Annotated in this window: 53 protein-coding genes (2 of these 53 cut by a window edge); 22 read left to right on the forward strand and 31 right to left on the reverse strand. The window is 43.5% G+C overall.

The window, feature by feature from the left end; translation table 11 throughout:
* The 4 genes from gspN to ACP7AA_RS02010 all read right to left on the reverse strand — a co-directional run.
* Nucleotides 1-563: the 5' portion of a type II secretion system protein N gene (gene gspN, locus ACP7AA_RS01995; RefSeq protein WP_426222490.1), read on the reverse strand. The gene continues 289 nt to the left of window position 1, outside the view; the window shows 563 of its 852 coding nt (coding positions 1-563); its start codon is at nt 561-563; its stop codon lies off the left edge, out of view.
* A gap of 207 nt (nt 564-770) precedes the next feature.
* Nucleotides 771-1,094, reverse strand: a complete 324-nt coding sequence (locus ACP7AA_RS02000; RefSeq protein ID WP_426222491.1) for an H-NS family nucleoid-associated regulatory protein — start codon at nt 1,092-1,094, stop codon at nt 771-773.
* A 322-nt stretch (nt 1,095-1,416) separates the two neighbouring features.
* Nucleotides 1,417-2,115 (reverse strand): single-stranded DNA-binding protein, encoded by a 699-nt coding sequence (gene ssb, locus ACP7AA_RS02005; RefSeq protein WP_201619723.1) that lies wholly within the window; start codon nt 2,113-2,115, stop codon nt 1,417-1,419.
* A 106-nt stretch (nt 2,116-2,221) separates the two neighbouring features.
* Nucleotides 2,222-3,586 carry an MFS transporter gene (locus ACP7AA_RS02010; RefSeq protein WP_426222492.1) on the reverse strand — a complete coding sequence of 455 codons (1,365 nt, stop codon included), beginning with the start codon at nt 3,584-3,586 and terminating at the stop codon, nt 2,222-2,224.
* 599 nt (nt 3,587-4,185) lie between these two features.
* Here ACP7AA_RS02010 and uvrA point away from each other — a divergent pair.
* The 3 genes from uvrA to ACP7AA_RS02025 all read left to right on the forward strand — a co-directional run bounded on the left by uvrA (nt 4,186) and on the right by ACP7AA_RS02025 (nt 9,308).
* Nucleotides 4,186-7,092: an excinuclease ABC subunit UvrA gene (gene uvrA, locus ACP7AA_RS02015; RefSeq protein ID WP_426222493.1), complete on the forward strand. Its 2,907-nt coding sequence runs from the start codon at nt 4,186-4,188 to the stop codon at nt 7,090-7,092.
* A 227-nt stretch (nt 7,093-7,319) separates the two neighbouring features.
* On the forward strand, nt 7,320-8,555 hold the full coding sequence (locus ACP7AA_RS02020; protein ID WP_426222494.1) for an AAA family ATPase: 1,236 nt from the start codon (nt 7,320-7,322) through the stop codon (nt 8,553-8,555).
* Nucleotides 8,556-8,564: 9 nt separating this feature from the next.
* Nucleotides 8,565-9,308 (forward strand): RloB family protein, encoded by a 744-nt coding sequence (locus ACP7AA_RS02025; RefSeq protein ID WP_426222495.1) that lies wholly within the window; start codon nt 8,565-8,567, stop codon nt 9,306-9,308.
* A 45-nt stretch (nt 9,309-9,353) separates the two neighbouring features.
* Here the strand turns inward: ACP7AA_RS02025 and ACP7AA_RS02030 are convergent, their stop codons facing one another.
* The gene (locus ACP7AA_RS02030) at nt 9,354-9,635 is read right to left on the reverse strand and encodes a DUF503 domain-containing protein (protein WP_020444135.1); all 282 of its coding nucleotides are present in this window, start codon (nt 9,633-9,635) and stop codon (nt 9,354-9,356) included.
* Between the two features lie 163 nt (nt 9,636-9,798).
* On the opposite strand from ACP7AA_RS02030, the gene ACP7AA_RS02035 reads away from it, so the two are divergent.
* From ACP7AA_RS02035 to gorA, 3 genes are all read left to right on the forward strand, one after another.
* The gene (locus tag ACP7AA_RS02035) at nt 9,799-10,590 is read left to right on the forward strand and encodes a threonine/serine ThrE exporter family protein (protein ID WP_426222496.1); all 792 of its coding nucleotides are present in this window, start codon (nt 9,799-9,801) and stop codon (nt 10,588-10,590) included.
* Nucleotide 10,591: 1 nt separating this feature from the next.
* The gene (locus ACP7AA_RS02040) at nt 10,592-11,044 is read left to right on the forward strand and encodes a threonine/serine exporter family protein (RefSeq protein ID WP_068037441.1); all 453 of its coding nucleotides are present in this window, start codon (nt 10,592-10,594) and stop codon (nt 11,042-11,044) included.
* 198 nt (nt 11,045-11,242) lie between these two features.
* Nucleotides 11,243-12,598 (forward strand): glutathione-disulfide reductase, encoded by a 1,356-nt coding sequence (gene gorA / locus ACP7AA_RS02045; RefSeq protein ID WP_201628196.1) that lies wholly within the window; start codon nt 11,243-11,245, stop codon nt 12,596-12,598.
* Nucleotides 12,599-12,721: 123 nt separating this feature from the next.
* Here gorA and ACP7AA_RS02050 read toward each other — a convergent pair whose 3' ends face one another.
* Entirely contained in the window at nt 12,722-13,090 is a 369-nt protein-coding gene (locus ACP7AA_RS02050; RefSeq protein WP_426222497.1) for a hypothetical protein, read from the reverse strand.
* 147 nt (nt 13,091-13,237) lie between these two features.
* Here ACP7AA_RS02050 and ACP7AA_RS02055 point away from each other — a divergent pair, with 147 nt between their 5' ends.
* Nucleotides 13,238-13,507: a hypothetical protein gene (locus ACP7AA_RS02055; protein ID WP_227670855.1), complete on the forward strand. Its 270-nt coding sequence runs from the start codon at nt 13,238-13,240 to the stop codon at nt 13,505-13,507.
* An 81-nt stretch (nt 13,508-13,588) separates the two neighbouring features.
* On the opposite strand, the gene ACP7AA_RS02060 is transcribed toward ACP7AA_RS02055, so the two are convergent.
* Both ACP7AA_RS02060 and ACP7AA_RS02065 read right to left on the reverse strand, forming a co-directional pair.
* Complete coding sequence (locus ACP7AA_RS02060; RefSeq protein WP_426222498.1) at nt 13,589-14,260, reverse strand: GNAT family N-acetyltransferase; 672 nt, start codon at nt 14,258-14,260, stop codon at nt 13,589-13,591.
* A 107-nt stretch (nt 14,261-14,367) separates the two neighbouring features.
* Nucleotides 14,368-15,996, reverse strand: coding sequence for an FAD-dependent oxidoreductase (locus ACP7AA_RS02065; protein ID WP_426222499.1), 1,629 nt, complete (start codon nt 15,994-15,996; stop codon nt 14,368-14,370).
* 289 nt (nt 15,997-16,285) lie between these two features.
* Between ACP7AA_RS02065 and truD the strand changes: the two genes are divergently transcribed.
* Nucleotides 16,286-17,578, forward strand: a complete 1,293-nt coding sequence (truD, locus tag ACP7AA_RS02070) for a tRNA pseudouridine(13) synthase TruD (RefSeq protein WP_426222500.1) — start codon at nt 16,286-16,288, stop codon at nt 17,576-17,578.
* Between the two features lie 94 nt (nt 17,579-17,672).
* Here the strand turns inward: truD and ACP7AA_RS02075 are convergent, their stop codons facing one another.
* Entirely contained in the window at nt 17,673-19,250 is a 1,578-nt protein-coding gene (locus tag ACP7AA_RS02075) for a diguanylate cyclase (protein ID WP_426222501.1), read from the reverse strand.
* Nucleotides 19,251-19,494: 244 nt separating this feature from the next.
* Nucleotides 19,495-20,376 (reverse strand): PHP domain-containing protein, encoded by an 882-nt coding sequence (locus ACP7AA_RS02080; RefSeq protein WP_426222502.1) that lies wholly within the window; start codon nt 20,374-20,376, stop codon nt 19,495-19,497.
* A gap of 224 nt (nt 20,377-20,600) precedes the next feature.
* Between ACP7AA_RS02080 and ispZ the strand changes: the two genes are divergently transcribed.
* The 5 genes from ispZ to ACP7AA_RS02105 all read left to right on the forward strand — a co-directional run bounded on the left by ispZ (nt 20,601) and on the right by ACP7AA_RS02105 (nt 25,126).
* A complete protein-coding gene (ispZ, locus tag ACP7AA_RS02085) occupies nt 20,601-21,152 on the forward strand; it encodes a septation protein IspZ (protein WP_201563255.1) in 552 nt (183 codons plus the stop codon).
* Between the two features lie 146 nt (nt 21,153-21,298).
* The gene (locus tag ACP7AA_RS02090; protein ID WP_201563257.1) at nt 21,299-21,640 is read left to right on the forward strand and encodes a YciI family protein; all 342 of its coding nucleotides are present in this window, start codon (nt 21,299-21,301) and stop codon (nt 21,638-21,640) included.
* Entirely contained in the window at nt 21,637-22,200 is a 564-nt protein-coding gene (locus ACP7AA_RS02095; RefSeq protein WP_426222503.1) for a hypothetical protein, read from the forward strand. The genes ACP7AA_RS02090 and ACP7AA_RS02095 overlap by 4 nt, the downstream gene beginning before the upstream one ends.
* A 26-nt stretch (nt 22,201-22,226) precedes the next feature.
* Nucleotides 22,227-24,377, forward strand: coding sequence for a tRNA (5-methylaminomethyl-2-thiouridine)(34)-methyltransferase MnmD (gene mnmD / locus ACP7AA_RS02100; protein WP_426222504.1), 2,151 nt, complete (start codon nt 22,227-22,229; stop codon nt 24,375-24,377).
* Between the two features lie 131 nt (nt 24,378-24,508).
* A complete protein-coding gene (locus ACP7AA_RS02105; RefSeq protein ID WP_426222505.1) occupies nt 24,509-25,126 on the forward strand; it encodes a hypothetical protein in 618 nt (205 codons plus the stop codon).
* A 108-nt stretch (nt 25,127-25,234) separates the two neighbouring features.
* Here the strand turns inward: ACP7AA_RS02105 and ACP7AA_RS02110 are convergent, their stop codons facing one another.
* From ACP7AA_RS02110 to ffh, 7 genes are all read right to left on the reverse strand, one after another.
* Nucleotides 25,235-25,912, reverse strand: a complete 678-nt coding sequence (locus ACP7AA_RS02110; RefSeq protein WP_426222506.1) for a DUF4112 domain-containing protein — start codon at nt 25,910-25,912, stop codon at nt 25,235-25,237.
* The gene (gene ubiA / locus ACP7AA_RS02115) at nt 25,905-26,822 is read right to left on the reverse strand and encodes a 4-hydroxybenzoate octaprenyltransferase (RefSeq protein ID WP_426222507.1); all 918 of its coding nucleotides are present in this window, start codon (nt 26,820-26,822) and stop codon (nt 25,905-25,907) included. Before ubiA ends, ACP7AA_RS02110 begins: the two co-directional genes overlap by 8 nt.
* A 75-nt stretch (nt 26,823-26,897) precedes the next feature.
* Nucleotides 26,898-27,146 (reverse strand): hypothetical protein, encoded by a 249-nt coding sequence (locus ACP7AA_RS02120; RefSeq protein WP_068403940.1) that lies wholly within the window; start codon nt 27,144-27,146, stop codon nt 26,898-26,900.
* Nucleotides 27,147-27,278: 132 nt separating this feature from the next.
* Nucleotides 27,279-28,181 (reverse strand): class I SAM-dependent methyltransferase, encoded by a 903-nt coding sequence (locus ACP7AA_RS02125; RefSeq protein WP_298908899.1) that lies wholly within the window; start codon nt 28,179-28,181, stop codon nt 27,279-27,281.
* Between the two features lie 70 nt (nt 28,182-28,251).
* On the reverse strand, nt 28,252-29,094 hold the full coding sequence (locus ACP7AA_RS02130) for an undecaprenyl-diphosphate phosphatase (protein WP_298908897.1): 843 nt from the start codon (nt 29,092-29,094) through the stop codon (nt 28,252-28,254).
* A gap of 124 nt (nt 29,095-29,218) precedes the next feature.
* A complete protein-coding gene (gene tsaB / locus ACP7AA_RS02135; protein ID WP_426222634.1) occupies nt 29,219-29,917 on the reverse strand; it encodes a tRNA (adenosine(37)-N6)-threonylcarbamoyltransferase complex dimerization subunit type 1 TsaB in 699 nt (232 codons plus the stop codon).
* Between the two features lie 213 nt (nt 29,918-30,130).
* A complete protein-coding gene (ffh, locus tag ACP7AA_RS02140; protein WP_426222508.1) occupies nt 30,131-31,684 on the reverse strand; it encodes a signal recognition particle protein in 1,554 nt (517 codons plus the stop codon).
* Between the two features lie 458 nt (nt 31,685-32,142).
* Between ffh and ACP7AA_RS02145 the strand changes: the two genes are divergently transcribed.
* Nucleotides 32,143-32,949, forward strand: a complete 807-nt coding sequence (locus ACP7AA_RS02145) for a cytochrome C assembly family protein (protein ID WP_201563273.1) — start codon at nt 32,143-32,145, stop codon at nt 32,947-32,949.
* Nucleotides 32,950-33,061: 112 nt separating this feature from the next.
* Here the strand turns inward: ACP7AA_RS02145 and purU are convergent, their stop codons facing one another.
* Both purU and ACP7AA_RS02155 read right to left on the reverse strand, forming a co-directional pair.
* A complete protein-coding gene (purU, locus tag ACP7AA_RS02150) occupies nt 33,062-33,991 on the reverse strand; it encodes a formyltetrahydrofolate deformylase (RefSeq protein WP_426222509.1) in 930 nt (309 codons plus the stop codon).
* A gap of 183 nt (nt 33,992-34,174) precedes the next feature.
* The gene (locus ACP7AA_RS02155) at nt 34,175-36,448 is read right to left on the reverse strand and encodes a hypothetical protein (protein WP_426222510.1); all 2,274 of its coding nucleotides are present in this window, start codon (nt 36,446-36,448) and stop codon (nt 34,175-34,177) included.
* Between the two features lie 485 nt (nt 36,449-36,933).
* Between ACP7AA_RS02155 and rpmB the strand changes: the two genes are divergently transcribed.
* Entirely contained in the window at nt 36,934-37,170 is a 237-nt protein-coding gene (rpmB, locus tag ACP7AA_RS02160; RefSeq protein WP_149488796.1) for a 50S ribosomal protein L28, read from the forward strand.
* A gap of 155 nt (nt 37,171-37,325) precedes the next feature.
* Nucleotides 37,326-37,481 carry a 50S ribosomal protein L33 gene (rpmG, locus tag ACP7AA_RS02165; RefSeq protein ID WP_010201403.1) on the forward strand — a complete coding sequence of 52 codons (156 nt, stop codon included), beginning with the start codon at nt 37,326-37,328 and terminating at the stop codon, nt 37,479-37,481.
* A gap of 139 nt (nt 37,482-37,620) precedes the next feature.
* Here the strand turns inward: rpmG and ACP7AA_RS02170 are convergent, their stop codons facing one another.
* From ACP7AA_RS02170 to ispH, 12 genes are all read right to left on the reverse strand, one after another.
* On the reverse strand, nt 37,621-37,932 hold the full coding sequence (locus ACP7AA_RS02170; protein WP_426222511.1) for a hypothetical protein: 312 nt from the start codon (nt 37,930-37,932) through the stop codon (nt 37,621-37,623).
* Nucleotides 37,933-38,141: 209 nt separating this feature from the next.
* The gene (locus ACP7AA_RS02175; RefSeq protein ID WP_183620456.1) at nt 38,142-38,453 is read right to left on the reverse strand and encodes a hypothetical protein; all 312 of its coding nucleotides are present in this window, start codon (nt 38,451-38,453) and stop codon (nt 38,142-38,144) included.
* A 116-nt stretch (nt 38,454-38,569) separates the two neighbouring features.
* On the reverse strand, nt 38,570-38,959 hold the full coding sequence (locus tag ACP7AA_RS02180; RefSeq protein WP_426222512.1) for a hypothetical protein: 390 nt from the start codon (nt 38,957-38,959) through the stop codon (nt 38,570-38,572).
* A gap of 88 nt (nt 38,960-39,047) precedes the next feature.
* Nucleotides 39,048-39,737, reverse strand: coding sequence for a ribulose-phosphate 3-epimerase (gene rpe, locus ACP7AA_RS02185; protein WP_183620440.1), 690 nt, complete (start codon nt 39,735-39,737; stop codon nt 39,048-39,050).
* Between the two features lie 135 nt (nt 39,738-39,872).
* Nucleotides 39,873-40,109 (reverse strand): TIGR03643 family protein, encoded by a 237-nt coding sequence (locus tag ACP7AA_RS02190; RefSeq protein WP_426222635.1) that lies wholly within the window; start codon nt 40,107-40,109, stop codon nt 39,873-39,875.
* 369 nt (nt 40,110-40,478) lie between these two features.
* Nucleotides 40,479-41,369, reverse strand: coding sequence for an S-formylglutathione hydrolase (fghA, locus tag ACP7AA_RS02195; protein ID WP_281490994.1), 891 nt, complete (start codon nt 41,367-41,369; stop codon nt 40,479-40,481).
* Nucleotides 41,370-41,471: 102 nt separating this feature from the next.
* Nucleotides 41,472-42,941, reverse strand: coding sequence for a C13 family peptidase (locus tag ACP7AA_RS02200; protein WP_426222513.1), 1,470 nt, complete (start codon nt 42,939-42,941; stop codon nt 41,472-41,474).
* Nucleotides 42,942-43,287: 346 nt separating this feature from the next.
* Nucleotides 43,288-45,288, reverse strand: coding sequence for a molecular chaperone HtpG (htpG, locus tag ACP7AA_RS02205; RefSeq protein ID WP_426222514.1), 2,001 nt, complete (start codon nt 45,286-45,288; stop codon nt 43,288-43,290).
* Between the two features lie 247 nt (nt 45,289-45,535).
* Nucleotides 45,536-47,056, reverse strand: coding sequence for a catalase (locus ACP7AA_RS02210; RefSeq protein ID WP_426222515.1), 1,521 nt, complete (start codon nt 47,054-47,056; stop codon nt 45,536-45,538).
* Nucleotides 47,057-47,342: 286 nt separating this feature from the next.
* Nucleotides 47,343-48,158, reverse strand: a complete 816-nt coding sequence (locus tag ACP7AA_RS02215) for a thioesterase family protein (protein WP_426222516.1) — start codon at nt 48,156-48,158, stop codon at nt 47,343-47,345.
* A gap of 109 nt (nt 48,159-48,267) precedes the next feature.
* A complete protein-coding gene (locus ACP7AA_RS02220) occupies nt 48,268-48,507 on the reverse strand; it encodes a hypothetical protein (RefSeq protein WP_201625224.1) in 240 nt (79 codons plus the stop codon).
* A 1-nt stretch (nt 48,508) separates the two neighbouring features.
* Nucleotides 48,509-49,465, reverse strand: coding sequence for a 4-hydroxy-3-methylbut-2-enyl diphosphate reductase (gene ispH, locus ACP7AA_RS02225; protein ID WP_201628214.1), 957 nt, complete (start codon nt 49,463-49,465; stop codon nt 48,509-48,511).
* A 493-nt stretch (nt 49,466-49,958) separates the two neighbouring features.
* Between ispH and gmk the strand changes: the two genes are divergently transcribed.
* The 6 genes from gmk to ACP7AA_RS02255 form a co-directional block, all read left to right on the forward strand.
* A complete protein-coding gene (gene gmk / locus ACP7AA_RS02230) occupies nt 49,959-50,585 on the forward strand; it encodes a guanylate kinase (RefSeq protein ID WP_426222517.1) in 627 nt (208 codons plus the stop codon).
* A 227-nt stretch (nt 50,586-50,812) separates the two neighbouring features.
* The gene (rpoZ, locus tag ACP7AA_RS02235; protein WP_201563299.1) at nt 50,813-51,073 is read left to right on the forward strand and encodes a DNA-directed RNA polymerase subunit omega; all 261 of its coding nucleotides are present in this window, start codon (nt 50,813-50,815) and stop codon (nt 51,071-51,073) included.
* Between the two features lie 571 nt (nt 51,074-51,644).
* Nucleotides 51,645-53,834, forward strand: a complete 2,190-nt coding sequence (locus ACP7AA_RS02240) for a RelA/SpoT family protein (RefSeq protein ID WP_426222518.1) — start codon at nt 51,645-51,647, stop codon at nt 53,832-53,834.
* Nucleotides 53,835-53,993: 159 nt separating this feature from the next.
* Nucleotides 53,994-54,374: a RidA family protein gene (locus tag ACP7AA_RS02245; protein WP_201563303.1), complete on the forward strand. Its 381-nt coding sequence runs from the start codon at nt 53,994-53,996 to the stop codon at nt 54,372-54,374.
* Nucleotides 54,375-54,522: 148 nt separating this feature from the next.
* On the forward strand, nt 54,523-56,820 hold the full coding sequence (locus ACP7AA_RS02250) for a primosomal protein N' (protein WP_426222519.1): 2,298 nt from the start codon (nt 54,523-54,525) through the stop codon (nt 56,818-56,820).
* Nucleotides 56,821-57,201: 381 nt separating this feature from the next.
* Nucleotides 57,202-57,671, forward strand: the 5' portion of a protein-coding gene (locus ACP7AA_RS02255; RefSeq protein WP_271133560.1) for a cation diffusion facilitator family transporter. 724 nt of this gene lie beyond the right edge of the window; 470 of the gene's 1,194 nt are visible here — the first part of the coding sequence; its start codon is at nt 57,202-57,204; its stop codon lies off the right edge, out of view.

Raw genomic sequence — 57,671 nt, forward strand, 5'->3', positions numbered from 1 at the left:
CCGCCAACCCAAGTCAGCTGACCACTCGCCTCACTAAAGCCGGCCGCCTTGGTAGCTGAGCCACTATTATTCGAACCATTAGCTGAATTACTTGCTGCGGTATTTGCGGCAGACTGACGTTTTAAAGAGACGTTATTGACCTGAATCGGCGCATTAGGCAACTGCCAATCGACCACACTCGCCAAAGTTTCAGGGGCGATTTTACCGCTCATGTTTTGAATTTGCCATGAGCTGGTGCCTACTTTAACCTGACCATTTAAACGGGTTTGCTCTGAGCTGATATCAACTTCAGCCCCTAGTTTGCCTAATAATAAATGCCACGGCTGCCACGACCATTCAGCGGCGCCTGTAAGCGGTGTTGCTGACACGGGCAGCTGCCAAATCGCTGAGCCTTGCCATAAGTTGCCCGACACATGTTGCACATACGGCGTATCTGGGGCGTATTTTTCAAGTAGCCATGCCGCTGGCATTTGCAAGACGGCAAATAGCGCAAATAGGATAAAGCCAAATAGCCACCAGAGCTTGCGGGGACGCTTGTAAGACGATGTGGATACTTGAGGCACAGTTACCTAACTCTTATATAAGACAAAAACGTCATTATCATAGCAAACAATGGCATACAGATGACAGAAAAAAAGCCAGTATCTTTGCACCAAAATACTGGCGCTAAAGATACTGGCTTTTATCTATCCACTTGCTTATTAAGCAATCATTATCAATGACGCATGAAAGCAAAATAAAATCAGACATTCATAAAGGCGTTTAACTGATTAAATAGCAAAATCTTCCAATTTACGACCTGCGGCTAGGGCGTCTACCAACCAAGTTGGTTTGCGACCACGACCGGTCCAGGTTTCTTCGTTATTACTGGTATTGCGATATTTAATACTGCGTTTTTTCTCAAGTTTCTCGCCCGCTTGTAGAATCTCTTCAATGCTGGCTTCACTTTCTTCAGCAATTTTTTCAAACTGCATATAAGCATCATATAAACGCTGGTGTTGTTTTTGGGCAATAAGTTGCTGGGCATTTTCGGTAATGGCGCGTAGCTCATTAACGTTGAGGTTATTTAAATCAATCATGTTATTTTTGCTCATCATAATCTCCACTTTTATATCAAGGTTATAAATCAAATAGCATGATTGCTAATGACTTATGAATAATAAAAATCGTAAGTAGCAGTAATATAAACAAAAATATAATCCATCACAAGTATTGATTGGTATTCAGTGATAAAGGGCTACGCATAAATGCCATTAAAGCAGAAACGGTTTTAAACGATAGTTGGTTTTATATTAGTATTTATAATGTTGTTTATATTTTTAATTATCAATATACACAAAAGCCAATAGCATAAAAAAAGAGCCTGTATTCACAGGCTCTTCATTTTTTAATCAGCATTCTTTATTCATGTGTATCCTAGAACGGAATATCATCATCTACAGGGCCATCAGGCATCGCTGTCGGCTTCGACTGTGCTGGTGCTTGAGCGGGCTTATTAAACTGATTTTGCGCTGGCGCATTTTGATTGTTAAAGCTGTTTTGATTGCTGTTTTGGTTATTGCCTTGTGACATACCTTGAGAAGCTGGAGCACCGCCTTGGTTATAGCCACTTTGCTGGTTATTGGCTGGTTGACCATAATTATTTTGGTTAGCTTGACCCTGATTTTGATTTGAGCTTTGACCGCCTTGATTGCTATAGCCGCCGCCCTGATTACCGTAACCACCCTGACTTTGACCTGAATTTTGACCACCAAAACCACCGCCGTCACCACTACCGCCGGTCGCGCCGTCTAGCATTTGCATTTGCTCAGCACGAATCTCAGTAATATAACGGTCTTGGCCATTGGGATCTTGATATTTACGCGTACGCAAGCTGCCTTCGATATAGACCTTGCTGCCTTTACGAAGATACTGTGCCGCGATTTCACCTAAACGATTAAACAATGAAATGCGATGCCATTCCGTTGCTTCTCTTTTTTCACCGCTTTGCTTGTCAGTCCACTGCTCTGAGGTCGCAACCGAAATATTGGTCACGCTACCGCCGTTACTGAATTGACGTGCCTCGGGGTCTGCTCCAAGGTTACCGATGATGATAACTTTATTAACTCCGCGCATAATGTTGTCCTTTTATTGACAAATTGTTTTATGAATATTTTAATAACTATTAAATGAAACTGATTAATAATATCAGTAATATGAATTTACTTTAACCAATTTTTGTTTAAATATCTAGGGGGCTTTGCGCCAGATGCGACAGCTCTTGTCGCGAAGAATCGGTCAGCTGGGTTTTGTCTAGTTTTAAATAAGCGACCTGCTCTTTTGCCATCACGACCAACTCATCAACGCCTTCTACCGCCAGCATTTGCCGTGACCAATCTTGGATATTGATATCTTTAGGAATGGTAACGGTGGTACTTGATAAATAAGGCGGCTGCGCAATCGGGATAATCAGTAGTAGCGCCGCGGCCATAATGGCGGCCAATATGCCCCACGCCAATAGATTGGGCTGGGTCAATAATAAACCACCCATTGCCCCGCCGACAAAAGCACCAAAAAACTGACTTGATGAATTCAGTCCCATTGCCGTCGCTTTATTGGCAACTGGGGCACGCTTCGATATCCAAGACGGTATTGTCGCTTCGAGCAAGTTAAAGCCCATAAAATACAGCAATAAGCCTAAGATAATACCCACGCCGACCTGACTACCGATGGCCAATAACGCTAGAGCAGCGGTCATTAACGCAATTGCCCCTAAAAATACTTGGCGCATTTTGCGTTTCTTCTCAGCGATGATAATAAAGGGTATCGCCACGGCAAAGCCAATAAACAATAACGGCAAATAAACCAAACCTTGCTGACGTACCGATAAGCCCAATACCTCATTAAGCTGATGCGGCAAGATAACAAAGATGGCGGTCATCGTTAAATGTAGGGCAAAAATACCAATATGCAAACGGTTTAAATCGCCAATCTTTAGCACTGTCGCTAACTGCTGACCAATCGATTTATTATCAAGATTATGCTTAAGCACCCGTAGCGGCGTTGGTACAAATAGTAATAACAACATCGCCAAAACAGCGAAACCTGCGGTCAACCAAAATAACCCTGATATACCAAGCGAGCCGACCAATAAAGGCCCAAAGGCAAACGCCAGCATAATGGAAGTAGCAATAGTTAAGCCCATGGTCGCCATTGCTTTGGTACGCATCTCTTCGCGCGTAACGTCTGCTAACAGCGCCATCAATACCGCCGAAACCGCGCCACTACCTGCCAGTGCCCGACCGATAATAACCTCGTAAATATCTGTGGCATTGGCGGCGATGATACCGCCAAGTGCAAATAATATCAGACCCAAAAAGATAATCGGCTTACGCGGAAACTTATCAGCGGCAAGGCTCATCGGTATCTGAAAAATAGCCTGCCCTAGCCCATAAATACCGACCGCCAAGCCAATCAGAAACGGTGTCGCATGCGTATAATTATCACCATATACAGAAAATACTGGCACAATCATAAACAAGCCAATCATCCGCAAGGCAAAAATACCACCGACCCCGAGGATTGCCCGTTTTTCTACGCTATTCATACTTGCCTCACTGGTTCATCATTGCTGGTTTATCACGGCAGCTCTGCTGGTATTATTACGACGCTATCAAGGCTTTAGCCTGCAAATTAAGCCCCCTAGTATAAGACATTCGCCGTTTGCTTGCCGAGACTTTTGCCCTTCTGCTTCAGCAGTGTCATGGACGCCGACTTAAGCCATTCATTTTACGCGATAATTTTGTTACTAAGTGCATCTAATGGCTTATTACACCTTGAATAATGCAGCTACCATGACAATAAAGTAAGACGTTGAACACGCTATTACTTGAACAAAATTTATAACCAATTTTGTGCTAAAACGTCATTGTTTTGCCAAATCTATAACACACCACTCATATTAGTTACCCTTTATTTAGATTACCTTTATCCATTTCAAGTATTAAAGGTATTGCATAAAAGAGACAACCATTACTATCGCTTTATGAAAACTACCTAATGAAAACTGGGCACTTTTATAAAGCCATAGTAATCTAAATAGCAGTTTGAACATCATCCACGTTTTTGATCACTCACTGAACTCATATTGATTGACCCTTTTGAATTTTTAAAAATACCCTTTAGCAAATAGGAAACCTATCACCGATGGCACATGAGTATATTAAGGTCCGCGGCGCACGTACGCACAATCTAAAAAATATCGATTTAGACATTCCACGAGATAAGTTTGTGGTCATTACTGGTTTATCAGGCTCTGGTAAATCTTCATTAGCATTTGATACCCTATATGCTGAAGGGCAACGTCGCTATGTCGAGAGTTTGTCGGCTTATGCGCGTCAGTTCCTCTCGCAAATGGAAAAGCCCGATGTCGATAGTATCGAAGGCTTGTCACCGGCGATTGCCATCGAGCAAAAATCAACCAACCATAACCCGCGCTCAACGGTTGGTACGATTACCGAAATTTATGACTATCTGCGCCTGCTCTATGCGCGTATCGGTACTCCCTTTTGCCCAGAGCATGGCGAGCCAATGGTCGCGCAGTCGGTGACTGAAATGGTCGATCAAGTCATGGCGCTGCCTGTTGACACCAAGCTTATGATACTGGCACCGGTGATTCGAGAGCGTAAAGGCGAGCATACGGTATTGCTTGAGCAATTAATTGGGCAAGGCTTTGTGCGTGTGCGCGTCGATGGCGATGTCTACGATACTGACGAGCTACCAACGCTCGATAAAAAGAAAAAGCATACCATCGAAGTCGTCGTTGACCGCTTTAAAGTCCGTGATGATTTAGGTAACCGCGTCGCTGAAAGTCTAGAGACGGCGCTACGTCTAGGACAAGGTCTGGTCACGCTGCACTTTATGGATGGCAATCCAAAAGAAGGCGGTGATGCTAACCAAGTGATGTCAGCTAAGCATTCTTGCCCTGTTTGTGATCGCGCCGTGTCTGAGCTTGAACCGCGTATGTTCAGTTTTAACAATCCCTACGGTGCTTGCCCAAGCTGTGATGGTCTCGGTAAACGTCAGTATTTCTCTGCCGAAAAGCTGATCACCCATCATGAAAAATCGCTCAACCAAGGGGCGATTAATGGTTGGGATAAGCGCCATGCGTATTACTTTGGTCTGCTCTCTACCGTCTGCAATCATTTTAACATTGACATGGATGCACCGTGGCAAGAGCTACCAAAAGCGCAGCAAGATATCATCATGCAGGGCTCAGGTAAAGAGAAGCTGACGTTTAACTTTACTGATGAGCGCGGTCGTAAAACCAATAAGACTGTGCCATTTGAAGGTGTGCTGCCTTATTTAGAGCGCCGTTATGCTAAAACCCAAAGTAACCTTGTGCGTGACGAGTTGGCAAAATATTTAGCCGATACCACTTGTAACGTCTGTGATGGCGCGCGTCTCAATGAGATTTCACGCAACGTGCGCGTAGACGATCAAACCATTGCCCAAATCGTCAAGCTGTCTATCGGTGATGCCGCTGACTATTATAAAACGCTAAAAATTGGCGGTCATAAAGGCGAAGTTGCAGAAAAAATCTTTAAAGAGATTAATGAGCGTCTAAATTTCTTAGTTAGCGTCGGACTTGATTATCTATCCCTTGCCCGCTCTGCTGAAACCTTGTCAGGCGGTGAAGCGCAGCGTATTCGTCTGGCTAGCCAAATTGGTGCTGGTCTGATGGGTGTGATGTATGTCCTCGATGAGCCGTCAATCGGTCTGCATCAGCGCGATAATGATCGTCTGCTAAAAACCCTAACGCGCTTACGTGATTTGGGCAATACGGTACTGGTCGTTGAACATGATGAAGATGCGATTCGCCAAGCGGATCACGTCATCGATATCGGTGTCGGCGCGGGCGTCCATGGCGGCCATATCATCGCTCAAGGTACGGTCGATGACATCATGGCAAATAAAGAATCGCTAACTGGACAATATATGTCTGGTAAGAAAAAAATCGAGATTCCAAGCATTCGTCATAAAGCCAAAACGATCGATATGGAAGTTAAAGGAAAAGCCAAGCCTAAACAAGTACCGATGACTATTGAGCTCAAAGGCGCATCCGGCAACAACTTGCACGATGTTGATCTGACCTTGCCAATCGGTATCATGACTTGTATCACTGGGGTTTCGGGTTCTGGTAAATCTACCCTCATCAACCGTACTTTGATGCCATTAGCCGCAACGCAATTAAATAATGCCTCAACGCTCATCGCCGATAAGCATGACAGCATCACTGGTCTTGAGCATTTGGATAAAATGGTTGATATCGATCAAAGCCCGATTGGTCGTACGCCGCGCTCAAACCCAGCAACGTATACTGGTGTATTTACGCCCGTACGTGAGATGTTTGCACAAACTCAAGAAGCACGTGCTCGTGGTTATAAAGCTGGTCGCTTTAGCTTTAACGTGAAAGGCGGACGCTGTGAGATGTGTCAGGGTGATGGTCTTATCAAAGTTGAGATGCATTTCTTACCTGATATGTATGTGCCGTGTGATACCTGTGAAGGCAAGCGCTATAACCGCGAGACCTTAGAGATTCACTATAAAGGTAAAAATATCGCCGACGTTCTCGATATGACCGTTGAAGATGCCACTGAGTTCTTCTCAGCCATTCCAGCGATTTATCGTCGCCTACAAGCCTTGATGGATGTTGGTCTGAGTTATATCCGTCTGGGTCAGTCGGCACCGACATTATCAGGTGGTGAAGCGCAACGTGTGAAATTGGCGCGTGAGCTTGCCAAACGGGATACCGGACAGACGCTCTATATCTTAGATGAGCCAACCACTGGTTTGCATTTCCATGATATTGATAAGCTGCTCAATATTTTGCATACTCTACGCGATAAAGGTAATACCATCGTGGTCATCGAGCACAATCTTGACGTTATCAAAACGGCGGATTGGGTGATTGACCTTGGCCCTGAAGGTGGTAAAGGTGGCGGACTGATTATCGCGGAAGGTACGCCTGAAGAAGTGGCAGAAGTCAAAGGCTCATATACAGGTGAGTTTTTGAAGCCGATGCTTAAGCAAGGTATGAAAGAAGTGAGTTAATAGAACTTAGGTAACAATTAATGAAAGGCTACTCTTTAGGGAGTGGCCTTTTTTGTTGGGTTAGTTTGGAGAATAAGTAAAGTAAATAATTACTCATAATAGACGATTTATTAGGATGTGTGAATAATTAATAGTTGCATAATCACAAGCAATCATATTAGTATGTAGGCGATATAATGGATGTTTTATCCATTATATCGCCTACATACTAATAATAGGTTAGAATCATGATTATTGACTTCACTGTTGAAAACCTCTTATCTTTTAAAGAAAGCCAAACTTTGAGTCTTGTAGCCCAACCTCCTTACGATATCCATCCTAGCCATCTTCTTGACACGCCAGATGATAAAATAAAGTTATTAAAAGCTGTAGTAATTTATGGTGCTAATGCTTCAGGAAAGTCTAATCTTTTGTCTGCGTTAAATTACTTAAAACGTATTGTTGTCAATTCCAATAAAAGCTCAGTAGGCGACAAATTTTCAGTCACTCCATTTCTGCTTAATAAACAAAACAAAGTTGCGCCAACCTCTTTTGAGATTAATTTCTTTTGTGAAAATATTCGTTATAACTATATTGTTAGTTTAGATAGAGAAAAAATTCATTTCGAGAGCCTATCATCTTATCCAAAAAAGCAGAGAAGGAACGTATTCACAAGGGAACTGATTGGCGAAAAATTTGTTTATAAATTTGGTTCAGATCTGAAACCAGAGAGACTTTATGATGATATCTCTCAGAAAACCTTGAAGAACACTTTATTTTTATCTAAAGCTGTCAATGAGAACAGTTACGAGTTGCTACCAGTCTATCAATGGTTTCTAGAAAGCTTAGGTGAAGAAGATCATATTAACGATGTGGCTGAGAAGGTTCATTCAGATAACCAATATAAAGAAAATCTAATTAAGTTTCTCAGTCTAAATGATATTAGTATTGTAGACCTAGATATTGATAAGAAAAGTTTTGCTGATGTACTTAGTCAAGATAGAGATATACCCACTGAAATCAAGGAAAAAATTATTGAGGATAATCAAAATAATTTTTTCTATAAAATTCAGACAATTCATAAAGACTATGATGAAGATTTTGTCTCATTTGACTTCGAACTAGAGTCTAGAGGTACTCATAAATTATTCTCTTTATCCTCATTAATTGAGAAAGCACCAGCTACTAAGACATTTTATGTTGATGAGCTAAGTGCAGACTTGCATCCACTTTTAGTAAAGAATTTTTTAAATAATTTTCAAATTAATTCAAACAACCAACTTATTTGTGTTACTCATGATACTCATCTCATCGATCAAAATAGCTTGAGAAAAGACCAGATTTACTTCGTAGAAAAAAACTCTGAACAATCATCAGAGTTATATTCCCTATTGGAATTTAAAGTCAGGAATGACCGTGAGAACTGGGAATCGCGCTATTTGTCAGGTAGATATGGTGCTACGCCTGCTGTATTTGATTTGTAGGAGATAGTTATGGGCAGTGACAACATAAAGAGAATAGAAATAGTTAAAAATCGAGAAAGGCGCCAAGCAAGGAAGCTTAGTCGTAAGACTCAAAACCGTACATCGATACCTAGGATTCTAATAGTAACAGAAGGCCTAACCGAAGAAATTTACTTTAAAACTTTGAAAAGGAATCTAAAGTTAAACTCTGTAAAAATTATAAAAAGTTCTTATACGGATTCTAATGGTATTGTTCAAGATGCTAAAAATAATGGAATAAAATCTATCGACGATCATGATGAATACAATTATATATTTTGCGTTTTTGATTTAGATACAGTAAAGAATAAGCAATTTCTCTCAAACATTGAGAAATATAATACAAAATATGAAAACTTTAACAGCATTATTTATCCAATATTAACCTTTCCATGCATAGAGTTTTGGTTTATTTTGCATTATAACTGTCATATTGCTCCTTTTTCAGATAGTCGAAATCGCTCAGTTGGCGAAAATACTAAAATAGAACTCAAAAAGTATCAGGGAGATTATCATGAAACTAACTATGAATGCATAGACGAATTGGCTTCTAAGTACAAAACAGCAATGCACAATGCTGAAGCACTTATGGAGCAACAAATAAACTGTAGCTCTTCTAATCCAATTACTAATGTCCATCAATTGGTAACGCTCTTACACAATATTTACAGTAGAACACAAGATTATAAATATCAAAAAGAACTAGATGATTTTCTTCTTAGTAATATTAACTAGGGCGTGTCCTCATTTTTATCACCATTTTTAAAATGAGGCCATCCCCTAAATAAACTCCCTCTCAACATTCATCACCCTTGCATCTACTGTCCGCTCTAGCTTCTCTTCAATTTGACTGCATTGCGACTCAACCTCACGTTTAGACAGCCCGACTATCACAAACGTCCACTCGCTAGCATCATGCCGATCCCGCTCACCGCTTTCACATACCGCGACGCTTGGTGTATTGCCAAAGCGTGCATGCAAGCCGCCCATGCGTTGGCGTTTTTCTTTTAACGAGCTACAGCCGGGTAGCGCAAAAGTCAGGGTTAAGATAGCGATATGCATTTTATTCTCCTTGCGACAGTGGTTTACGCTTTATAATAGTAGCAAATAAGCACGGCAAGTTATGCTATCGTTACCTTGCCGTATCGATAACCTATAACCGCTCACACTGTTTATGGTTATAGCATTCATAAAAATCACAATAGCCAACATGCGTATCTAATCAATGACCTCTATCAGCTACGTACAGCAACAGCACATTACTCGATTATGCGTGCGCTGCGGATTACTCCTTATGCAATATGGCGCTGAGTCTGCCGTGGTGGTGGACTTATCCAAACGCTTGGGTCTTGCCTTGGGGATGAATAGCGTAGAATGTTCGCTAAACTTTAATGCCATCACCCTGACCACCATCTGTGATGAGCGCTGTATTACCACCACTCGAGACACGATCAATCAGAACATCAATGTCAATTTATTGGTACAAATCCAGCAAATTATCAATAAAACCGAAGCTGCCATAGATAATGATGCGTTGGTTGACCGCACCACCCTTGCGTTTGATGAGTTAGATAATAAGTCGGTGTATCCAACGTGGTTAATAGGCATATTCGTTGGCGCATCTTGTGCCGCATTTGCTTATCTAAACGGTGGCAGTTGGTCAATTACCGCCGTGACCTTTATCGCAGGTATGGTGGCGATGTTTACCCGTATTTATCTGGCCAAGCACCATTTTAATCCCTTTATCACCGTTATCGTGACGGCTTTTATTGCCTCTTTAATTGGCTCGTCCACCTATTACTTTGATATTGGTAATAATGCCGATATTGCGGTTGCCTCAAGCGTGCTGTTACTGGTGCCAAGCTTCCCGTTAATCAATTCTTTCTCAGATATCCTAAAAGGCTATGTCAATATTGGCATTGGCCGTGCCGTTTTTACCTATATGCTGACCTTGTCGGCGTGCGTTGGCATTGTGATGGCGCTGGTTTTACTGCAAATACAGCACTGGGGGTTTTAAGATGTGGTTTATTGAAACCGTGGTGCTGTCGTGTATCATTACTCTTGGTTGGACGCTGATGTTTAGCGTGCCCAAACGCTATATTTTGCCGTGCTTGCTGATGACTGCGTTTGGATTTGGGCTAAAAACAGCGCTGGTCTATCAACATATCCATCTGGTGGTGGCCAGCTTCTTTGGGGCGATGCTTGCCAGCTTCTTGGGCGTGTATTTTTCAAAAAAGTATACCCTACCGCCCAAAGCGTTAATCTCGCCAAGCGTCATCTGTATGATGCCAGGTATCGCCGCTTATAAGGCGATGGTCAGTATGGTACAGATTGGCTATTTTGGTTTTTCAGACGAGTTATTTAGCCAAATGATGGTGTATTTGTTTGAAGCCTTATTTGTGACCTCAGGATTGGTATTGGGCTTATCCATTCCCGGACTGTTATTTTATAGGCGGCGTGCCATAGTCTAGGCGGGTTTAAATGGCGGGCTATTTCTGCCTAAATAATTTTATATTCTGATGCTAGCTGGCATACCCTTATAAGAAAAACCTTGTAAGATTTATTATCATACCCATTACAATAGAGTTCAAAATAACAGAATTAAAAAATAATAGACTGCAAAATTTCACCAATACGCATTAATACGTACTGAATAAAGAGACTTAACCATGACAAAACATTATGACTATATTTCCATTGGCGGCGGTAGCGGCGGCATTGCCTCGATCAATCGAGCAGCGAGCTATGGCAAAAAATGCGCCATTATCGAAGCCGACAAATTGGGCGGCACTTGCGTAAACTGGGGCTGCGTACCCAAAAAGGTGATGTGGTACGGCGCGCAAGTTGCTGAAGCCATTGAAAAGTATGCGCCAGATTATGGCTTTGATGTTGAATTAAAAGGCTTTGACTTTCAAAAGCTGGTACAAAGTCGCCAACAATATATCGAAAATATTCACCGCTCTTATGATAATAATTTGGCGAAAAATGGCGTTGAGGTGATAAAAGGCTTTGCCAAATTTGTCGATACCAATACGGTAGAGGTCAATGGCGAACTCATTACCGCTGACCATATTTTGATTGCGACGGGCGGTCACCCGATTCAACCCGATATCAAAGGCGCAGAATACGGCATCAATTCTGATGGTTTTTTTGCTTTGAATCATTTGCCAAAACGCGTGGCTATCGTCGGCGCAGGATATATCGCCGTTGAAATTGCAGGAGTAATGAATAGCTTAGGCGCTGAGGTACATCTTTATGTGCGTCAACACTCGCCGCTGCGCTCATTTGACCACACTATCGTGGAAACCTTACTGATAGAGATGGAGCAAGACGGCATTCAATTGCACACTAATACGACGCTAACTGAGGTCAATAAAAATGAAGATGGTAGTCTGACCTTATGCACCAAAGATGGTACCCTCGATACGGTAGATTGCTTGATTTGGGCCGTTGGTCGTGCGCCCTCCACCGACAATATCAACTTGCAAGTGACAGGGGTAGAGACGACCGAGTTTGGCAAAATTAAAGTCGATAAGTTTCAAAATACCAATGTTAAAGGGATTTATGCGGTCGGCGATATTATCGAAAACAGCATTGATTTGACGCCGGTGGCTATTGCCGCAGGTCGTCGCCTATCTGAGCGCTTATTTAATGATAAGACTAATGAGCATCTAAGTTATGATTTGATACCAACGGTCATCTTTACCCACCCTGCTATCGGTACGATTGGCTTGTCTGAAATCGACGCGGTTGAGCAATATGGCAAAGAAAATATTAAGTGCTATAAATCGACCTTTACCTCTATGTATAGTGCGGTGACCCAGCACCGTCAAAAATGCGTGATGAAGCTGGTATGCTTGGGTGAGGATGAAAAAGTGATTGGCCTGCATGGCATCGGCTATGGCGTCGATGAGATGATTCAAGGGTTTGCGGTGGCGATAAAGATGGGCGCGACCAAAGCTGATTTTGATGATACGGTCGCCATTCATCCTACGGGTTCAGAAGAGTTTGTGACGATGCGTTAGTTTTTATAGACTGGGCGATATTAATCACAGTCTTAGAAATTATAAAAAGGATGCTTATTAGGCATCCTTTTTTATTGTCCATAATCAGTAGACATGCTGATTTATTAGAAAATGCTAAACCTTCTAATTACCCAACACCCATTCATCATTGACTTGATAAACTTTAAAATTGGTCTTATTGGTACGGCTATTTCCTGCAATCGTTTGGGTAATATCAGCGGTACACATATAGGTATTATCGCCCTCGACGCTGTCACAGTTGATATTCTCGACGCGCTCAAGTTTTGGCATCATGCCTTCCATCATACCGCTCATGGCTTTTGCCATCTCATCATTGCCCGCATTTGCCATCGCATCATCTATCATGCTATTGGCTTGCGCATACTGCGCTTCGATTAACTCTTCGACCGTGCTTTCAGGAGGCGCGTTTGAACACGCCGCAAATAGAGGCGTCAATAAAGCGATTAGAACCAATTTTTTAAAATTATTCATACCAGTCTCAATGTATCTGTAATGTTACTTCACTATACAGAATTATGTCTAAAAACCCAACTTAATTTTAGAAAGCCTACTTAACCTTATTATAAATAAATTTCGTAGGGAAATAAGATGTAAATATTAAAGTGCAGCTAATGCTTAATGCTGACAGTACAATCGCGATACTGCTATGATGCGCTTAATAATGACCGTTGCGAGATGCTTGTGTGGCAGATGTATGTTTCCATATTACCGATTGGTCTGGGCATTATGACCTTGGTCGCAAGCTTGATTTGCTTGTTTGCTTACTTGATGTCTGATGATAACGCCACGCGCTTGCCCGCTTTTAACTGGTTTAAGCGCTTAATTATCGTGGCATTTCTACTATTGAGTGTCGGGCTATTTATGACCTTTGGACGTTTTTGGGGTTGATTGCTGCGGGGTTAATTACTTTGGATTCAGTTGAAGTGAGTTTAGCTGGCTGAATTGAGGTTAATAAGCCTAATTGGCTTATTATTGACTCACGAGCTTTTCTAATTCTAGTAATTTCAAGTCTTGACGTTTGGGTTCGCCATTATTACCATCGACGGGAAACGGCATGCTATTACCATTTAATTGATAACCGCGGCGCTGATAATAGGCCAAAAGCTCAGGACGATGACTTAAAATAGACATGGTCAGACGCGCAGGATGTTTATCAGGCGTTGGCGTACTTGATTGTAAGTGCCGCTGCGCAAACGTCTCAGCCGCCTGTAATATTTGATGACCGACGCCATGTCCTTGTAGCTCAGGCAGGACGGCAAACATACCGATATAGGCTTTTTTATTGCCAGCGCTCTTACTTATCTCAGCCTTGTCCTTTATATCGACCGCGATACAGCCTAATAACTCACCTGTTTCTTTACCATCACGTTCACCTGTCGTGGTTTTTGGATAAATAAAAACGTAATGTTTGGGGTCAGCAATAACGGCTAACAGCTCGTCTTTGGTGGTGCGAATACCGCCGATTAAATCTGCTTCATTGGTCCAGCCTTCCGCTTGCCGATAACAGCGATTTAGCAATTGTTCAAGTGCATCAATATCACTTGCCTCAGCTTGACGTAAAAATACGGTTGTTTTATTTAATGGTTTTTTATTAAAGGCTTCTTTATTCAGTGTTTCTTTATTAATGTGGTCTGTACTCATAACATCGGTTTTCCTTTTCCGTTTATTTATTATAAAAGCTATCGTATAAAAGGCTGACCTGAATAACCAAGCCAGCCTTTATAGTAAACCTTATGACCGTCTAAATGCTAGCGCGACAACACCTGTGCCTGCTCGATAATATCAAATCCTGCCTTAATTTGGGCGCGCGTTGGCGCATGACCACGGCGGAGTAGCTCAGAGAAGGCAATCAGCTCTTTGTCACGTCCGAGCGAGCTTGCGGCACTGGCTCGCGTGTCCTCCCCATCATCGTCAAAATAATATTCGATATAGTCAAGGTTATCAGGTGAGCCAAATAAAATGCCATTATCAGGCGTGGCCGCATGTCCGCTATAGCGTAGGCTTTTGCCATACTGCCCTGTCCAAAAGAAAGGAATACGCTCCGCTAACGAATCCACATTATCTTCATTTAAGATAGCAGCTGCTGTGACTAAACCATGTTGCAACGCTACGCGCCAATGCTCGATACGCATACGTCCCATTTGATTGGTCGCTTTAGCGATATCACCGAGTGCATAGACGCCGTCACGCAATTGCAAATGCTCGTCAACTTGCACACCATCTGGCGCGTTTACCTCATTTAATAGCTCAATAAGCGGTGCGACACCCGTTCCTAAAATCACCATATCGGCGGCAAGCGTGCTGCCATCTGATAGGGTAACGCTACTAACTTTAGCGCTTTTATTGTCAGTACTGTTTTCGCCAGCATTGATTTCATTAACGCCCGCACCAAAGGCAAAGTTAACGCCTTTATCCTCATGCAGTTTGATTAAAGCATTACTAACGGCTTCAGAAACGATATTCGCCATCACACGGCGACTACGTCCAACGACAGTGATGGAGGCAGCCTTCCCTGCCTCCATTAACGCCGATGCCACTTCCATACCTATAAAACCGGTGCCGACGATAACGACATGCTTATTATCACTGGCACTTTTAATTTCTTTGGCATCATCCATGCTACGTAGCGTATAAACGCCATCAAGCTCCGCACCTTTAAAAGGTGGTATTTTGGGCTCAGCGCCTGTCGCTACCACTAAGAAGTCCGCCGTTCGTTGCTCGCTTTTACCATCTGCATCTGTGATGACAATTGTGCGCTCATTAGGTAATATTTCGCTCACCGTTTGGTTTAAGCGCAAATCGATATCATTGTTACGTGCCCAGTTAGCACCACCAAGCATTAAATATTTCTCATCCATTTTACCCGCCAAAAACATTTTGGATAATAAAGGACGATTATAAGGGGCTTTATCGTCTTGGCTAATTAAGGTAATCTTGCCGCCATAACCGGTATGGCGCAGCTGATTGGCCGTCATAAAGCCCGCACCGCCGCCGCCAACAATAATGGTATGGGTATCCGTCATTTTGTCATTGGCCACGCGCTTATCTATCTTTGCGGCGGTATTGACGATTAAGCTATCGCCCTCATCGGTCAGCTCATACTGGGTCAAGCCGCGCATAGCGACCGGCTCTAATAACGTGCCATCGCGACTATCAAAGCTGCCATGATGCCACGGGCAAATAACGCGATTGCCACAGCGTAAGCCTGCGCCCAAATCTGCGCCAGCATGCGGACATTTACCATCAAAGGCGCTAAATTCGTCCTCATCACGCGTGATTAAAATGATACTATCGTCATCCTGTTTATAGGATTTCATGCCACCATTTGGAATGTCGGCTTTGCTAATGGTGACGGTATGAATCGTTGCATTGCTCATAAGTTATCCTTAACATTTAATATTGATCGTTATTGGTTCATGCTAAAAAATTCCTGCTGAAAACGTATTAATGTCAGCTGATTAAATCAATCAATACCGATAGAAATACGCGATTTAAAAAATCAGATACCTTGATAGTAGCAAGCCCATTTGACAGGCGCTGTTTATTTGTATGCTGCCTGCGTTGCAAAACGTAATTTTGACTTTTAAATCTTTAATGCCTTTTAAACCTTTAATACATATCTCGACCACTTTACGTTAAAACCTATAATCAAAAAAAGATGCCTTTATGACTTCTCAAGACGACAATGCAAACCTGAGCGCAAATTCTCAAGACGATTTAAATAACGACTTACTTAATAACGAAACGCTTGATGATAAGACATTTGATATCGCAGGCTTCGATATTAGCACCGCTACTGACACGGCTAAATTACCGCAGCCGACGCCGCCACCTTTAGCACAAGCAACTTATAAAGCCCTTGCCACAGATTTTGTGGTTAATGAGATATTGCCGCTCGACTTTACGGGCGAAGGTGAGCACTTATGGCTGCATATTGAAAAGCTGGGCATGAATACCGCCTATCTTGCCAAGCTGCTATCAGAATGGGCAGAGATTCCACTGCGCGATGTTGGTTACTCAGGGCTTAAAGACCGTCATGCGCTGACGACACAGTGGTTTAGCCTGCGGATACCTAAGAAGCAATTACCAGAGTCTGAATTTGCCCCAGTAGATATTAGCGCCAACGAATCGCTCACTATCCTTGCGCAGCAGTGGCATAATAAAAAGCTCAATCGCGGTACGCATAGAGCCAATCAATTTATCATTACTTTACGAGATATCCAGTTTGCGGACTTAGAAGTTACAGCGTCCGAGCAGGATTTACCGGCTAAAGAAAGTGACAAAAGTGCTGTCGAGCAGCATTTAGCCAATATCAGCATAACGGGCGTGCCCAATTATTTTGGCCCACAGCGCTTTGGTCGTAATGGTAATAATGTCAGAGAAGCATTGGCATTATTTGCCCGTCCAGCGCCAGAAAGTCGTCCGCAGCCCAAAAAGAGCAAACGCAAACAAGCGCCGCGCGAGCAAAATAGCATGGAGCTGTCTGCTGCGCGTAGCTTGATATTTAATGAGATATTGGCAGCGCGAGTACGCGATGGTAGTTGGAATGATGGACTCACAGGTGAAGTATTTAACTTAGATGGCTCAGGCTCGATATTTGCCAGTAAAGAAATAGATGATACTTTACAAGCGCGACTTGCCAGCGGCGATATTCATCCGACTGCTGTGTTATGGGGCGTGGGTAATGATAAAGTCAGCGGCGTAGCAGCCGCTATCGAAAATGAGATTGTGCAAAACGACCCATTATTACATCAGCTAGCTACAGGCTTAGAGAAGCGCGATATCAAAGCACAACGACGAGCGCTAAGATTACCGATTGAAGGATTAAGTTGGGAATGGCAGGACATAGATAATGAGCCTATATTGGTGCTGAGCTTTACCTTAACGACAGGTAGCTTTGCGACCAGTGTGCTTTCAAGTTTGGTTCACAATCTAAACACAGCATCAATAACGATTTAAAAATCAGAATGAATGGCTATCTAAATGCTTATGTAATGTATGTAAGCAATTAAATTGCAGATGATTAGCTAGTAGCGAAAGTTGCTCAAAGTTATTAGCTAGTAGCATAAAGGACGGCAATCTTATCTTTCTCTGCCGCTAGCACAGCATTGGCGCTGACCACTTGATTGCGACCACGATCTTTTGCCTCATATAAGGCTTTATCAGCAATGCAGATTAAGCGCTGACAAATATCGCTCGGCAGCTGCGCCTTTAATATTTCTGTGGCAGCGCGTTTTCTTCTATGAGAGATTCTTTTTTGGGCGCGGGTTTTTTGTGAGCTTTCTTTTTGCGTACTGGCTTTGTTGGTGCTAGCTTTATTGATGCTGGTTTTGTCGGTACGGGCTTTATTAATATCGGCCTCTTGCCTACGAGATTTCTGCGTTTCCGCAAGCGGCTGCGAACTTTCTTCTAATGCCAAGGCCCTATATTCACTCTGAATACGGGCGCGCTCCTCATGGGTCAGGGTATAAACCCCTATACTGGCAGTTATATTAAAATCCGTTCCATCATCGCTCTTGATGACATGTTGCGCAATATCTTGGCGCAGCTGCTTCGCAATGGTCATGGCACTATCATGCTGGGTATCGGGTAGCACAATCAAAAACTCTTCGCCGCCATAGCGACTGACAATGCTCTCTTCTGATAAAGATTTTAGTAGCGTCTGAGCAACCTCAGACAGTACTTGGTCGCCAACGTCGTGACCATAGTTGTCATTGATATTTTTAAACCAATCTAAATCCAATAAAATCACGCTAAAATCTTGCTTATCTCCCATTGCGAGCAGCGCTTGCTGCATCTGCGTCAAACCATAACGGCGGCTTTTTAACTGGGTCAATTCATCTTGATTGGCATACTGCATAATCTCAGCTTTACTGTTATCCAATATCAATAGCAGCGTGCGAAACATATAAATGATAAAAATTGCCTTTGGCAGCGCCATATAAATATGGGTGGTGCGCCAAAAAAATGCTGAAGACAAACGCAGTTGATTAAAGGTCTCCCAACTCAAGATTCCATTTTTAAAAATCGACGCAGAAATGGCATTTTCAATTGATGTCATCTCGCTATAAGTAAGATAGCTATAGCCATCTAAAGGAAAAGAGCTCATCGTCATTTGACGTAGATTGGGTATCGTCAAGCCAAAATAGGGAACCAAAGTGACCAGGAAAATCAGGACGATATGACCCAAAAAGGCTTTCCAGACATAGCGGCGACGTATAAGCATCATACCTAACATCGCGCCGCCAACGAGTGATACTCCCGCGACCAAACTACTGTGACCCATGACTAAAATGACCACGGCAATATAAAGGCTATAAAGCGTGACGATTATGGCTTGCCACTTATATAACGAATCCGTGTCTTTTCTAATCGGCGATAAGCGGCTAACCATCCAAGAAAAAAACAGGACCATCAAGGTGAGCCCAATCCACAAGGGATACAGCACATCCATATTTACGTAGGAGCCATAGATATCTTGGCGCCACCAGACAAATAAACACCATAGCCAATGCGATGACACTTCCAGCAAAATAAACAATGCCAGCAGCGATGCCCTATCAGCAGCTTGCCACTCAAAAATCACTCGCGAGAGTTTTCTGTAGCCTAGATGAGATATCGATACAGCCATAATGGGCTACCGCAGATAATGAAAGTTATTGAGCTAAAACCAAATAAAAAAAGTAAAAAGATGATTTATGTTAGATCTAAACTGACGCATTTAGTGTGGCAATTTTTCTTTTAATTATCAATCTGTTTAAGTGATTTATGCGTCAGTATCTGACACCTCATTTTGACCTATGTTTTTTAATAATGATTTTTAATTATATGGTCAATTTACAATGCCGAGTCACAGTATCGACTTATCATTTTAACTAAGCCAATGTCGCAAACGACTGCCAAATGCCCTGCTGTTCAGAGTGAAGGTTCGGCACGTCACCCAAACGTCGCCACGGCATATTACTGCCATGAAAGTCGCTACCGATAGAGGCGGCTAGCTGGTGTTCAGCAATACTGCGATCGACCATTCTACGGGTACTAACCGGTTCGCTATTCGCTGGTAATTCACAAGCATCACCGCCAAGCCGTGCAAACTCTTCAATCAGTTTACGTACACGGGTGGCCGAAAGCTGGTAGCGCGTTGGGTGCGCCAATACCGCCTTGCCGCCGCAAGCATGAATCAGCTCGATACCATGCTGCATTGTTAATGCTTCAATCGCCACATAAGCTGGCTTATTATCCGCCAAGTATTTATCAAAGGCTTTTTGTACGGTTTTTACGGCGCCGCGCTCAAACAACACTTGACCAATATGCGCACGCCCTACCGCTTGTGGATTACCGCCTGCTTTATCGAGTACAGCTTGCCATAACTCATCGTAATTAATATGTAATAGCTCACTGAGTTTTTCAGTAATCCGTTGACCGCGCGTGGCACGGCTGTCTTGCAATTGTTGCAAGGTGGCGTGCATTTTTTCACGATCGGTAAAATCAAGTCCAAGGACATGGATGATTTTATTGGTGGATTTATTTTTACCGTAGCCGCCGCTTAGCGTGTGCTCGCAGCTAATCTCAACCCCATTGATTAACTGTATATCGCAGGCCTCAGCCGCCGCGCGTGCCTCATCGATACCCATTAAGGTATCATGATCAGTCAGCGCCAGTACATTAATGCCAGCGTTATGAGCACGCTGTACCACCTCGGTCGGCGCATAGGTGCCATCAGAGCAAGTACTGTGGCAATGTAAGTCGATTTTCATAAAGCTGGCCTTAAGGTTTTGAATGTGTTGTTCATTTAAATATACTGGTGATACTAACTATATTATCAGTAAAACGAGCTAAAAACGGCGAAGGCATGGCATAGCAACAGCATATCAATAACATATCGAGGGCATATCGGACGATTATCAGGTTGATTGCTTTTTTTTGCGGCAGTAGACGTGTAAACTACCCCATACGTTTTTTGTTGGACATCCTATTTGCTATGAAAGCCTTATTAGACTTCATTCCGTTGATCGCTTTTTTTATTGCCGCGCGTTACAGTGGCATTTTAGCGGCGGCAGGCGCATTGCTCGTTGCCACTATTATTATTTATGCCATCCATTTTGTGCGTCAAAAAGGCAAATTTGATAAACAGCAGTGGGTCGTTTTATTATTAACCATCGTTTTTTGCGGTGGTACGCTGCTATTGCGTGACGACATCTATTTGCGTTGGAAATCACCTATTATCAACGGTATCTTTGCCTTAACGCTATTGGTCAGTGCGGCGATTAATAAACCACTGATGCAACTGGCCATGAAAGAGGTGTTTTCACTCACGCTGAGTGGCTGGAAGAAACTGACCGTCGCTTGGGCATTGTTTTTTGCCTTTATGGGCGTTCTGCATTATATCACGGCATTCACTATGTCTGATGAGGCTTGGATTAACTTCAAAACCTACGGCTGGATTCCGATTATGTTGGTATTCGTGGTTGCCCAATTTGCGTTGTTGAAAAATCATCTCAATCCAGCGTTAACCGACAAAACCACTAAATAAAAGCTGGTTTAATTATAAGACCTAGTTTAATCGTAAAAGCTGGTTTAATCATAATATATGATTTAAAAGTATAATGAGACATATCATCATTATTTTTTATTCTGGTTATTAGCGCTTTATTCATACTATTTACTTGAGGAAGCCCCATGTCCTTATTTGCCATTATCGGTCACGATGTTGCTGGTAGCAGCGCACAACGTCAGGTGACGCGCGCCGAACACGTTGCCCGCCTGCAAGTATTACAAAGCGAGCAGCGACTCATTATCGCGGGTCCAACGCCCATTGAACACGGTAAAAGCGAGATGTCAGGCAGCCTGATTATTGCTGACTTTGACTCCCTCGATGCCGCGCAAGCATGGGCAAGCGCTGAGCCTTATTTACGTGATGGCGTCTATAGCCATGTAGATATCAAGCCGTTTGTTCAGACCTTGCCTGCACCTACTGACAGCGCAGCAGATAAACCAGCCAATAAGGTAGCAGCATCGTGATTGAGCGGGCATTGTCATTAAATAATTCTGTTTCTAATCACGTTACTCATCATGTCGCTCATCATGATATTGCGCGCGCTTTTGGCCGTGTTGCTAACGTTAGTGTTGCTAGCCTATTGTTGCTTGCCAGTCTATCGGTACAAGCAGCGCCAACTGTGACCAATGATGATCCTGCGGCAGGAACGGCTACGCTAGCGCCTAACGCTGTATTAGCACCCAATACTGTTAATCAACTAGCGCTACCAAATACTGCCTCAAATACGGTGTCTACTATAGCACCGAACCCAACTGCGAGTGCTCAGCCTGCGACCAATATTAACGATACCTTAGCCGCGCAGCTACAACCGTCTAATAAAGCGCTCTCTGAGGCCAATCAAGAATTGCTTAGCCGTAATGCCCAGCTTCAGCGTCAAGTCAATGACTTACAGACGCAAGTAAACGTTTTAGTATATGAAAGCAAAGGTCAATTATTTTTATATGGCGCATTTACGGTGTTAATTAGCTTGTTGGTTGGGATTTTTATTTCGTGGTTGGTGTTTGTTCGCCGCGAGCGTTGGTAGCAAATCCTCTATAAATGTGATGCTTTATGTCCAAATTTGTGTCTAAACCTCAGTCTAAATCAGCTATATCTAAGCCTACCTCTTCCGCCGCGCATAAACCTTATAAAGCCACCAAACCCCCTAAAAAACCCGAACCGCCAAACGTGATTACCCCTGCTAAGATTGCATGGCAAACCGATGATGCTGGCAATCAAGTGCCAGTATCAGGGGAGTTTGGCGATGTCTATTTCTCGCACGCTGATGGCTTGGCAGAATCCCGCCATGTATTTTTAGCCCATAACCTATTACCCGAGCGCCTAGTAAACCTTGCCGACAAGCAATGCTTTACTGTTGCTGAATTGGGCTTTGGTACGGGCTTGAATTTTTTGGCGACATGGCAGCTTTGGCATGAGCTTCGTGCTAAAAAGCCGCATTTAACAAGCGCACGCTTACACTTTATCACCACTGAAAAATACCCCATTCCGCTTAACGACTTAACGCAGATACTCGCTTTATGGGCACAGCGCGCCCCCGAACTTGCTAAATTGATTGAGCAACTTTTAGCCAACTACCCGCCGCTTATTGCGGGCTGTCATCGACTAAATTTTATTGACGATAATATCACGCTTGATATTTGGTTAGGCGATGCGGGCGATAGTTTGGCAAGCTTAGGTGCGTTAGATCCCTCAGATATTTTAGATAATGATTCGGCTATTAAACGCCCTTATATTGATGCTTGGTTTTTAGATGGTTTCGCGCCTTCTTGTAATGAGACCTTGTGGGCAGAGTCGATATTTACCCAGATGCAGTGCTTATCACGTATTGGCACTACTGCTGCCACTTATAGCTGTGCTGGTATCGTCAAGCGTGGGTTACAAACTCATGGCTTCGAGATTAATAAGGTGAAAGGTTTTGGACGCAAGCGTGAGATGCTGACTGCAGTTATGGCTGACAACACTGATTCTTTAGCGCTGAATGACGATAACAATCTCTCCGTTTTGCCAAACCCTCTCAGCCATACAGTGGTGATTGGCGCAGGCGTTGCGGGACTACTCACTGCTTGGACACTGGCCAATCGCAGTATGACAGTCACCATAATAGATAAAGTCGCCCCACTTGCTGGGGCTTCTGGCAATCCGCGCGCCCTCCTCGCGCCGAACATGACACCCATTCATCATGTTTATGAGCACCTGCATTCTATCGGCTATCTCTATAGCGGCAGGCTGTATCGTTATTTTAATCAGCAAGCAGAGCTGCAGCAAACGCCGCCGATACTTGAGCAAACAGGTACGTTAGATTTGCTGATAAAAACCAATATTGGCACGGCGCAAATTGCCGATTATCCCAATGAGATGGCAACTACGATTACGATTGCAGAAGCGCGGCAATTAAGCGGCTTAAAAGCTAAAGACTTAGCGGACAATTTATATTTACCACAATCTGGTTTGGTCAATCCACAAGCGCTAAAAACCGTCATTCTTAAACACCCAAATATCAATTATCAGCAGCTTAGCGTTACCGATATCAAAGAGACTGCAGATAAAGTTATGGTGACTGGTGATAAAGAAAGTGGCGGTAATAATAATCAAAGCTCTATTACTATCTGCGCTGACAATGTCGTTATTTGCGCCGCGTATGAGAGCCATCAACTAGATAAACGTATCGTTGAATGCCGTACCATTCGCGGGCAATTATCTTGGTTTACGCCCACTGCTGAGCAGGTCGCTGCTCTGCCTAAATTACCGCTCAAATATAGTGGTTATTGCGCGCCCTTTATCGGGCAAATCGGTGATGCCGAGGTAAATAATATTAGCGACAATCAGCCGCAGTTTTTACTGGGTGCCAGCTTTGTAGATGCTGACGCCAGCATTGATATCCGTGGTGAAGAAAATCAGCAGAATTATGACAAATTGCTTGAGGATATTCCTGAATTAAGCAATGTCTTGCCAGACGATACCAGCGCATGGCAAGCGCGCGCCGGTGTACGCACGCAAACGATTGACTATCATCCCTTGGTCGGACGACTTGCGCAAAGCCGCCGCATTTGGACGCTCTCCGCCATGGGAGCAAAAGGTTATGCACTAGCACCGATATGCGCCGAAGCATTAGCAGATATGATGTTAGGCTGCTTTGCGCCTTTATCTGCCGTTACCTTAGCGCGATTATCACCCAATCGGGCGCGATTGCATAAAGCGTAAAAGGTAACAATTTAACGTTACGCTAGGGCATGTATTTATAACAGTATAGAAGCCGACTTGAAGAATAATGCTAGACTAACCTTAAAGCTTAAAATACTTAAATAACCATTATAAATGGATAGCTGTCTATTATGAAAACCGATATTTTTACCTTGGCAACATCAAAATCATCACTTAAAGCGCTTTCTATTGCGTTCTTAAGCCTATCACTGCTGAATGCTTGCCAAAAGACGCCCGAACCTGAAACCGTTAATGAAACTGCTGCTGAAGCAACCACCCAAACGACGCCAGTAAGCTCTAATATTAATGCACCGAAAGTTGCTGATGAAGATACTGACAAGTCTGCTGTTAATGCAGAAGCAGATATGAGCTTAACTGAATTGGAAAACGAGCTTAACGCAGCGGACACCTCAGCAAATAATGCCGCGATAGCGCCCAATCCAGAACAAGCCATCAAAGGCGCGCAAATCACTGATGTTAACTATCGCAGCGCCACTGGTGAGACGTTATTTGTCATCTTTGAAACCTCAGAAAAAGGCGTGCTTAACGCTATCGTTACCTTACCAAACAAACCAAAAATGACCTTGAGTGCGCCAGAAGGCCAAGGCAATAACCCTACTTATCGCTCAAACGATGGCAGTATTCAGCTGGTCAGTCATGGCGGTGGTAGCAGCATTGATCTTATTCAAAACAATAAAACAACGAGCTTTGAGGCCATTAGTGTAGAAGCAGAAGTTATCTCCGAATAATGTTATCAATAAAAACTTGGCTCGAAATTCGTTAAAGGTAATAAATTCAGCCATAAAAAAGGCGGCAAATATCATTAATATTTGCCGCCTTTTTGCTCTGCTTTACCTTTAGCCAAAACCAGTGGTTTTGCCAAACAGACTGACCAGCCAGCTCATCATCGCCCATAAGCCCCAGCCGATAACCACAATAACGATTAATCCCAATAGGTCAGGAATGTGCAGATATAACCAAGCAACGACAGGGTTGCGCCAAAAGAACGCAAAGCGACTTTGCTGCTGCTTATCTTCCAATGATTGATGCAAAAACGGTCGATCCATATGCATGGTTTCGGTGATGCCGTATTCATCGTGTAGATGCTCATGCACGATGCTCAATGTCTTGCGACTAGGGCGAATAAAAATATCGAGCACGGTACCAATACCAGGTACGATGCCAACCACCATATCAATCAGTGCCAATCTAACAGCAGGCGTCATTTTATGCGCAGGGACGCCCAACTGCCGACCTAATATAAAGGCATAGCTGGTCAACGCCAATCCTGCCAAATCACCTGCTAGCGGAATGGTCGAAAGCGCCGCATCGGCGCCCATGCCTTGTTTGGTAAAGGGCACCCGTACGAGGGAATCCATGGTATTGGCAAACTTAGCCAGTTTACGCTCGGTCGCGATAACCTGCTCACGCGTTAACCCATGCTCAGCAAGCTTTGCCTGATAATCAATAACAGGCGCATTAATAGCAGCACCCTTTTTCGCTTTTGACTTTGAGAGCTTCTTAAAGTTATCCATTAAAAGTCGTCCATAGGCAAGCGATTGCGATAAAAGCAAAGACGTAACGTCCTACCCATATATTGGCTAAAAACGCCTGAAAACATGCCAAAGCTTGACGGGTGGCACAAGCGCTGTTTTGCTTGGCAAACATCATCGCCACTAACGCCAAACCAAATACCGGTATCACGCCTACACTGGTCGGCGCAAAGTAATGCCACATAACCGCACCCATAATAAGTAAAAATACAGTTTGTAGCAGCGAGATGATAATCACATCGTAGCGACCAAATAATATCGCTGTTGATTTGACGCCAATTTTTAAATCATCCTCACGATCCGCCATCGCGTACTGGGTATCATAAGCCACTGTCCAACACATATAAGCGATAAACAATAGCCAACACCAGATATCAGGCGCGCCTTGTATCGCGACATAGGCCATCGGTATCGCCCACCCAAATGCCGCGGCCAAAAACACTTGCGGCAAATGGGTAAAACGCTTCATAAATGGATAAATAAACGCCAATATAACGGCGCCAAGCGACCAGTAAAAAACGGCAATAGGTAAAAAGAACAGCAAACTGGCACTAAGTAATACCAATATTAAGAATGCAGCAATGGCTTCTTTAGCAGATAAGCGCCCGTCCGCTAATGGACGGCCTTTGGTGCGGCTGACATGACCATCGACCTTGCGGTCAGCAAAGTCATTGATTGCACAGCCTGCCGCCCGCATAAAAATCGCGCCCAGTGCAAAAATTACAAATACCTTTAGACTCGGCAAACCTGCCGTTGCCCCTTGCTGCTGCGCCTGACCCATCGCCGCCAGCATTACACCCCAAAGCGTCGGCCAGAGTAATAGCTCTATACCTACGGGTTTATCAAAGCGCGTTAATTGCAGGTAGGCTTGTAATTTGTCGTTAAATGTCATGGTTTTTTATTATCATCTATAGGAATTTTATATACTTTTTTGCAGGCTATGGAATCGGATGAACGAATTAGTGAACTACTGAATTTGTTGCCATAAGTTGTTGGCTTCAATGAGCGACAACTCAGGATATTGCTTACGTAATGCCTTAATGGATGCCATCTTATTATTTTGGCTAAGCTTTGCTTGCTGCCGTAAGTAGTCCATTTGTTCTTTTGGATTCCTAAGCGCTTTTAGGTGGGCTTTGAGCTGTAAAACTTCTGTTCGCAACGCAATATTCATCAGTAATAAGCCTGCACCAATGACCCAAATTATAATCGTTGACATCCTTTTCTCCTGAATCCATTACTATTAAATCCACCACTTCTAAATCTTTGTATTCTAAATACGTAACCTGATTAACCGAGGCCATTCATAACATAGAAAGTATTTATTAAAAGCGCCTATTTAACACAGCCATCAAACAAAATAACCATCAAAACGTACCGCTTCATTATGCCAGCTCTCACTCGGTTGTTGATTTGCAAGTAACGGCGCAAGCTGCGGGCGCTTGACGACTACGCGGCCTTGTCTTTGAGCATGTTGACTGACCACCGCTTGCGCACTTTGTAGCAATTGCAGCTCTTCTTCTGATGTTGGCGGGCGAGCCAATTGGTGCAAGGCTTGCATATGCTTGCCCACTTTAGCGCCTTTACCCGTTTTGCTATCTTGATAGCTGTCTTCTGGAAACATAGGATCCAGATATATTACATCAACTACTTTCGCATCATTTTCTTTAATAGCATTGACCGACTCAGCTTGTAGTTTTGGAAAATAACTAAGCGCATCAGTATTGATAATCTGTAGACGGCTCATCAGCTTTTGCCAATTTGGCAGCGTACTCATACGCTGCTGTTCTGCCAGCAACAATAGCGCCATCAGGGGCTGCTGCTCAAGCATGGTAACTTGAGCACCAGTACTGGCCAATATTAAGCTGTCATGCCCAAAGCCTGCGGTCGCATCAATGACCGTACTATCCGATGTAATTTTAGCAGCTTGTAATAATAACTCAGACTTACGCCCTGCACTCACCACCCGGCGTTGTAGCTTATCCCATTCAGGTGCGACACTGAGACCATCACTCAGCCATGAAAGTTTGTTTTTCTCATCTAACAAGAGAATAGGTTGAGTAGAGGTTTCGCTTAATTGCTGGCGACGTTTTTGATTGAGCTTATCGGGAAACAGCTCAATATCTAAAATAATGGGTAGCGCATGCTCAGCTATAAGCATCTTCAAGTTCTCGACTTGACCTGCCTGCGACTCACTAACATAAAATAGCTGGCAGTTAATATGAGCGGTCGGTATTGGCTTCACAGTGGTCATATTAACTGCCATTCCTTTCTAGTAGTTAAAAGTACGGGTATTAGCATCAAAAACTATGCCACTATAAATCTTAGCCTGCCATTTGATAACCAAAACCCCAAGCGGCAACCAATACGATGACGCCCGTCACAATGCGTAGCCATGCAAAGATTTTGAAGTCACGACGGCTAACCCAAGCAACCAATAGGCGAATACAAAGTAAGGCAACAATAAACGATACCACGGTGCCGATACCTAACACTAGCCAATCTTCACTACTGGTCAATACATCACCATGTTTTAGCAAATCTAACAATGCCGCACCGACAATGACTGGAATACCTAAAAAGAAGGAGAACTCCGCCGAAGCCTTGCGTGAGACGCCAAGCCACAGTGCGCCAATAATAGTGGCACCTGAGCGTGATGTTCCTGGTATTAAGGCCAGACACTGCATCAAACCAATCATCAATGCCGTTTTTAGGCTGACGTCTTCTGCTTCTTGCGCGATAATCGTTTTAGGGCGATTTTCTACATAAAATATCAGCAAACCGCCAACAATCAGCATAATTGCCACGACGATAGGGTTAAACAAATACGTCTTAATCTCATCAGAGAAGGTAAAACCAACAATCATCACCGGAATGGTCGCGACAATTAAGCTTAAACCCAACTGTCTTGGGTTACTCATGCCGTCCGCTTTACCGGTCAGCAGCCCCAAGAGCGCTTGCCATAGTCTGCCCCAGTAATCATAAATGACTGCTAAGATAGCGCCAAGCTGGACTACCACCACAAACAAATCAACCTTTTCTTTGGTCCAAAAGCCCATCAAATCCGCGGATAAAATCAAATATCCCGTACTAGAGATGGGTAAAAACTCAGTGATACCTTCAACGATACCCATGATGACCGCTTGGATTAATAACAGTATATCCACAGTTGCTTCCCTAAAAAGACAGCGCTATCGGCTGTCCTATATGATCGTTGCTTTTATAATCGTTTGTATTTTCTTGATGCTAGGTATTTAGTCATTACACATATCTTATGGTATAAAGCAAAAACTAAGCCTTACCCTGTTCTTTCAGTGTTTTCCATGCTTGGTTGCGCAGATATCTTGGTAACGCATTGGCGGCATCAGTACCACCAACATTCATGAATTGGGCGATACCCAATTGCCCAATCACCACCGCATCTGGCCAGACATCTTCATGGCATACTTGTTCATCATACGCTTTTAATAGCGGCGCACCATTACCGACGATAGGCAAATTAAGCGCTGTTTGGCTATCATAATCAAGCAGCTGCTCGGTGCTATCGCTATCAGTAGCCAACACTGGCTGCATGATAGAATTGTCTGCTACATCGCCTAAAATTGAGTACTGGCCAAAATAAACTTGCTGCATACGCGCATCAAGCGCGCTATAAACTTGGGTCAAACCGTACTTTTTATACGCACATTGGGCAATTGCTTGTAAGCTTGAGACACCCACACAAGGAATGTCATGTGCGACAGATAGCGCTTGCACCACCGCCGTATTGATTCGTATACCACTAAATGCACCCGGGCCACGGTTGAATATCAATGCTTTTATATCAGCAAGACGCAGATTAGCCTCGGACAATGCCGCATCAATCATCGGCAGAATTTGCTGGGTCTGCTGGCGTTTACCCGTTTCAGTATGGCTCGACAGCACTTGCCCATTGGCATCTAAAATTGCGATCGAACACTGATCAAATACGGTATCCATTGCTAAAAACATCATCACCTCGGCTTATTCGCTTGGCATCATAAAACAGCGCCTATCATAGCATTTAGGATAAGCGAATTTTATTAATTTCTACCTTTTTCATACTTTATTAATAAGAACTTGTCTAAATAAGAGAGACCTAAAAAAACCTCAAAGCCTATATAGATTTGAGGTTTTTGTTAAAAGCACTTGCTAATAGTGACTGCTAATACAGTCAGCCATTATTTAAAAGCGTGTTTTAAATTTTTTCGGGCCTTGATTTTGCAACTCTTGCATCTGCTTTTGCATTTCTTCAGTGCTTGGCATGTTGTTTGGGTCGAGTCCCATCTGCTTTGCCATTTGCTGTGGGTTTACATCTTTAACACCACCTTGCTGACCGCCACCGCCACCGCCGAATAATGGACCACCGCCACCCGCTCCAGCGCCGCCGCCCATCAATCCTTGCATCGATTTCATCATTTTACTGATGCCTTCTGGCTTAGAAATCATCTTCATCATTTTTGCCATTTGCTTGTGCTGCTTGAGCAAGCGATTGACGTCTTGAATCTCACGACCAGAACCTGCGGCGATACGGCGCTTACGGCTTGGATTGATTTTATCTGGGTTTTTACGCTCAAATGGCGTCATTGAGTTAATCAAGGCTTCCATCTCACGTACTTTTTCTTCTGGCTTGGCTTCTTCGACGGCTTTTTGCATATCAGAGCCGCCCATACCTGGCATCTTATCTAAAAAGCCTGCCATGCCGCCCATGCTTTTCATTTGCTGAAACTGGGTTAATAGATCCTCAAGGTCGAACTCACCGCCCTTTTGCATCTTTTTCGCCATTTTTTCGGCTTTATCACGGTCGATTTTTTGCTCGACTTCTTCAACTAAACTTAAGACGTCACCCATACCAAGGATACGCTGAGCGATACGTTCAGGGTGGAAAAGCTCTAGCGCGTCTAGTTTTTCACCGCGACCTAAAAACTTAATCGGCTTGCCGGTAATCGCACGTACAGACAATGCCGCGCCGCCGCGAGCATCACCGTCAGTCTTGGTTAAAATAACACCTGTTAATGGCAGCGCATCGTTAAAGGCTTTGGCAGTATTGGCCGCATCTTGACCGGTCATCGCATCAACGACAAATAGCGTCTCAGATGGATTGACCGCCGCGGTAAGCGCTTTGATTTCCTCCATCATGGCTTCGTCGATAGCCAAACGACCGGCGGTATCAATAATCAAAATATCTTGATACTGAATTTTCGCTTCTTCGATAGCACGTAAGGCGATATCAATTGGGTTTTCGTCGCTAGTTGAATTGACGAACTTGGCATTTACCTGCCCTGCTACTTGCTCAAGCTGGGCAATTGCCGCTGGGCGGTAAACGTCAGCAGAAACTAGCATCACTTTTTTCTTATGGCGTTCTTGTAAGAATTTCGCCAATTTACCAGCCGTGGTGGTTTTACCCGCACCTTGCAAACCCGCTAATAAATAAACAACGGGCGGTTTACCAGTCATTTCAAGCTGCTGATTGGCGCTACCCATCATTTCGGTCAGCTCATCGTGGACGATTTTGACAAATGCTTGTCCTGGCGCCAATTCTTTCAGCACTTCCGCACCAAGCGCTTGCTCTTTTACCCGCTTCACAAAATCACGGGTGACCGGTAGCGCGACGTCGGCTTCTAACAGCGCCATACGCACTTCGCGCAAGGTATCTTTAATATTATCTTCGGTCAACTGCCCAGTGCCGACGATATTACGCAGGCTCGACGATAAGCGTTCTGTTAAGGTATCAAACATAAATGACTCTCAATTAAAATAATTCTTAGTGAAAACAATTCTTGATAAAAGCAATTCTTGGTAAAAAAATTGTGACAACAATACGTCGTTAAACTTGGTTCAGCGTTAATTGCTGATAACTCTTATTAAGATGTGCTATAGCATATGAGGTGGCGTTTTTATAAAAATCATTATAAAAAGCAGCACAGTATCAATACTATAGCATTAAGGCGCTGCAAAGCTTATAGTCGTTTTGCAAATGACAGTTTTCAAATGTAGGGTTAAATAAAGCTGACTATTTAATTTTATAGCCAATAAATACTAAATTTTAGCGCTACTGTCCTACAAGTGCTTATAATCAATCCGTAAGATGGCACTCAATTGCTTGCCATTTTATGATAAATTGGATGATTATTCTAATCATTCTGATAATACCATTTTAGCATTCAATTGAGCGGCGATTTTGCGCTCATCATGAGATGAGGTTTTTTATCTTGCAACTTGCATTTTTACTGGCTGGCATGGTTTATATTTTGGTCAGCATCTACATTGGTTGGGCGCTGATTCAGGACAAACCTATCCACAAAGGCGTGAGCTTAGGTTTATTGGTTGTCGGTATGCTGGCACATGCAGCATTACTTTATCCGCATGTGGTCACGCTATACGGGCTAAATTTCAATCTATTTAACATCATTAGCCTGATCAGTTTATTTTTCTTATTTTTCTATGTTATTTTTAGCTTATACCGCCCTATTGTCAGTCTTGGTATTTTAGCAGCACCGACGGCACTAGTCGGGATGATTGTCGGTTATATCGGCCGCGCGCCTTATCGTCCCATCACGGATATCAGTGTCGGGCTTGAAGCGCATATCCTACTATCGCTTGCCGCCTATTGTGTGCTGCTGATGGCGGCGCTGCAAGCGCTATTTTTACGCTTGCAAATACGCGAGCTCAAGCACCAATCGATTCATCGCTTTTGGGTGAATAAACTGCCGTCGCTACAGAGCATGGAAAGCTTGTTGTTCGACATGCTCTTGGTCGGCTTTGTCTTGCTCAGTATCGCGCTAGGGATTGGTTTTGTTTATGTAGAAGACTTGATGGCACAGCACCTTGCCCATAAAACGGTATTTAGCGTCCTATCGTGGCTGCTATTTGGCGCGCTATTATTAGGCAATTGGCGGGCAGGATGGCGTGGAAAACGCGCTGCAAACATGACCATTTATGCGTTTATTCTATTAGCAATTGGCTTTGTCGGTAGCAAGTTTGTGTTAGAGATGCTGTTATAAATTCAATTTTGCAGCAGCATTCTAATGAAAAAAAGGCCGCCAGTATTAAATACTAATACTAGCGGCCTTTTTTTGCGCTCTTATTCCGGTTTAAAACCGTTTTAACATAAAGCTAATTAAAAACCACGGTCTTATTACCCGCCACAATCACGCGGTTTTGTACATGCCAATTCACCGCGCGTGCCAAGACATTGCGCTCGATATCACGGCCAATAGCACGTAACTCTGTCACCCCTTGGCGGTGAGTCACACGATGTACGTCTTGCTCAATGATAGGGCCTTGGTCAAGCTCGGCTGTAACATAGTGCGCGGTCGCTCCGATAAGCTTGACGCCTTTCTCATAAGCCTGACGATAAGGATCCGCACCAACAAAGGCGGGCAGAAACGAGTGATGAATATTGATAACTTGCATCGGCCAACGTTTAACAAAATCAGATGATAAAATCTGCATATAACGCGCTAATACCAACAAATCATTGCCTGCCATCAAGGTATGAATCCGCTCTTCCGCCTCGTCTTTATTATCCTTAGTCACTGGCACATAATGGAAAGTAATGCCAAAGTTTTCTACCGCTTGGCGCAAGTCCTCATGGTTACTAACGACAGACGTAATCTCGCAATCCAATAATCCGCGCTGATGCCGCCACAGTAAATCTAACAAGGCATGGTCGAACTTTGATACTAAGATGCCAACCTTGGTTTTAATCGCATTGTTATGTAAGCGCCACGCCATATTGTGGCGCTTAGCCACCGTATGCCCAAAGCTGGCTTCAAAATTATCCATAATTTCGCTCAAGCCTGCTAACGCAAACTCCAAACGCATAAAATATTGACCACCTTCGTGAGCGGTTGAATACTGATCGAGAGTAATAATATTGCCGCCATAACGATGAATAAACTCAGATACGGCTTGTACGATACCTGCTTGATCGCGGCATTTAATCAATAGCGTCGCGGTATCAATAGCAGCCGCAACTGGTATGTTTTGAGAATTTTTGCTCGACTTTATGCTTGCTGTAGCAGTCGTGGTATTGTCTGACATAATGCGCCCAATTAAAAATGAAACGTGCTGCTTACTTTGAATATGCTTAGCAGCATAGGAAACCGACTATTCTAATCGCTTTTGCAATATTTTGCTGATTGAGTTGCTTGTATTTAATTATTGAGATTATGAATACAAAAACCCCCAACACGAGGGTTGGGGGTTTTTTTTGATTATCAAGTTTTATCTTACATCTATCAGAGTAGTGGTAGTCGTAGCAGCTGGAGAAGGCGTTACCACTGTTACTTTAATTCGATCATTAGGGCGACAGCCTCTATATTCAAACTTATAGCTTACCGCACTATCAACTACCTTAACAATTCCCAGATTAACTATACTTGGTACAGTTTTCGCACCCGAGGTAAGCTCTGCTTCACAAGTGGTGCTTTTACTTACTAAAACTAATGATGACCCTACTGGCAAACCACTATTAGACTGTGAACCTGAACCATTAGCATCAACATTTATGTTAAAGGTAGAAGAACCCGCTTTAACCACAACCACGGTATTCGGTTCAGCATTAGATATCTCAATTCTGGTGCTTACAATGTCTTCATCATTAGGTCCTTTAGTTGAAGTATCTACTAACTGAACTGCTGGAGAGTAATTAGTCTTATCTTCAGCTGTAACGCTAATAGTTGTTCCTGACGGCATACTTACTGTACGTGCACTATTACCATATACCTTAAAACTAACCGGTTTAGGTGTGTTTAAATCATTAGTTGGATTAGCTGCAACGCTACCTGGCAAACCTGAAGGTACAGGAATATCTGAAGCTAAACCTAATATAAACTGTTTGCGTAAGATAGCTGACAGCTTATTATTACAGGTATCTGTAATATTTGGCTGAGAGTTGGAAGAAGGGGCACATACAGCACCAGTTGCTCCTCTTCTATATACAAACTCGCCAGCTTCAGAATCATATTTGTTATTTTCATTATCATCACGGAAGAAGTCGCCGATATTATGTGTGAATATATCGCCAGCACTAAACTGATTATCGCCATCCTTATCAATGTAGTCTTTATCGCCCTCTACATAAGCAATAACAGTCACGCGATTATCTACTGGACGTGGATTTTGAGTGCTAAACTCAACCGTACATATTCCTTTGTTAGTCGCGCAACTTGGCGTTACTCTACCACCTTCACTGACGAAACTTATTACCGTACCATCAGGTACAGGGTTACCAACTCTATCTACTAATCGTGCTGTAATGGTTGCAGTATCGCCATCTACACTATTAGCTAATACGTTTTTGCTCAACGAAATACTAACACCATTTTGAGTTGCACGTCCTGTCGCTACAGAGATGTCTTTTGATAAGGCAAATATACTGGTATTTGATTTTAAAGTGGCTTTAATTTCTACAGGTCCGGGTAACGCACCCGGATATAAGTTGACGACGACCTTACCTTGCGAATCACTAGTTACTGTTCTGGGAGCTTGGTTGTTTAATGTTACAAAACTAAAGTCTGTGGGTGCCTGTATTTTACTGATTTCAACTTGCTGATTGGCAGCAGGTCTGCCATTTGCGAATACAGTAAACTCTATCTGCCCTGAGCTTGATGAACCACTATTACTAGCACCTAACTGTACTTTTTCAGTGGTCGTATAAAATATCGAACTTGCTTCAACACCAGCGATACTGACAGTCTTTGTTTGTTTGTTTGCTGGATTATTCGCAGGAGTAGCAGTGATGGTTTGTGTGCCCTCACATAAGTTGCCGTTACCATCAATAGCTTTATAAGTCGTACTTACATCGCCTTGATTGCTTGAAATGACACTACTACTATCAAAGCTTCCACAACTAGTAGTGAAGTTTACAGTAACATCGTTTTGGTAGACATCATTGACTGCATCTTTTGTTCTGAGAGTAATATTTGTATTACTTCCTGAATCTAAATTGCTAGATGACAATGCAAATTCAGTTAGTAACACTTGTATAGATTGTAAAGAAAAATAATAGCTTGGCGTAGTTTTGGTCAACTCATTATAATTAACAGTTGCGCTGAGCTGATAGCTCCCTGTATCTGCACTATCTAAAGGTTTGACAGATATAGTTGCCTCACCTTTTTCATTTGTTAAAACGCTACTATTACTGGTACCAAACGAAACACCCTCAGCCTGAAAGGATACCAAAGCATTACTTACTGGATTTCCGCTTTTATCTGTTACTTTTACTGCTGCGCTCACACCAGCTGAAGTAATGGTACGAGTTATATTCCCATTTGGGTCTGTTAAGGTTATAGGGGTTACATTCATACCACTTACTGGTGCCCCTGTTCCATCCTCGCCACTTTCACCAGGCTCAGGCTGACCCGGATTACCAGGTATTTCTGGCTTTATAGAATCTACAGTGTCGCCATCCCCACCACAACCCGCCAAGGCTAATGCACAAGTCAAAAAGGTAAGTTGGAATAACTTAGAGGTAAGAGGTAGTGAGCTATATGACATTTTTGAACTCCGCGGCGAACGCAATTTGTTTGAGTAAATACACATAATCATTACATGGCTTCATATTTGATGAGTAATGATACATGAACTTACAATAATAACAGTTGTATTAACAGATTGTATTAAATATATAACCGCAACTTTACTGACTTTTGTCATAACTTACAACTAAAAAATGAATCTTTACTATTAAATAATCAATCACATAGCGCGCGCAATTCAGGGTATAATAGCTATCGTTTAAAGCGGCGATTATTATAAAAATATTTGAGTATTCTTTACTTTTATGGTATAAATGTCGGCTTTAAAATTTTCTGAATTGGTTTGCCTGTTATTTGCCTTTAGATGACAGTAATATCAGCTCAACCTTCATAATAGTTTTGTTTGGTGCAAAGCTGCCGCTTGCTGTGTCCATGCCGCAAAAACGTGCAACTTGCCCAGACTGGTATGAGAATCCCTCATACCTCATAGATTAGGAGTTCGCCATGTCTAGAGTTTGCCAAGTGACTGGAAAGCGCCCTATGGTGGGTAATAATGTTTCGCACGCAAACAACAAAACCCGTCGTCGCTTTCTACCAAACCTTCATAACCATCGTTTTTGGGTAGAGTCTGAAAATCGTTTTGTACGTCTACGTGTGTCTACCAAAGGTATGCGCACTATCGACAAACTTGGTATCGACAAAGTGTTAGCGGATCTACGCGCACAAGGTCAAAAAGTTTAAGTAAAAACTGGCAGTCTATCTTAGCGATGATTGTCGCTATTTGGACTGCTCTTACGCTAGCGATTGATTGGCTGATAAAACCAGCATCGTTAGCGACTTAATCCTTTAGACCCATACCCATCGTTTGAAGACCCCTCATTTACAGGAAAGCTATCATGAGAGATAAAATTAAGTTAGTATCAACTGCTGGTACTGGGTATTACTATACCACTACCAAAAACAAGCGCACTATGCCTGGCAAAATGGAAATCAAAAAGTTTGATCCAAAAGTACGCCAGCATGTGATCTTTAAAGAAGCTAAAATCAAATAATTGCTGTTTTTTATAAAATGTATTTTTTATAAATATGTTCTATAAATAAGTTATTTGAACAAAAAAAGGGTTTATCAAATGATAAACCCTTTTTTATTGCCAATTTTTTGACCATTTATTCGTTTTAACCAGTGATTCATTAACTATAGTGCGTTGGCTCTTTATCATAGACATGGGCATGCCACTGGCTCATCTGCTTTTGTATAATGACTTGAATCGCAGCATGAATCATATGCTGACCAATCGCTTGCGTATCACTGCCAAGGATTTCTTTGAGCTTTTCAGAAAAATCAATGGTCATGAGCGGCGCTTCATCTTGTTCAGCGTCACGTAATAGTAAGCGACCATCATCTGCTTCTACCAGCTCAAGCGTGGTTTCTTTGGCGAATCCTGCAAACTGATCGCTACTGTCGCTATCTACTTCTATGTCATTATCAATATCGTATGGCATTCATTTTTTCCTTATTATCCCGTTTTACACCTGTAAAAATGCGGTCATGTTATTCGTTAAAGCGCTCGTCTTACAGTTATGCGGGCAAAACTATCTTACTCATACAATGGACGCTTTACGCCTACAATTCAAGGGCTGACGTCCAAGTCTTTTGCATAAATGCACTTTATCCATTCCTTTATCGGTGCTCATGCGCCAAAAATTGATGCTTAACGCCAATAGCGCAATTTTGCCAAGGTAAATAAGAAGGCGACGAACATACCAAGATAATAGGTCAGCTTAAGCTCAAGCGTAGGGTCACGGTATTTAAATGGTAAGGCAACGGTGGCAGTGGCGGTCGGTATTATCAGCAGCATGAGTAGCCAATTTTCAAAGACGTGTAGCCAACCTTGCAGCCCGGTACCGTGACGCAGGTAGGATAAACCTAATAGCAAACAGGCAATAATCAGCGCAATAAATAAACCGTTTGGAAGGTCTTTTGGGAAAATGATATCGGTGATTTTCTTAGAAGATGTGGCCATACTAGCAAGTGTCCAGTCACGTCATAAAGCGCGACTTATTAATGAGGAGAAATCGATAAATGTGATAAAGGCAAAGTTTTAAATCATAAAAACATCAGTATTATGAGGCATTTATATTAGCTATAAGTACCCATTAGCCAAAGGATCGATATACAAGAGGTTAAATAACCCAAACTAATGGCATTCCAGCTCGCTATATGCAAACCTTTAACCTTATTTAAAATGCGTGAACCTACCCAGAAAAACAGCGGAATACCAATCATAAAGGCTGGCACTATTACCGCCGCATGGCGTAACACCTCTCCCACATCCTCACCAATCAGCAAGCGAAAGCCGTAACCTGCAAGACTGAGCACCAAGGCAAAAGCAGCCATGCCAATGGTAATCCCTTTGGGCACTAAGCTAGGTGATGGCAAGCTAGGTGATTGCGAACTAGCTGGCTGCGACTCAGTCTCTTTAACAGATTGAGGCGGTACTGGGGCGTTAACGGGCTTTTGCTTATCCATATTTCACCTTTACATGACTTGTTATTGGTCATGACTCTATGATTATCACTCTATAGTTATCATTCATTCTGATGGCTACAAAGGGTGATTAGTAGCCATTTGCCAAGGCCAACTCTGCGCGCATGGCATCGATAGCCGCTTTATAATCTTCTTGGTTAAAGATAGCGGAACCGGCGACAAACATATCCGCGCCTGCTTCGGCAATCGCACGGATATTACTGGCTTTGATGCCGCCATCTACTTCTAATCTGATGTCGCGACCACTGGTAATGATACGTTGACGAACTTGGCGGACTTTATCTAAAGTGCCTTCGATAAATGACTGACCACCATAACCAGGATTCACACTCATGAGTAAGATTTGATCCACCTTATCCATGACATAATCTAGATAATGTAGCGGCGTCGCGGGATTTAATACCAAGCCACATTCAGCCCCACCATCTTTGATAAGCTGCAAAGAGCGGTCAATATGGGCGCTGGCTTCTGGATGAAAGGTGATAACACTCGCACCCGCCTCTAAAAACTGCTCAATCATACTATCGACTGGCGACACCATCAGGTGGACATCGATAGGCGCCTCAATACCATAGTCGCGCAGCGCTTTACATATCATGCTACCAAAAGTTAGATTGGGCACATAATGGTTGTCCATTACGTCAAAATGGATGACATCCGCACCCGATTCTAATACACGCTCTACTTCTTCACCCAGTCTGGCAAAGTCAGCAGATAAAATAGAAGGAGCGATTAGATACGGTTTAGAGGGGCTAATCATAATTGAGCTACCTAATTGAGGTTTGTATAAAAGTTTAATAAAAAAGGCTTTTAATGCATATTGTTAGCATTTAAATAACTGGTTTTAATTCATTAACTGTCAATAGCTGGCTATTAAATAAATAAAGCTAAATAACTAACGCGGCTTATATTGGGTTTTGCAATAAGCACGACCGACATCAAACGGGCGCTTGGCTTGATGCTTAGTTGGACGGTTGGTGACACGCTGACGCCATAAGCGAAAAGATGACGGCTTTAGCTCTTGACGCATCAACTTGATGACCGCTGTCTCATCGAGAGCATAGCCATGTTGTATCGCTTCAAACGGTGTCCTGTCTTCCCACGCCATCTCTATCACCCGTGATAGTTGCACGTCATCAAGTTCTTTAGCGGCAGTTGCAGAAGATAATTTGTCGTTACTGGCAGCTGGCTTTAGATTGCTTTTTTGCGCAATACTATCTTGCTGCTTATTTTCTTGCTGCTTATCTTTAATAGCAGCAGCCATATCAGCTTGCATAACCGTAAGCAATGATTCGGCTTTTTGCGTTGTATTATTTGCACCCGCATTTGCCGACGCTGTCAGACTGTTTATCATAAAACCTTACCTTTAAGCACATTGATTATCCAACCAAGCTCTATTTTATACCAATAACTGCGGTTGGTTAAATAATCAGCGTAACTGTCTGTCAAGTTATATAACGGGCTATCCGTTTAGTTAATAGGCGGCCATTATTTAACCGGCTTAACCCATCTGCGCCATACGCCAGTGATGTTCAATATGGTCATCAATCACTGTCTGAATAAAGTAATAGCTGTGGTCGTGACTAGCAAGATAGCGCAATGTCAGCGGCTGCTGTGCCTTATTACAAGCTTCTTGGAGCTTAGAGGTTTGCAGTTGCCCTTCTGCTAAGAAGTTATCAGCGCCCCCTTGATCGACCAAAATATTGGTGTATTGCTGCCCAACTTCCATAATCAGCTGTGCAGCATCTGCTTGCGCCCATAATGATTTATCATCACCAAAGTATTCGGTATAAGCGGCCTGCCCCCACGCTGACTCACTGGCTGCACAAACAGGCGATAAGGCGGAGACACTGACAAACTTACTTGGGAACTTAAAGCCCAACAATAAAGCGCCATGACCGCCCATTGAGTGCCCAGTGATACCAATACTATCAATCGGAAACTCAGAGCGCAGCAAATCGTATAATTCATCAACGATATAGCTTTGCATATTAAAGTGTTCTGACCACGGGGCTTGCGTCGCATCAACATAGTAGCTTGCGCCCTGCCCAACAAAATAACGCTCGTCGTTTGGTACATCGTGACCTTCACTGCTTCTAGGAGACGTATCAGGCGCAATAAAAATCATGCCAAGCTCACTGCATTTTTGTTGGAAATGGGCTTTATGAGTGACGTTATCGGCATTACAGGTCAAGCCTGAGAGATATAAAAGCGCGGGACAGCGGCGACCGGCAAGCGCTTCATCGGGCAGATAAATACTAAACGTCATCGGCGTTTTGGTCGACGTCGACTCGTGGCTGTAGTAATGCTGCTCTCCATCGAAACAGCGATTGACACTTTTTTGGGTCAACTGGCTACTGGCTGAAAAACTATGGTTATAAGCATTATTCATGAGTAATATCCTTTGTATCTAAGATAAAATAAGCGTTGAGAGATAATCGGTCATTCGTGATTAATAGTTAATAGTGAGAAATTAGTGTTTAGTAATGAATATTTAATCAATAGCAGCAGGGGCAATATTTACCGGCACATTTGCAGCAGTATCAGCATTATTAGCATTGGTACTATTGGTCATACTAGCAAGCGACGGCCGTGTTTTATCAAACAAGGCTTGCTCAAATGCTGGCAAGGCGGTTTCCATTAAGCTACCAATGACCATTTGCGGCTCTGATGGCTCAAAACCCATATAAAGCTCACGCTCTTGTACCCGGTAAGCGGCGTCTTTAAAGGCATCAGAAAAGCTGGTGTTTTCACGCAAACTTTCGGCAAAGAATGCTTGACCAAAATAGGTCATCTCAGCGGTATTGGTACAACCAAACGACATCTTATCAGCAGCGGAGGCGGTAATCACCACCGTCGTTGGAGAGGCCAACTCATCGATAAATGAGCCTGAATAGCACGCAGACACCACGATGACACGCCAACGAATACCGGAAGCATCTAATGCCTCACGCAGCCAAGTAGCGTCCAAATTGTCCATCGCTAGCGGCGGATTTGATAGATGAATAAAATCTTGATCGCCATGCGATGATAGGGTCATAAATAGCACATCTTCATCAGCATTCATCTGCTGACCGATGGTTTTTAAACCGCGCAAGATACTGGTCTTAGTCGCAATGGGTTCATCCAACCACGTGTAATTATTATTGACCAATGCCAGTGAATGCCCGCTGGTACCAAAGCGCACATCGAACAGCTCACGGACTTTATTAATCTCAGAGCGAAAGACGTTTTGATCTGAAAATCCTGCCACGCCCATAAAATACCAGTCGCTTTTACCCGGTATACTGGGGTCAATGCGGTCTAGGGCTTGCTGCAGCAATCTTGGCTGCTCGTATAAGGCCGCCTCTTCTAGTACCGGTTCAACAGGGATTTGCTTAAATATCGGCTGGTCAGCGACATTGCGCTGCCAAATGGTCAATAATGCCACTGCCCCGATGATGACAATAATGCGCTCCCACCAAGGGACCCGCAAGCGCCGAGAGAAAATCCATAACAACGCCAATGTTTGCCATAAAAACAGCACTAAAAATAATATCGGTAAAAGTGAATAGCTCCAACTTGGTAGCCAACCATAGCTGCCAAAAAACTGCACAAGGCTTTGCAGTAGCGCAGATAAGGTATCGGCGACTAACCACAGCACCACAGGCACAAAAACCAGCGCTTGATTACCGGCGCGGCGTGCCAAAATAATACCGCCCAACAGAATAATCATCGGCCAAATTAAATAGCTGACCAACCCTTGCTCATTAAAAACGCTACCATTCTCTGCCGCCAACCACGAAAAAAGCACATTACTACCCAGTGCTAATAAGGCGAAGACTGCAAACTGGATAAAGGTGGGTTTTACCCAAGAAAACGCCCGCGTTGACCCTACTAGCATCCATAAGGTTGCAATAATATTGGCAGCGAAATTGAGCGAAAAGCGCTGAAGCGAGACAGTTTTTAACGACGCAAGTGACAAAGACTTAGACCTCTAGCCAGTCGAGAGAAATAACGCAAATCCATGATAATGTATCTTGCTGTGCACAACGTTTAATAGGCTGTTTAATATAATTAACCTACGTTTTTTAGAGAGCTTATTGGCAGCAATTTTATATCTGATTTACGATAAAATGGGTATAGGACGCGAAAAGCGCAACGAAATCGTTTAGCGCGCTAATCTGTCACAATTGTAACGGATTGTCGGTCAAGAGCATAAGGCTGATTTGTAAAAATCGCTTGAAGATTCCTCTAAAAACCTATTAAAAAAGGAGGCCTTAGCATTAAGACCTCCTTTTTTATCAAAACCTTCTATCAAACCTTAAACATTATCTCATCAATAGCTCATTGACGCGTTTTAGATAGGCAGCAGGATCATCTAACTGACCGCCATCCGCCAATAATGCTTGGTCAAAAATCACTTGCGCAAGCTTGTCAAAATCACCGTCAAACTGCTCGCTACTCTCAAGCTTTTTAATCAGTGGGTGATCAGGGTTGACCTCAAGCGTTGGTTTGCTTTCTGGTACATCTTGACCCATTTGCTTTAACATTTGAATCATTTGTGGCGACAGCTCACCTTCTCCAACCACCAAACATGCTGGACTATCAACCAAACGTGTTGACACTTTAACGTCTTTGGCGCGCTCGCCTAGAGCCGTCTTTAATTTATCAACGACAGGCTTCATGGCCTCCACAGCTTTTTCCGCTTCAGCTTTTTCCGCTTCGTCTTGCAAGTCGCCCAAATCAACCGCACCCTTAGCGATATTTTGTAGCGGTGTCTCATCAAATGAGGTTAAGAAATTCATCGCCCATTCATCGACACGACTGGTCATCAAAATAACTTCGATGCCTTTTTTCTTAAATAGCTCAAGTTGCGGGCTATTTTTTGCCGCCGCCAAGTTATCAGCCGTTAGATAATAGATGGCTTTTTGACCGTCTTTCATGCGCGCTTTATAGTCTTCAAAGCTGGTTTCAACCTTATCGTCGGTGCTGGTGGCATAACGCAGCAATTTGGCAATACGCTCTTGATTGCCCATGTCTTCGCCAAGACCTTCTTTGATAACATCGCCAAATTCGCTATAGAACTGAGCAAATTTTTCTTGCTTATCGGCATCTTCACTATTAGCAAGACTTGCTAGCAAAGTCAAAATACGACGCGCGTTACCATCACGGATAGACTTTACATCACGCGATTCTTGTAAAATTTCACGGCTGACGTTAAGTGGCAAGTCCGCTGAATCGATGACCCCTTTAACAAAACGCAGGTACATCGGCAATAACTGCTCAGCTTCGTCCATGATAAAGACGCGTTTAACATAGAGCTTTAGACCATGCTGCTGCTCACGCGTATATAAATCTACCGGCGCTTTTTTAGGAATATAAAGCAGCTGGGTATATTGCACGCGTCCTTCAACACGGTTATGCGTCCACGTCAGCGGCGCATCCATGTCATAAGTGATGTTTTTATAAAAATCGACATACTCATCATCTTCAATTTCAGAGCTTGAGCGAGTCCAAAGCGCACTGGCTTTATTAATGGTTTCCCATTCGTCAGTCAGTACCATTTGTCCATTGGCAGGCGTGTCACTTCCTTCCTCAACCTCATCTTCTTGCCAAACTTCTTTACGCATCTGAATCGGCAAGCTGATATGGTCTGAGTATTTATTGACCAAACGCTTGATTTTGCCGCGGTCTAAATAATTGTCTTCGCCTGCCGCATACTCTTCTTTTAGATGCAAAGTAATGGCGGTGCCACGCGTGGCTTTAGTGATAGGCTCAACGGTAAAGCTACCTGTGCCATCTGACACCCAGCGCACGCCTTTATCGGCAGTCTCACCTGCTTTACGTGACTCAACGCTGATGGTGTCAGCGACGATAAAGCCTGAATAGAAACCAACGCCAAACTGGCCGATTAGTTGACCGTCTTGTTTTTGTGATTCAGACAATTTGTCTAAAAATGCCTTGGTGCCAGATTTAGCAATCGTGCCCAAGTTCTCAATCGCATCGGCTTCGTTCATACCAATGCCATTATCGGTAAAGGTAATGGTTTTAGCACCTTCATCAATATCGATACGGATTTTTAACTCGCCATCGTCCTCATAAAGACTGTCATCATTGGTCGCTTCAAAGCGCAATTTATCGCAGGCATCAGAGGCGTTTGAGACCAACTCACGCACAAAGATATCGGCGTTAGAATAGAGCGAATGGGTTACTAAATGCAGCAGCTGCGCCACTTCTGCTTCAAAAGTGTGTTTTTTTAATTCAGGGGTGTCTTTATTAACATCAAGGTTATTAGCGTTTTTATTGTCCGCTTGGGTCTGTTCACTCATAAAAACTCCTATTATTGTTACCAAAAATGCTGTTGCCAGCACACATAAATCGCAAATTTTCAAATACCAACAGTGTCGCCAATCTGCTTAATAAGACTGCGCTGTAAATACTGTTAGGCTGCTTAATCAGATAGGGGCACGGGCGAAAATTTCAAGCTCGAACAAGCCAAAAATAGTTATTAGCCATAAAAAAACCGCCCTAGTTTCCTAGAGCGGTACTTTTAAATCAATTGTTATAATTTGCAGTCTATAGACAGCTAGGCAAATCGCGTGCGGGATCAAACTCGCGCGCTGCCATCGCATCTTCCACAGTCAATCCTAATGCCTTGGCAACACCTTCACCATAAGCAGGGTCACACCAGTTGCAGTTACGGATATGACGATACTTAATAAAGTCTAACGCATCACCCATCGCTCTTGCGGTATTATCAAACAGTGCCTGCTTTTGCTCATCATTCATCAGATTGAATAAAGCACGTGGCTGACTGAAGTAATCATTTGAGTCTTCACGGAAATCATAGTGATCCGCATAGCCATCAATCTTGAGTGGCGGCTCAGCATACTGAGGTTGATCTTGCCATTGGCTAAAGCTGTTTGGCGTATAATGTGGTCGACCGCCGTAGTTGTCGCCTATTCTACCTTCACCATCGCGGTGATTGCTGGTGACCGGACAACGTGGTTTGTTCACTGGAATCTGCTTATGATTGACCCCGACACGATAACGCTGGGCATCTGCGTAGCTAAACAAGCGGGCTTGGAGCATACGATCTGGTGAGGCACTGATACCAGGTACTAGATTGTTCGGCGCAAATGCTGCTTGTTCTACGTCTAAGAAATAATTGTCCGAATTTCTATTGAGTTCGAACTCGCCGACTTCAATCAGTGGATAGTCGCCTTTTGGCCAGACCTTGCTCAAATCAAACGGATGGTACGGCACGGTATCGGCTTCTTCTTCTGGCATGATTTGTACGTACATTTTCCATTTCGGGAAATCGCCATTCTCAATAGCTTCAAACAAGTCTTTTTGATGGCTTTCACGATTGCTAGCAATGATTTCAGCGGCTTCGGCATCGGTTAGGTTTTTGATGCCCTGTTGGGTAACGAAGTGGAATTTGACCCAAAAGCGCTCATTGTCACGATTGATAAAGCTATAGGTATGCGAGCCAAAGCCATGCATGTGTCTATACGATGCTGGCAGACCGCGATCGCTCATGGTAATGGTAACCTGATGTAGCGATTCTGGCAGTAACGTCCAAAAATCCCAGTTGTTGGTCGCTGAACGCATATTGGTACGTGGATCACGCTTAACCGCTTTGTTCAAATCTGGAAACTTGCGTGGGTCACGGACAAAGAATACTGGTGTATTATTGCCGACCAAATCCCAAATACCTTCATCGGTATAAAACTTCAAAGCAAAACCACGAATATCACGCTCAGCGTCAGCCGCGCCGCGCTCGCCTGCGACTGTACTAAAACGCGCAAACATCTCGGTCTGCTTGCCCACTTCGCTAAAAATATCAGCGCGAGTATATTTGGTGATATCGTTGGTTACGGTAAATGTACCAAACGCGCCAGAACCCTTAGCATGCATACGACGCTCTGGAATAACTTCACGGTTTAAATCGGCCAGCTTTTCATTCAACCATAAATCTTCTGCCAAAAGCGGCCCGCGCTTGCCAGCGGTTTTACTGTTTTCATTATCAACAACAGGGGCACCATTGCTCATCGTCAGTGGGGTGGTATCGTAAGGGTATTTCTTATCGCTCATCATCATATTCCTTTTGAGATAAATTGAGTGTGGCGTTTATTATTAAAACTCATCCTAGCAACCATGAGCTACTTTGATATCTTGTTGGCTTCCATTACAACCGATTTTTAATTATTTGTATAATAGATTAATTACATACTTTTCATTTATTTTATATAACATAGAATGATTTCTAGCTGTTTAATAAAAGCTGCTTCACAATGTTAGATGTTATTAAAAGCTAGGATTTTATTAAAAGATACAATGGCTTACTTAAGTGCAGCCAGCCAAAGATATCAGGTTAAAATTAGCGCGGCATCGGACGAATGGTCAAGATTTGCTCGCTACGACCAAATGGACCATGTATATCATGCAGCACGGCGCTAGTCAGCCCTATGCCATCATTGCCGTATTGCTGCATGGCTTCGATACCAAGCCATTTACCTGTTGGGATACGATGCATATGGATTTGTAAATCCGTATTGGGAAACATCCACTCTAACTGCGATAACCCAAGACCGAGGCGTGGCACCACGCCATTGGCAGTATCAACCATGCCTAGTAGATGCACCAAATCATCAGTAGGCATGCCCTCCACCATCTCGACATCGTTGGTGATCCATACCATGCCACGACCAGGACGACGGTCTGGATCAGCCACTAAGCGTACGCTTTCGATAAAACCGCCCGGCCAACCTTTCATATCATCCCAAACCGGCAATTCCTCAGGTTGATACCGAGCTTTTTGATCTTCAAGTCCTGCAATCTCACTGGTATCTTGGGTCATAAGACGCCATGCACGCGCAATAATCGCATCCCGGCCACGACTGCTCATGACCGCCTCAATCAGCTCAATGGTCTTACCCGGACGGATACAACGGGTGGTAATCGTAAAGTCATCAAGCGGAATCAAGCCTAAAATATCTAGGCTAATACGGGCAATACGGGTATTGGCTTGCGGTGCATAGCCTTGGAGCTCCGCTGTCAGCAATCCTGTCGCTGGTGCCATATGCTGCTCATGCTGATTCCAAGCGCCTTGTGCATGCTTGGTTGGCTGATAATGAGCGACGCTGACGCCGCCTTCTTGCTGTTCGCGTTTGATAAAATGATAATAAGCTGACATGAACATCCTTAATCTTTAATCCAATCTTTTTTGTTGACTCAGTACTTTTAATCGCCGTGAGAAGTCAATGTTGTTATAAATATGGTTAAACTTAGCTTGCCTGTATAACTTATCTGGTAAGCTCTTGTTTTCTCATCGTTAGCAGCGTGCGACTTTTGGCCATTACAAATAGAAAAAAAGCCATAATGGCAATAAGCGCACCATATAGCAGGCTGTAATCTCTCATAAACTGCGCGATATTCATAAAAAGCACCAATATCAGCATGACAATGGTAAACATATTGATTTTCAATTGCTTATTAATCTCATCAAGCGACGCCTCTGCCAAGACAAACTTCTGCTTTTTCATGTTATTTACCTACTTGCGTGACCGGAATACGTAAGGCTTTCGGCAAACTAAAAGTAACGTTTTCCTCGATACCTGACAGCTCACTTGGTAAATCGCCGCCCCAATCTTGCAGCTGCTGGAGTACTTCTTGAATCAATACCTCAGGCGCTGACGCCCCAGCGGTCACACCGACGCTTTGTATACCATCAAACCAACGTCTATCCATCTCGGTGGCGTTATCAATCAGATAAGCACGGCAATCCATACGCTCGGCCAATTCACGCAAACGGTTAGAGTTGGACGAGTTTGGTGAACCAACTACTAAAACCACCTCACAGCGACCGGCTAAATCTTTGACCGCATCTTGGCGGTTTTGGGTGGCATAACAGATATCGTCCTTACGCGGACCTTGGATACTCGGGAATTTTTCACGCAATGCATCGATAACGCGCGCGGTGTCATCCATCGACAAGGTTGTTTGGGTAACAAAAGCCAAGTGCTCAGCATTTTGGACACTCAAAGCTTCGACATCGGTTTCATTTTCGACTAAATGAATCTCACCGCCGTGGCGACGATTAAAGCGCCCCATGGTGCCTTCCACTTCAGGGTGTCCTGCATGACCGATCAATACCGCATCCATACCGTCTTGAGCAAATTTTGCCACTTCGATATGTACCTTGGTAACGAGCGGACAAGTCGCATCAAATACCGTTAAGTCACGGCGCTGTGCTTCATCTTCCACCGCTTTTGAGACGCCATGAGCTGAGAAAATAACGATTGAGCCATCGGGTACTTCATGCAGCTCTTCAACAAACACCGCACCGCGATTGGCCAAATCAGACACCACAAATTTATTATGGACGACTTCATGACGCACATAAATGGGTGGTTCAAAACGTGTCAATGCTTCGTTCACTATCGCAATCGCGCGATCTACACCAGCACAAAATCCACGTGGATTGGCAAGATAAATTTGCATAAGAGGGCCTATCATTAGATAATTTATAGTTAAAGCTAAATATCAAACAGCTTCACATTAAAAACGGGGATAAAATCAATGCTCTACTTTAGCATAATTTGCTTTTATTGCCTTTGAAAATAGCCATGTTTTAAATTAACAATACATTGGCTAAAGCGCCTTTTCATTTAGAAATCACTTCAGAACGACAGCTAAGTAATGAAAAGCTTGTGCTAAATAAAATAAAAGCCCTAAAAGCAGTTTATAATAAGGCATCGATTACCATTCAATATAAGTTTCTAGCGCCTCAATATAAGTTTCTAGCGCCATACCTGATGGCGTTTTTTATTTTTACCAGTTTTTAGCCATTTACTAAAACAGTTTTGGTCTTTTAGCAGTACAGATTTTTACTAGCCTAGATTTTGCTAGGACACACTTTATTAGAGCAGATTGCATCAGAGCAAATTCCATTAGAACAGACTCCATTAGGAAACACTTCATTAGGAAATACCGTATGACAGGTTCATTATTTATTATTACCGCCGCTTCGGGTACAGGCAAGACTTCACTGGTAAAGCAGTTATTGGCTACTACCAATGACTTGACTGTCAGCGTGTCGCACACCACTCGCGCGCCGCGTCCCGGTGAGATTGATGGTCATCATTATCACTTTACCGATGTTGATAAATTCGTGACAGCCATCGGTGAGGGCAAGTTTTTAGAACATGCCGAAGTGTTTGGCAATTATTATGGTACCTCAGAGCAAAGCGTACGCACGCAGTTAGAAGCCGGCGTCGATGTCATCTTAGAGATTGATTGGCAAGGGGCGCTACAAGTGAAAAAAATCTTCACCGACGCGACGATGATTTTCATTTTGCCGCCAAGTATTGCTACCTTACGTCAACGTCTATCGACGCGCGCGCAAGATACGCTAGAAGTGATAGAGCAGCGTTTGGCAGGCGCAGTCACTGAGATGGCACAATACGTACATTTTGATTTTGTGATTATTAATGATAATTTTGAAGTAGCACTGACTGAGCTCAAAGCCGTTATCGTCGCTGATAGACAGACGCTTAAACGCCAACAGCAGCGTTACCATCGCACCATTACCAACTTACTGAGTACTAAAGTAGAAGATTAGCCAAAAGAAAAGGGAAAGGGGAATGCTAAAATCGCATTATCTATCTTCTTATCTGGGCATTGCGCGCGGCGTCGTAGATATAAGTAGCAGCCGATATAAAAAGCAACCACGCGCTTAAACAAAAAATGCTATAATGCCTAGCTATCCCCCTTTTGTATTTTTGATATTATTTTTATTGAGTGACGGACAAGCTCCGTGACTAATAAAAACAACCGAGGTAGCTATTTATGGCACGAGTGACGATTGAAGATTGTTTGGATAATGTTGATAATCGCTTTGAGCTGGTATTGGTCGCAAGCAAGCGCGCCCGTCAGTTGGCCAAAGGTATTGCTGAACCGTTGGTTGACGTTGATAACGACAAGCCTACTGTATTGGCCTTGCGTGAAATTGCTGCGGGCAAAATTACCCGTGACATTTTAAATCAGCCAGATCATAACTTTGCTACAAGCTCATTAGATTTAGCATTATCAGGCGATCATAGCTTCTAATAAGGCTTTATCAGCCAGCTTTTAGTGCTTAGTCTGTATGACCACTTTATTAAGTGATGACATTCCTGATTAATAAAAACCACAGCATAGGCTGTGGTTTTTTGGTTGTAAGGCTATTGATGACGCTACTTATAGTGCTAAGTTATTGTAGTCAATTCAAAACGAAATAGTATTCTGCTGGGATAAATTCCCCTCTCTTGCTGTGCGCTTTGCGCTCCAGAGGCTTTGAAAAATTTATCCCAGCAGTATATTGTTATTTCTTAAATTAAATCGACTATATATTAAACAGTTAGCAATTTTAACCACCGTTTATAGCGAAAATCCTACCATTGAGTGGGAATTTCTTAATTTTTGCATAGCCTACTCGCTTAGCAGTTGACATTGAATGCAATTTACGATTAATTAGAAGGTGGTCTGCCCCTTTTTTAGCTCTGCGTCTTTAAGCTTTGATGTCTTTAAGCTTTGATAGCGTAGGTCAGCATTCATTCAGTCACCATTTACCTAAACAGTCGAGAACCAAGAAACCGTCTTGAACTGACAAATAGGTATTGGAAAATAGGATCGCCGCTTTATGAGTCAAACCTTACCCAAACTCAGTCATCCTTTAGTCGATGACGCTCAATATAATCTGCTGCGCTCAGTAGGTTATCTCACTGCGGCTGAACGTAGTGATATTATTGATGCCTGTGAGTTCGGTGATATTGCGCATATCAAAGACAAGCGTAAATCAGGGGAGCCTTATATCACTCATCCGATTGCCGTTGCCGAAATATTGGCAGGCTTTCGCTTGGATCGCGATACGATTATTGCAGCCATCCTCCATGACACGGTCGAAGATACCGAGATCAGTGCTGAGCAGATTCAGCAGCGTTATGGCAAAATAGTGGCAAGACTGGTCGACGGTGTGACCAAATTAAAATCATCGACCCATAATAAACAAGAAAATAAAGCGGCTACCTTTCATAAAATCTTGACGGCCACCCTTGCCGATCCACGGGTATTGATTATCAAACTCGCTGATCGCCTACATAATATGTCGACGCTGGATGCGGTACGCCCAGAAAAACAGCGCACCACCGCGCAAGAAACCCTAGATTTTTATGTGCCCTTTGCACGCTTAATGGGTCTCAATGACATTGCCGATTATATCGAGGTACTTTGCTATCGTAACCTTGACTCCGATATGTATAACAAGCTGTCTGATAAGCTGCTACAACACGGGCTTGGGCGTAATTTTCAAAGAGAAGCCATTCATCGCTATTTAAGTATTGTTCTAAACAATCTTGGTCTGAATGGCATGGTTAAAGTCTTAGACAATCGCGTCGTTATCTTTCGCCAGTTTTTCCGTAATCGCGGTGAAATCAATGCGCTGTTGCGCCATTATGCGTTTGAGATTGTCCTTGATAATATCGAAGCCTGTGACAAATTGGCTTACTACCTGATTAAAAAATATCAGATTGATGACAGCCATATCGCTGATAATATTCGCCGCCCGCTACCGGGTGGTAATCAGTCGCTGACCCTTATCTATGAGCGCGACAATGATTTTGTTAAAGTGACGATTTTAACCAAGCAAATGCAAAATGCTGCAAGGCTTGGCGTTATTGGCGCAGAACACGCCTCAGATGTCAGCCAATCGGTCATTCAAGCCTCATTACGCAATATGAAAGACTTGGTCGACGATGAAGACAGCTTGGATGAGGACAGCCCTGACTTCTCAGCGGCGGTTTCTACCATTAATGAGCTGATGGATTATCTGCACTCGAGTAAAATCATCTGCTATAGTCCGCAGGGGCGCGCTTATGAGTTACCACAGGGCGCAACTGCGCTCGACTTTGCTTATGCCGTTGGACCTATGGTCGGCAATGTTGCCGTCGGTGCCAATGTCGATAATAAGCATGCGAAACTCGGTACGGTACTGAAAAACGGTCAATTGGTCGAGATTGAAGTCAATAGCCACTCCGAACCAAAGGCGGAATGGCTTGGCTTTGTGGTCACCAATAAAGCCCGGGTAGAGATTTTGCGCTGGTTTAAAGACTTATCTCCTGCAGACAAGCAGCATCATGGCATGCAAGCTTTAGACCGCGCCTTAAAAACGTATCAGAAAAGCCTCGATGATTTAAGCGAGAGTGATTGGAAAAACCTCACCGAATGGCGCGGTTTGACAGAAAGAGATGCGCTATTTGAGCAAATAAGCTCCGGTACGTTACTGCCGCAACTAGTGGTCACCCGTTTGTTTAGCGATGAGGTCAGTGATATTCAATCGCAAGAACATATTGATGATATGACCCAGCCGCAGCAGCTGATTGTCAATGCCTCAGGCGTCGAGCTTGATTTTGCCAATTGCTGTCACCCGATTTATGGTGACCCTATCGTTGGCCATTTATCGCGTCATGGTTTGGTTGTCCATCGACATAAATGCTTTTCATTGGACGATATCCGTAAAGACAATCCTTATCAAGTTATTCAGTTGCGCTGGCGTAATGATAAAGCAATTAAGCAAAGCGACTCAGACGAACACGGTAGCAAAATCCGTTTTCCCGCTTACCTTAAGCTCTCAATTGCTCTCAGTGATGAGCAAATCAGTGAAGTGATTTATCATCTGCGCCAGTTAAATATCGGGGTCGAAAAGGTCGACGTGCGTAGCAGCGATACCATTATTCATATCGTGGTACGTAGTCGCAATCATTTAGCGCAAGGTATTCGCGAACTACGCTCATTACTTGGCTTCCCTAATATTATCCGGCTATACCAATTATAAAATCAGTTAAAATAAATGTTAAAATTTATCCCTTTTACCTATGCCTTTTAAACGTTAGGCATTAGCCTGTATATTTAATTTTAAGCGTTTAACGCAGCCTGACATTTTTGGCTCACTTTTCAACCAAATAAACATCAAAAAATATCATAAGGATATCATATGACTCGTCAAACCATTCAAACCGATAAAGCACCAGCCGCTGTTGGCACGTATTCACAAGCAGTAAAAGTGGGTAATACTGTATATATTTCAGGTCAATTGGGTTTTGACCCTGAGACCATGGAGCTAAAAGAAGGTTTTGAAGCGCAAGCGAAGCAAGTATTTGAGAATATCAAAGCCATTTGTGAAGCAGCTGGCGGCAGCTTAAATGATGTGGTCAAATTCAACGTCTCTTTGACCGATTTAAATGACTTTGCCGCGTTAAACGAAGTATTCGTTGCGAATTTAAGCGAGCCATACCCTGCCCGTGCAGCCGTACAAGTCGCGGCGCTACCTAAAGGCGGCGTGGTTGAAATCGAATCTATTATGTATATTGAATAAGACGGCTATTGAGCTTTATTAAGCTCTACGGCTTTATGTGAAATGATAATAAGCTTAGCATCGTGCTAAGCTTATTAGTCTTTATCTATTTATCTCTTAACCTTTCTTCCTAATCCCTATTCACCTGATAAGACTGCGAAGCCCTTTTATGTTGCTACAAGTTGCGCTACCCGTGCCCCTTTATCGGGTATTTGACTACAGCTTGCCAGCAGATAGCAGCGCCTTGCTAAATGGCACTTCAGCTCATATACCGCCTATTGGTAGCCGTGTCGAAGTATCCTTTGGTCGTCAAACCTTAATCGGTATCGTCATTGCTCATATTGCCGCAGCGGATAGCGACGTACCCCTCAATAAGCTTAAACCTATTAATAAATGCTTAGATGCTGAGCCTATTTTAGATACCAGTATGCTAAAGCTGGCGCATTGGCTGGCGCGTTATTATCACTATCCGCTCGGTGATGTCTTAGCGGTGATGTTGCCAACCCTCGTGCGGCAAGGTAAGCCGCTAGATTTATTGATTACCCATTGGCGAATTTTGCCGCATGTAGGCGACGACGATTTTCGCGCTAATGCAAAAAAGCAAAAGCAACAATTTGAGATGCTTAAACTACACGGTGAGCACGGCGCTAGTGAAGACATTTTGCTGTTAGAAGGGATGCAGCGCAGTTTCTTAAAAGCGCTAGAAGAAAAAGGCCTTATTGAGCGTTATATTCAGAATAAACAAGCACCTGCTCCTGTTAAATTAGCAACCATGCCGCTTGCCCTTAATGAAGAGCAACAGCTTGCCGTTACCGCGATTATTGCTGCTCATGAAGATAAGCAATATACGGGATTTTTATTAAACGGTATCACCGGCAGTGGCAAGACCGAAGTCTACTTGCAGGCGATGCAAGCGGTCTTAGAAGCAGGCAAGCAGGTATTGATATTAGTACCAGAGATTGGCTTGACGCCGCAGACGCGCGCGCGTTTTGCCAGTCGCTTTGCCGCTCATATTGTCTTATTGCATTCGGGTATGAACAATACCCATCGCCTGCAAGGCTGGCAAGATTGCCGTACCGGTCATGCGCAAATTATCATTGGAACGCGCTCAGCGGTGCTCTATCCCTTTGCAGATTTGGGCTTAATTGTGGTTGATGAAGCCCATGATGGCTCTTATAAGCAGCAAGATACGCTGCGCTATCATGCCGCCGACGTCGCGCTTTATCGCGGACTACAAGCCAATATCCCCGTCGTCCTTGGTACCGCCACCCCTTCTCTTGAGCATCTAAAACTGGTCGATGACGGTAAGCTGGTAGAGTGTCAATTGCAAACTCGCCCTGGTAATGCCAAGCTTGCCAGCATGCAGCTGATTGATGCGCGCCTGCAAAGTACCCATCAACAAACGACGGACGAAGGCGCACGCTATGATACGGGGCTGACCGATGCGCTGATTGGCGCAATACGGCAAACACTAGAGGCTGGCGATCAAGTTTTAATATTTCTAAATCGTCGCGGCTATGCGCCAGTTTTGCTATGCGAAGCTTGCGGTTGGCAAGCAGACTGTCCACGCTGTGATGCCCATTTAACCGTTCATTATAATAGCCAATCGCCATCTAATTCCTATTCAAGCAGCTCATATTTAAAGTGCCACCATTGTGATTGGCAAGCCTATATTCCAACGGTTTGCCCTGATTGTGGCAGTCAAAATTTGGATGCCAAAGGAATGGGCACTACAAGGCTCAGCGAAAACTTGCATGCGATTTTTGCCAATCCGCAAACCAGTAAAGAGCTTTACCCTATTATCCAAATCGATCGCGATACCACCAGACGTAAAGACAGCTGGGAAAATATCTATCAGCGTATCAATGAGGGCAAGCCTGCCATCTTAGTCGGTACGCAAATGGTCGCCAAAGGTCATCATTTTCCTAATGTTACGCTTGTTTGTTTGCCCAATGCTGATCGTGGCTTTTTATCCGCCGACTTTCGCTCGCCGGAACATACTGCACAACTCATGATTCAGGTCGCAGGGCGTGCCGGTCGCGGTGATAAATCGGGGCGCGTATTGATTCAAACGCTGCAGCCCGATAACGAGCTGTTATTAAAACTGGTAAAAGATGGTTATTTATCATTCGCACGTGAGCTACTGCAAGAGCGTAGAATGATGGGCTTGCCGCCGCATAGCCACGCTGCCCTAATACGCTGTGAAGGCAAAACCCTTGCCGCCACGACGCAAGCGCTTAAAGATGCGATTGCTATTTTGCCAAATGGGCATAATCTTGCCGTCCTCGGTCCTATCGATGCGCCAATGAGTAAAAAGAACAGTCGCTACCACGTGCAGTTACTGCTGTTAGGCAAAGACAGACAGCAATTACATCGGGTATTACATCACTGGTGGCAACCTGTACTTGCCCTGCCAAGCGCCAAATATCTGAAGCTGACCTTGGATATTGACCCTGTTGGCTGGTAATATCCAATTTCTTAGCATGGTTCTTTAACTAGAATTATCACGCTATAGTCGGTACTAAATAAAATGGATACGTTATCTGACAACGTGAAACTGGTACAAATTTTTCTAGCTTGCTGTCCCTACGCCGACAGAGGCTACAAAAAACTCATTCCAGTTTTACTGTATCTTCTTTATATGGAGCTGACTATATAGCTTGCTGTCACTAACCAACGCTTTTCAAAATAGGCAATTCATCGTTTTCCGCCTAGATACAGCAAGCATTTATTAAATGTGCTAAATTCTTTATATCTGTCTGGTTTGAGCACAGCAAGGCCCAGCGTTATAAGCAATCAAAGCTTTATAAGCAATCAAATTTTACCTTCTATCATCCTGAGTGTTGTTATGAATCAAAATCACCCAAAATCTGAAAAAAATGACCATTCTCATGAGAATGCTGCGGCTGATAACCATAAGCACGGCCAAAAGGATGCAGAAGGTCATTATACTAAAGACAGTTATACTGACGATAATCAAGACAATCACGACCACGATGAACACCTAGAACAGACGGTTGCACCACGCGATACCAAAGGCTATCAGCGTACCTTGCTATTTAGTTTTATCATTATTACTGCCTATATGTTTGTCGAAGCCATCGGCGGCTGGCTTACTGGTAGTTTGGCGCTGCTGTCTGATGCTGGTCATATGCTCAGTGACGCGGTGGCCCTTGGCGCGACATTGATGGCATTTAAAATTGGTGAAAAAGCAGCCACCCATCAAAAGACCTTTGGTTATAAACGCTTTGAGATTTTAGTGGCGACAGTTAATGGTGCGACGCTGGTTATTATTGCCATCATGATTTTTTATGAGGC

Source organism: Psychrobacter sp. DWR1-2-3, assembly GCF_049896465.1.
Classification (GTDB): domain Bacteria; phylum Pseudomonadota; class Gammaproteobacteria; order Pseudomonadales; family Moraxellaceae; genus Psychrobacter; species Psychrobacter maritimus.

Coding starts and splice junctions, on each gene's coding strand:
- ACP7AA_RS02145 (WP_201563273.1), top strand. CDS start 32,143: ATGAGGTTTTTTATCTTGCAACTTGCATTTTTACTGGCTGGCATGGTT.
- ispH (WP_201628214.1), bottom strand. CDS start 49,465: ATGCAAATTTATCTTGCCAATCCACGTGGATTTTGTGCTGGTGTAGAT.
- ispZ (WP_201563255.1), top strand. CDS start 20,601: ATGAAAGCCTTATTAGACTTCATTCCGTTGATCGCTTTTTTTATTGCC.
- ACP7AA_RS02020 (WP_426222494.1), top strand. CDS start 7,320: ATGATTATTGACTTCACTGTTGAAAACCTCTTATCTTTTAAAGAAAGC.
- ACP7AA_RS02000 (WP_426222491.1), bottom strand. CDS start 1,094: ATGAGCAAAAATAACATGATTGATTTAAATAACCTCAACGTTAATGAG.
- ssb (WP_201619723.1), bottom strand. CDS start 2,115: ATGCGCGGAGTTAATAAAGTTATCATCATCGGTAACCTTGGAGCAGAC.
- ACP7AA_RS02090 (WP_201563257.1), top strand. CDS start 21,299: ATGTCCTTATTTGCCATTATCGGTCACGATGTTGCTGGTAGCAGCGCA.
- rpe (WP_183620440.1), bottom strand. CDS start 39,737: ATGATTAGCCCCTCTAAACCGTATCTAATCGCTCCTTCTATTTTATCT.
- rpmG (WP_010201403.1), top strand. CDS start 37,326: ATGAGAGATAAAATTAAGTTAGTATCAACTGCTGGTACTGGGTATTAC.
- gorA (WP_201628196.1), top strand. CDS start 11,243: ATGACAAAACATTATGACTATATTTCCATTGGCGGCGGTAGCGGCGGC.
- ACP7AA_RS02250 (WP_426222519.1), top strand. CDS start 54,523: ATGTTGCTACAAGTTGCGCTACCCGTGCCCCTTTATCGGGTATTTGAC.
- mnmD (WP_426222504.1), top strand. CDS start 22,227: ATGTCCAAATTTGTGTCTAAACCTCAGTCTAAATCAGCTATATCTAAG.
- ACP7AA_RS02245 (WP_201563303.1), top strand. CDS start 53,994: ATGACTCGTCAAACCATTCAAACCGATAAAGCACCAGCCGCTGTTGGC.
- ACP7AA_RS02025 (WP_426222495.1), top strand. CDS start 8,565: ATGGGCAGTGACAACATAAAGAGAATAGAAATAGTTAAAAATCGAGAA.
- htpG (WP_426222514.1), bottom strand. CDS start 45,288: ATGAGTGAACAGACCCAAGCGGACAATAAAAACGCTAATAACCTTGAT.
- ACP7AA_RS02080 (WP_426222502.1), bottom strand. CDS start 20,376: ATGAAAATCGACTTACATTGCCACAGTACTTGCTCTGATGGCACCTAT.
- ACP7AA_RS02110 (WP_426222506.1), bottom strand. CDS start 25,912: ATGGATAACTTTAAGAAGCTCTCAAAGTCAAAAGCGAAAAAGGGTGCT.
- ACP7AA_RS02075 (WP_426222501.1), bottom strand. CDS start 19,250: ATGGCTGTATCGATATCTCATCTAGGCTACAGAAAACTCTCGCGAGTG.
- ACP7AA_RS02050 (WP_426222497.1), bottom strand. CDS start 13,090: ATGAATAATTTTAAAAAATTGGTTCTAATCGCTTTATTGACGCCTCTA.
- ACP7AA_RS02210 (WP_426222515.1), bottom strand. CDS start 47,056: ATGAGCGATAAGAAATACCCTTACGATACCACCCCACTGACGATGAGC.
- uvrA (WP_426222493.1), top strand. CDS start 4,186: ATGGCACATGAGTATATTAAGGTCCGCGGCGCACGTACGCACAATCTA.
- ACP7AA_RS02175 (WP_183620456.1), bottom strand. CDS start 38,453: ATGGCCACATCTTCTAAGAAAATCACCGATATCATTTTCCCAAAAGAC.
- gmk (WP_426222517.1), top strand. CDS start 49,959: ATGACAGGTTCATTATTTATTATTACCGCCGCTTCGGGTACAGGCAAG.
- ACP7AA_RS02105 (WP_426222505.1), top strand. CDS start 24,509: ATGAAAACCGATATTTTTACCTTGGCAACATCAAAATCATCACTTAAA.
- ACP7AA_RS02010 (WP_426222492.1), bottom strand. CDS start 3,586: ATGAATAGCGTAGAAAAACGGGCAATCCTCGGGGTCGGTGGTATTTTT.
- ACP7AA_RS02030 (WP_020444135.1), bottom strand. CDS start 9,635: ATGCATATCGCTATCTTAACCCTGACTTTTGCGCTACCCGGCTGTAGC.
- ACP7AA_RS02065 (WP_426222499.1), bottom strand. CDS start 15,996: ATGAGCAATGCAACGATTCATACCGTCACCATTAGCAAAGCCGACATT.
- purU (WP_426222509.1), bottom strand. CDS start 33,991: ATGTCAGACAATACCACGACTGCTACAGCAAGCATAAAGTCGAGCAAA.
- ubiA (WP_426222507.1), bottom strand. CDS start 26,822: ATGACATTTAACGACAAATTACAAGCCTACCTGCAATTAACGCGCTTT.
- ACP7AA_RS02155 (WP_426222510.1), bottom strand. CDS start 36,448: ATGTCATATAGCTCACTACCTCTTACCTCTAAGTTATTCCAACTTACC.
- ACP7AA_RS02240 (WP_426222518.1), top strand. CDS start 51,645: ATGAGTCAAACCTTACCCAAACTCAGTCATCCTTTAGTCGATGACGCT.
- ACP7AA_RS02040 (WP_068037441.1), top strand. CDS start 10,592: ATGTGGTTTATTGAAACCGTGGTGCTGTCGTGTATCATTACTCTTGGT.
- ACP7AA_RS02055 (WP_227670855.1), top strand. CDS start 13,238: ATGCTGACAGTACAATCGCGATACTGCTATGATGCGCTTAATAATGAC.
- tsaB (WP_426222634.1), bottom strand. CDS start 29,917: ATGTTTTTAGCAATGGATACCGTATTTGATCAGTGTTCGATCGCAATT.
- ACP7AA_RS02215 (WP_426222516.1), bottom strand. CDS start 48,158: ATGTCAGCTTATTATCATTTTATCAAACGCGAACAGCAAGAAGGCGGC.
- ACP7AA_RS02060 (WP_426222498.1), bottom strand. CDS start 14,260: ATGAGTACAGACCACATTAATAAAGAAACACTGAATAAAGAAGCCTTT.
- rpoZ (WP_201563299.1), top strand. CDS start 50,813: ATGGCACGAGTGACGATTGAAGATTGTTTGGATAATGTTGATAATCGC.
- ACP7AA_RS02170 (WP_426222511.1), bottom strand. CDS start 37,932: ATGCCATACGATATTGATAATGACATAGAAGTAGATAGCGACAGTAGC.
- ACP7AA_RS02125 (WP_298908899.1), bottom strand. CDS start 28,181: ATGACCACTGTGAAGCCAATACCGACCGCTCATATTAACTGCCAGCTA.
- rpmB (WP_149488796.1), top strand. CDS start 36,934: ATGTCTAGAGTTTGCCAAGTGACTGGAAAGCGCCCTATGGTGGGTAAT.
- ffh (WP_426222508.1), bottom strand. CDS start 31,684: ATGTTTGATACCTTAACAGAACGCTTATCGTCGAGCCTGCGTAATATC.
- ACP7AA_RS02220 (WP_201625224.1), bottom strand. CDS start 48,507: ATGAAAAAGCAGAAGTTTGTCTTGGCAGAGGCGTCGCTTGATGAGATT.
- ACP7AA_RS02180 (WP_426222512.1), bottom strand. CDS start 38,959: ATGGATAAGCAAAAGCCCGTTAACGCCCCAGTACCGCCTCAATCTGTT.
- fghA (WP_281490994.1), bottom strand. CDS start 41,369: ATGAATAATGCTTATAACCATAGTTTTTCAGCCAGTAGCCAGTTGACC.
- ACP7AA_RS02035 (WP_426222496.1), top strand. CDS start 9,799: ATGACCTCTATCAGCTACGTACAGCAACAGCACATTACTCGATTATGC.
- ACP7AA_RS02120 (WP_068403940.1), bottom strand. CDS start 27,146: ATGTCAACGATTATAATTTGGGTCATTGGTGCAGGCTTATTACTGATG.
- truD (WP_426222500.1), top strand. CDS start 16,286: ATGACTTCTCAAGACGACAATGCAAACCTGAGCGCAAATTCTCAAGAC.